At 63.2% G+C, this 57,671-nt stretch carries 46 protein-coding genes (2 of these 46 cut by a window edge); 13 read left to right on the top strand and 33 right to left on the bottom strand.

Going from position 1 to position 57,671, the window contains the following annotated elements:
* Both QYE47_RS05270 and katG read right to left on the bottom strand, forming a co-directional pair.
* Nucleotides 1–1,059, bottom strand: partial view of a M24 family metallopeptidase gene (locus QYE47_RS05270; RefSeq protein WP_014590572.1) — the 5' portion only. The gene continues 153 nt to the left of window position 1, outside the view; only the first 1,059 of its 1,212 coding nucleotides appear in the window; its start codon is at nt 1,057–1,059; its stop codon lies beyond the left edge, outside the window.
* A 157-nt stretch (nt 1,060–1,216) separates the two neighbouring features.
* Complete coding sequence (katG, locus tag QYE47_RS05275) at nt 1,217–3,472, bottom strand: catalase/peroxidase HPI (RefSeq protein ID WP_014590571.1); 2,256 nt, start codon at nt 3,470–3,472, stop codon at nt 1,217–1,219.
* A gap of 386 nt (nt 3,473–3,858) precedes the next feature.
* Between katG and QYE47_RS05280 the strand changes: the two genes are divergently transcribed.
* The gene (locus QYE47_RS05280) at nt 3,859–4,764 is read left to right on the top strand and encodes a LysR family transcriptional regulator (RefSeq protein WP_014590570.1); all 906 of its coding nucleotides are present in this window, start codon (nt 3,859–3,861) and stop codon (nt 4,762–4,764) included.
* Between the two features lie 59 nt (nt 4,765–4,823).
* Here the strand turns inward: QYE47_RS05280 and QYE47_RS05285 are convergent, their stop codons facing one another.
* Nucleotides 4,824–5,702 (bottom strand): DMT family transporter, encoded by an 879-nt coding sequence (locus QYE47_RS05285; protein ID WP_014590569.1) that lies wholly within the window; start codon nt 5,700–5,702, stop codon nt 4,824–4,826.
* A gap of 244 nt (nt 5,703–5,946) precedes the next feature.
* Between QYE47_RS05285 and QYE47_RS05290 the strand changes: the two genes are divergently transcribed.
* On the top strand, nt 5,947–6,771 hold the full coding sequence (locus QYE47_RS05290; RefSeq protein ID WP_014590568.1) for an aldo/keto reductase: 825 nt from the start codon (nt 5,947–5,949) through the stop codon (nt 6,769–6,771).
* Nucleotides 6,772–6,785: 14 nt separating this feature from the next.
* Here the strand turns inward: QYE47_RS05290 and QYE47_RS05295 are convergent, their stop codons facing one another.
* From QYE47_RS05295 to QYE47_RS05315, 5 genes are all read right to left on the bottom strand, one after another.
* On the bottom strand, nt 6,786–8,885 hold the full coding sequence (locus tag QYE47_RS05295) for a bifunctional diguanylate cyclase/phosphodiesterase (RefSeq protein ID WP_014590567.1): 2,100 nt from the start codon (nt 8,883–8,885) through the stop codon (nt 6,786–6,788).
* A gap of 162 nt (nt 8,886–9,047) precedes the next feature.
* Nucleotides 9,048–9,542, bottom strand: coding sequence for a GNAT family N-acetyltransferase (locus QYE47_RS05300; RefSeq protein WP_014590566.1), 495 nt, complete (start codon nt 9,540–9,542; stop codon nt 9,048–9,050).
* A 115-nt stretch (nt 9,543–9,657) separates the two neighbouring features.
* Complete coding sequence (catA, locus tag QYE47_RS05305; RefSeq protein ID WP_014590565.1) at nt 9,658–10,593, bottom strand: catechol 1,2-dioxygenase; 936 nt, start codon at nt 10,591–10,593, stop codon at nt 9,658–9,660.
* A 43-nt stretch (nt 10,594–10,636) separates the two neighbouring features.
* The gene (gene catC, locus QYE47_RS05310; protein WP_003256111.1) at nt 10,637–10,927 is read right to left on the bottom strand and encodes a muconolactone Delta-isomerase; all 291 of its coding nucleotides are present in this window, start codon (nt 10,925–10,927) and stop codon (nt 10,637–10,639) included.
* Between the two features lie 21 nt (nt 10,928–10,948).
* Nucleotides 10,949–12,070 carry a muconate cycloisomerase family protein gene (locus QYE47_RS05315; protein WP_014590564.1) on the bottom strand — a complete coding sequence of 374 codons (1,122 nt, stop codon included), beginning with the start codon at nt 12,068–12,070 and terminating at the stop codon, nt 10,949–10,951.
* Between the two features lie 135 nt (nt 12,071–12,205).
* On the opposite strand from QYE47_RS05315, the gene catR reads away from it, so the two are divergent.
* The 4 genes from catR to QYE47_RS05335 all read left to right on the top strand — a co-directional run bounded on the left by catR (nt 12,206) and on the right by QYE47_RS05335 (nt 18,319).
* Nucleotides 12,206–13,078: an HTH-type transcriptional regulator CatR gene (gene catR / locus QYE47_RS05320; protein WP_014590563.1), complete on the top strand. Its 873-nt coding sequence runs from the start codon at nt 12,206–12,208 to the stop codon at nt 13,076–13,078.
* A gap of 226 nt (nt 13,079–13,304) precedes the next feature.
* On the top strand, nt 13,305–13,628 hold the full coding sequence (locus tag QYE47_RS05325) for a hypothetical protein (protein ID WP_014590562.1): 324 nt from the start codon (nt 13,305–13,307) through the stop codon (nt 13,626–13,628).
* Nucleotides 13,629–13,700: 72 nt separating this feature from the next.
* A complete protein-coding gene (locus QYE47_RS05330) occupies nt 13,701–17,465 on the top strand; it encodes a hypothetical protein (protein ID WP_070383789.1) in 3,765 nt (1,254 codons plus the stop codon).
* 122 nt (nt 17,466–17,587) lie between these two features.
* A complete protein-coding gene (locus QYE47_RS05335; protein ID WP_041166920.1) occupies nt 17,588–18,319 on the top strand; it encodes a hypothetical protein in 732 nt (243 codons plus the stop codon).
* Nucleotides 18,320–18,364: 45 nt separating this feature from the next.
* Here the strand turns inward: QYE47_RS05335 and QYE47_RS05340 are convergent, their stop codons facing one another.
* From QYE47_RS05340 to QYE47_RS05420, 17 genes are all read right to left on the bottom strand, one after another.
* Complete coding sequence (locus tag QYE47_RS05340; protein ID WP_158284462.1) at nt 18,365–19,795, bottom strand: tetratricopeptide repeat protein; 1,431 nt, start codon at nt 19,793–19,795, stop codon at nt 18,365–18,367.
* A complete protein-coding gene (locus tag QYE47_RS05345; RefSeq protein WP_146215708.1) occupies nt 19,792–20,454 on the bottom strand; it encodes a hypothetical protein in 663 nt (220 codons plus the stop codon). The genes QYE47_RS05340 and QYE47_RS05345 overlap by 4 nt, the downstream gene beginning before the upstream one ends.
* A 194-nt stretch (nt 20,455–20,648) precedes the next feature.
* Nucleotides 20,649–21,497 (bottom strand): helix-turn-helix transcriptional regulator, encoded by an 849-nt coding sequence (locus QYE47_RS05350; RefSeq protein WP_070383787.1) that lies wholly within the window; start codon nt 21,495–21,497, stop codon nt 20,649–20,651.
* Nucleotides 21,498–21,550: 53 nt separating this feature from the next.
* On the bottom strand, nt 21,551–22,963 hold the full coding sequence (locus tag QYE47_RS05355; RefSeq protein WP_014590558.1) for an aminotransferase: 1,413 nt from the start codon (nt 22,961–22,963) through the stop codon (nt 21,551–21,553).
* A gap of 34 nt (nt 22,964–22,997) precedes the next feature.
* Nucleotides 22,998–24,101 carry a polyamine ABC transporter substrate-binding protein gene (locus tag QYE47_RS05360; RefSeq protein ID WP_014590557.1) on the bottom strand — a complete coding sequence of 368 codons (1,104 nt, stop codon included), beginning with the start codon at nt 24,099–24,101 and terminating at the stop codon, nt 22,998–23,000.
* A 255-nt stretch (nt 24,102–24,356) separates the two neighbouring features.
* Nucleotides 24,357–25,058 carry an NAD(P)H-dependent oxidoreductase gene (locus QYE47_RS05365; RefSeq protein WP_014590556.1) on the bottom strand — a complete coding sequence of 234 codons (702 nt, stop codon included), beginning with the start codon at nt 25,056–25,058 and terminating at the stop codon, nt 24,357–24,359.
* Nucleotides 25,059–25,156: 98 nt separating this feature from the next.
* Nucleotides 25,157–26,347: a pyridoxal phosphate-dependent aminotransferase gene (locus QYE47_RS05370; RefSeq protein ID WP_014590555.1), complete on the bottom strand. Its 1,191-nt coding sequence runs from the start codon at nt 26,345–26,347 to the stop codon at nt 25,157–25,159.
* A gap of 24 nt (nt 26,348–26,371) precedes the next feature.
* On the bottom strand, nt 26,372–27,601 hold the full coding sequence (gene alr, locus QYE47_RS05375; protein WP_070383786.1) for an alanine racemase: 1,230 nt from the start codon (nt 27,599–27,601) through the stop codon (nt 26,372–26,374).
* Nucleotides 27,602–27,635: 34 nt separating this feature from the next.
* Entirely contained in the window at nt 27,636–29,243 is a 1,608-nt protein-coding gene (locus QYE47_RS05380) for a 5-guanidino-2-oxopentanoate decarboxylase (RefSeq protein WP_014590553.1), read from the bottom strand.
* Nucleotides 29,236–31,353 carry an acetate--CoA ligase family protein gene (locus tag QYE47_RS05385; protein ID WP_014590552.1) on the bottom strand — a complete coding sequence of 706 codons (2,118 nt, stop codon included), beginning with the start codon at nt 31,351–31,353 and terminating at the stop codon, nt 29,236–29,238. Before QYE47_RS05385 ends, QYE47_RS05380 begins: the two co-directional genes overlap by 8 nt.
* A 17-nt stretch (nt 31,354–31,370) precedes the next feature.
* The gene (locus QYE47_RS05390; RefSeq protein WP_014590551.1) at nt 31,371–32,531 is read right to left on the bottom strand and encodes an acyl-CoA dehydrogenase family protein; all 1,161 of its coding nucleotides are present in this window, start codon (nt 32,529–32,531) and stop codon (nt 31,371–31,373) included.
* Between the two features lie 33 nt (nt 32,532–32,564).
* Nucleotides 32,565–33,359, bottom strand: a complete 795-nt coding sequence (locus QYE47_RS05395; protein WP_014590550.1) for an enoyl-CoA hydratase/isomerase family protein — start codon at nt 33,357–33,359, stop codon at nt 32,565–32,567.
* Nucleotides 33,360–33,598: 239 nt separating this feature from the next.
* A complete protein-coding gene (locus QYE47_RS05400; RefSeq protein ID WP_014590549.1) occupies nt 33,599–35,005 on the bottom strand; it encodes an amino acid permease in 1,407 nt (468 codons plus the stop codon).
* Nucleotides 35,006–35,201: 196 nt separating this feature from the next.
* Nucleotides 35,202–37,454: a hybrid sensor histidine kinase/response regulator gene (locus QYE47_RS05405; protein WP_014590548.1), complete on the bottom strand. Its 2,253-nt coding sequence runs from the start codon at nt 37,452–37,454 to the stop codon at nt 35,202–35,204.
* Nucleotides 37,451–38,233, bottom strand: a complete 783-nt coding sequence (locus QYE47_RS05410; RefSeq protein ID WP_014590547.1) for an ABC transporter substrate-binding protein — start codon at nt 38,231–38,233, stop codon at nt 37,451–37,453. Before QYE47_RS05410 ends, QYE47_RS05405 begins: the two co-directional genes overlap by 4 nt.
* Nucleotides 38,230–38,946, bottom strand: a complete 717-nt coding sequence (locus QYE47_RS05415) for a response regulator (RefSeq protein WP_014590546.1) — start codon at nt 38,944–38,946, stop codon at nt 38,230–38,232. Before QYE47_RS05415 ends, QYE47_RS05410 begins: the two co-directional genes overlap by 4 nt.
* Before the next feature lie 74 nt (nt 38,947–39,020).
* On the bottom strand, nt 39,021–39,665 hold the full coding sequence (locus QYE47_RS05420; protein ID WP_014590545.1) for a TetR family transcriptional regulator C-terminal domain-containing protein: 645 nt from the start codon (nt 39,663–39,665) through the stop codon (nt 39,021–39,023).
* 116 nt (nt 39,666–39,781) lie between these two features.
* Between QYE47_RS05420 and QYE47_RS05425 the strand changes: the two genes are divergently transcribed.
* Nucleotides 39,782–40,528, top strand: coding sequence for an enoyl-CoA hydratase-related protein (locus QYE47_RS05425; RefSeq protein WP_014590544.1), 747 nt, complete (start codon nt 39,782–39,784; stop codon nt 40,526–40,528).
* Nucleotides 40,529–40,581: 53 nt separating this feature from the next.
* On the opposite strand, the gene QYE47_RS05430 is transcribed toward QYE47_RS05425, so the two are convergent.
* Genes QYE47_RS05430 through QYE47_RS05440 form a run of 3 tightly spaced genes read right to left on the bottom strand, consistent with a single transcriptional unit; the run spans nt 40,582 to nt 44,751 of the window.
* Nucleotides 40,582–41,637: a lipocalin-like domain-containing protein gene (locus tag QYE47_RS05430; protein ID WP_070383785.1), complete on the bottom strand. Its 1,056-nt coding sequence runs from the start codon at nt 41,635–41,637 to the stop codon at nt 40,582–40,584.
* Nucleotides 41,627–44,086 carry an ABC transporter permease gene (locus tag QYE47_RS05435; protein ID WP_014590542.1) on the bottom strand — a complete coding sequence of 820 codons (2,460 nt, stop codon included), beginning with the start codon at nt 44,084–44,086 and terminating at the stop codon, nt 41,627–41,629. The genes QYE47_RS05430 and QYE47_RS05435 overlap by 11 nt, the downstream gene beginning before the upstream one ends.
* Nucleotides 44,086–44,751 (bottom strand): ABC transporter ATP-binding protein, encoded by a 666-nt coding sequence (locus tag QYE47_RS05440; protein ID WP_041166917.1) that lies wholly within the window; start codon nt 44,749–44,751, stop codon nt 44,086–44,088. The genes QYE47_RS05435 and QYE47_RS05440 overlap by 1 nt, the downstream gene beginning before the upstream one ends.
* 277 nt (nt 44,752–45,028) lie before the next feature.
* On the opposite strand from QYE47_RS05440, the gene QYE47_RS05445 reads away from it, so the two are divergent.
* Nucleotides 45,029–46,096, top strand: coding sequence for an aromatic ring-hydroxylating dioxygenase subunit alpha (locus tag QYE47_RS05445; protein WP_014590540.1), 1,068 nt, complete (start codon nt 45,029–45,031; stop codon nt 46,094–46,096).
* A gap of 12 nt (nt 46,097–46,108) precedes the next feature.
* Nucleotides 46,109–47,059, top strand: a complete 951-nt coding sequence (locus QYE47_RS05450; RefSeq protein ID WP_070383784.1) for a PDR/VanB family oxidoreductase — start codon at nt 46,109–46,111, stop codon at nt 47,057–47,059.
* 6 nt (nt 47,060–47,065) lie between these two features.
* Here the strand turns inward: QYE47_RS05450 and QYE47_RS05455 are convergent, their stop codons facing one another.
* The 3 genes from QYE47_RS05455 to QYE47_RS05465 form a co-directional block, all read right to left on the bottom strand.
* Nucleotides 47,066–47,779 (bottom strand): GntR family transcriptional regulator, encoded by a 714-nt coding sequence (locus tag QYE47_RS05455; protein ID WP_003256147.1) that lies wholly within the window; start codon nt 47,777–47,779, stop codon nt 47,066–47,068.
* A 323-nt stretch (nt 47,780–48,102) separates the two neighbouring features.
* A complete protein-coding gene (locus tag QYE47_RS05460) occupies nt 48,103–49,356 on the bottom strand; it encodes an OprD family porin (protein WP_014590538.1) in 1,254 nt (417 codons plus the stop codon).
* 102 nt (nt 49,357–49,458) lie between these two features.
* Nucleotides 49,459–50,799 carry an MFS transporter gene (locus tag QYE47_RS05465; protein ID WP_014590537.1) on the bottom strand — a complete coding sequence of 447 codons (1,341 nt, stop codon included), beginning with the start codon at nt 50,797–50,799 and terminating at the stop codon, nt 49,459–49,461.
* 560 nt (nt 50,800–51,359) lie between these two features.
* Between QYE47_RS05465 and mrdA the strand changes: the two genes are divergently transcribed.
* Entirely contained in the window at nt 51,360–53,255 is a 1,896-nt protein-coding gene (gene mrdA, locus QYE47_RS05470; protein ID WP_014590536.1) for a penicillin-binding protein 2, read from the top strand.
* Between the two features lie 42 nt (nt 53,256–53,297).
* On the opposite strand, the gene QYE47_RS05475 is transcribed toward mrdA, so the two are convergent.
* Nucleotides 53,298–53,924, bottom strand: a complete 627-nt coding sequence (locus tag QYE47_RS05475) for a glutathione S-transferase family protein (RefSeq protein WP_070383783.1) — start codon at nt 53,922–53,924, stop codon at nt 53,298–53,300.
* 281 nt (nt 53,925–54,205) lie between these two features.
* On the opposite strand from QYE47_RS05475, the gene QYE47_RS05480 reads away from it, so the two are divergent.
* Complete coding sequence (locus QYE47_RS05480; protein WP_014590534.1) at nt 54,206–54,523, top strand: DUF2388 domain-containing protein; 318 nt, start codon at nt 54,206–54,208, stop codon at nt 54,521–54,523.
* A gap of 60 nt (nt 54,524–54,583) precedes the next feature.
* Here the strand turns inward: QYE47_RS05480 and glcC are convergent, their stop codons facing one another.
* Nucleotides 54,584–55,348: a transcriptional regulator GlcC gene (glcC, locus tag QYE47_RS05485; RefSeq protein WP_014590533.1), complete on the bottom strand. Its 765-nt coding sequence runs from the start codon at nt 55,346–55,348 to the stop codon at nt 54,584–54,586.
* Nucleotides 55,349–55,543: 195 nt separating this feature from the next.
* On the opposite strand from glcC, the gene glcD reads away from it, so the two are divergent.
* On the top strand, nt 55,544–57,043 hold the full coding sequence (gene glcD, locus QYE47_RS05490) for a glycolate oxidase subunit GlcD (RefSeq protein WP_019438348.1): 1,500 nt from the start codon (nt 55,544–55,546) through the stop codon (nt 57,041–57,043).
* Nucleotides 57,043–57,671, top strand: partial view of a glycolate oxidase subunit GlcE gene (gene glcE, locus QYE47_RS05495; protein ID WP_014590531.1) — the 5' portion only. The gene runs 424 nt beyond the window's last position; only the first 629 of its 1,053 coding nucleotides appear in the window; the start codon lies at nt 57,043–57,045; its stop codon lies off the right edge, out of view. Before glcD ends, glcE begins: the two co-directional genes overlap by 1 nt.

Genomic DNA, 57,671 nt, shown 5'->3' on the forward strand with positions numbered 1-57,671 from the left:
CATGCCCGGCTCCAGCACGGTATCGATGTCCTCGCGCAGCTCCAGCCCCGCCTCGCGGCCGTAGTAATGGCTGAGCGTGCCGAACGAATGGCCATACCCGAAGGTGCGGTACTGCAGCAGGTCGTGGCGCAGGAAGATCTCGTTCAGTTCGCGGGCGATATCGCTGCAGCGCATGCCTGGGCGCACCAGTTGCAGCCCGGCTTCGTGCACTTCGACGTTGGCCTGCCACAGACGCAGGTACTCGTCCGGGCAGTGGTCAAGGAACAGGGTGCGCTCCAGCGCGGTGTAGTAGCCGGCGATCATGGGGAAACAGTTGAGGCTGAGGATCTCGCCCTTGCCCACACGGCGGCTGGTGACCGGGTTGTGTGCGCCATCGGTGTTGAGCCCGGACTGGAACCAGGTCCAGGTGTCCATTAGCTCGGCGTCTGGGAAGCGTTTGGCAATTTCGCGCACCATCGCCTGGGTGGCATGCAGTGCCACCTCGTACTCGGGCACCTGCTCACGCAGGGCCTCGACCACTGCCGCTCCGCCGATGTCGGCCACCTGTGCACCGTGACGGATAAGCGACTGCTCCTCGGCCGACTTGATCATGCGCATACGCATGCACGGCGCAGCGATGTCCACCAGCTCGGCCTTGGGGTAGCAGGCGGCGAATTTGCCGTGGTTCTGCAGGTTCAGGTGGTCGTACTCCACGCCGATGCGCGAGGCCAGCGGCAACGCCTGCTGGATGGCGACGAAATAGTTGTCGCGCTGCCAGTCGGTGTAGACGATGTTGTCAGTGCCCACCGTGCGCCGCCAGGGTTGCCCGCCGTCGATATTGGCGCTGATCGAGACTACCTTGTCCTGGGTAATCACCAGCGCATAAGGGCGGCCGAACGAGCAGTAGAGGAAATCGCTGTAATAGTTGACGTTGTGATACGAGGTGAAGATTGCCGCCTCGATGTCCTGCTCGGCCATATAGGCCCGCAACCGGGCGTGGCGAGCAGCGTATTCCTGAGCGGAGAAGGTTGGCTGTACCTTGTCGCCATTGCGGATTTTCAGGGTCTTGGGCATTTGCATGGTCGGGGTTCCTTGTCGTTGTGAGCACGCTGTTCAGGCCGGCCGCCTGAGAAGCATTGCAACAGAACCGACGAGGACACTTTTGTATCTATCCGACCTGGAATTGGCGGGATAACCACTGGCCAAGGGGACGCTAAGCGCCCCCCGCCAGGTAACGCTATTTCAAATCAAAGCGGTCCAGCTCCATGACCTTCTGCCAGGCGGCCACAAAGTCGCGGACAAACTTGTCACCGCCATCACTGCTGGCATACACCTCGCTCAACGCCCGCAACTGGGCATGCGAACCAAACACCAGATCTACCCGGCTACCGCTCCACTTCACCTGCCCGGTCTTGCGGTCGCGGCCTTCAAAGGTCTCGTTGTCCGCCGAGGTCGGTTTCCACTCCACGCTCATATCCAGCAAGTTGCGGAAGAAGTCGTTGCTCAGCGTCCCCGGCTTGTCGGTGAACACGCCGAGTTTGCTGCCACCATGGTTGGCACCGAGCACCCGCAGGCCACCGATCAGCACGGTCAGCTCCGGCGCGGTCAAGGTCAGCAACTGCGCCTTGTCCAACAACAGTTTCTCGGCCTTGATGCTGTAGCGTGCCTTGGTGAAGTTGCGGAAGCCATCGGCCAGTGGTTCCAGCACGGCGAACGACTCGACGTCGGTCTGCTCCTGGGACGCATCAACTCGTCCCGGGCGGAACCCTACGCTGCCGCTGTAACCCGCATCCTTGGCAGCTTTTTCGACTGCCGCGGTACCGGCCAGCACGATCAGGTCGGCCAGGGAAACCTTTTTGCCGCCGTTGTTGAACTCGCCCTGAATCTTTTCCAATGCCGCCAGCACCTTGTCCACGCCCTGGTTTGCAGCCCAGTCCTTCTGTGGCGCCAAGCGCAAACGTGCGCCGTTGGCACCACCGCGTTTGTCGGAGCCGCGGAAGGTCGACGCGGATGCCCAGGCGGTGGAGACCAGTTCGCCCACGCTCAAACCCGAGGCCAGGATCCTGGACTTGAGGGCCGCGATGTCTTGCTCGCTGATCGTGGATGGGTCGGCTTTGGGCAACGGGTCTTGCCACAGCAACTCTTCATTGGGCATTTCCGGGCCCAGATAGCGCGCCAGCGGGCCCATGTCGCGGTGGATCAGCTTGTACCATGCACGGGCAAAAGCATCCGCCAGCTGCTCAGGGTTTTCTTTGAAACGGCGGGCGATCGGCTCGTAGATGGGGTCGAAGCGCAATGCCAGGTCGGAGGTCAACATCGACGGTGCGTGCCTTTTACCGGGATCATGTGCATCGGGCACCATGCCTGCGCCTTTGCCATCTTTCGGCCGCCACTGGTGCGCGCCGGCCGGGCTTTTGGTCAGCTCCCACTCAAAGTCGAACAGGTTATTCAGGTACTCGTTGCTCCAACGGGTCGGGGTGGAGGTCCAGGTCACTTCCAGGCCACTGGTGATGGTATCCCCGCCTTTGCCGGAGCCAAACGTGTTGTGCCAGCCCAGGCCCTGCATCTCCAGGCCTGCCGCTTCCGGCTCGGGGCCGACGTTGTCGGCGGGGCCGGCACCATGGGTCTTGCCGAACGCGTGGCCACCGGCGATCAAGGCCACGGTTTCTTCATCGTTCATGGCCATGCGGCCAAAGGTTTCACGGATGTCCTTGCCCGAGGCCACGGGGTCGGGGTTACCTTCCGGGCCTTCCGGGTTCACGTAGATCAGGCCCATCTGCACGGCGGCCAGCGGGTTTTCCAGGTTACGCTCGGCCGACAGGTCGCGATTCTGCTCTTCACCATGCTTGGCCGGCTCGGCCACCAGGTCACCCTGCCCCGGCGGCTGCGCCTTGACCTGGTCCTTGCCGTAACGGGTATCGCCGCCCAGCCAGACCTTTTCCGACCCCCAGTACACGTCTTCGTCCGGCTCCCACACATCGGCACGCCCGCCGGAGAAGCCGAAGGTTTTGAAGCCCATGGACTCAAGGGCAACATTACCGGTGAGTACGATCAGGTCGGCCCAGGAAATCTTGTTGCCGTACTTCTGCTTGATCGGCCACAGCAGGCGCCGGGCCTTGTCCAGGCTGACGTTGTCCGGCCAGCTGTTGAGCGGGGCGAAGCGTTGCTGGCCAGAGCCCGCACCACCGCGGCCATCACCAATGCGGTAGGTGCCGGCGCTATGCCAGGCCATGCGGATGAACAGCGGGCCGTAGTGGCCGAAGTCGGCCGGCCACCAATCCTGCGAGTCGGTCATCAGGGCGGTCAGGTCTTTCTTCAGGGCCTGGAAGTCGAGGCTCTTGAACGCCTTGGCATAGTCGAAGTCCGGGTCGGGGCTGGACTTGGAGGAATGCTGGTGAAGAATTCTCAGGTTGAGCTGGTCAGGCCACCAGTCACGGTTGGTGGTGCCGCCACCTGCGGTTTGATGGAACGGGCATTTCGATTCGTTCGACATCTGCGGGTACCTTTGGGTCGGTTATCCAGATTTCCGGTCTATGCCAGTGTTCTTTCAGCCGAGCGGGTGGGCTCGTACTACCCCTCATCAGGTGTACACGGGGCTTGCGAAGCTGTCACGGCGGGGGGGCACGGTCTTGCACGCAGGTGCTGACGCGCTGCCCTGTCGCGGAATTCGCGGGGCCACGAGAAAGACTAGCCGAGCTTGGGCAGAGTTCTAATAGAGTGGCTGTTGGTGCCTGATAGGCTGACTCTGTCAGGCGCAGGCCTGTATTGGCCGCATCGTGGTCAGGCCCGCGATGAGGCCGGCACATCCATACAAGGCACAAGGCCCTGCACCATGCTTCAATACACAGCCATACCCTTTGCCCAGGACGCCGAGCCCTCATGAACCGCAACGACTTGCGCCGCGTCGACATGAACCTGCTGGTGCTGTTCGAAGCCCTGATGATCGAACGCAACCTGACCCGAGTGGGTGAAAAACTGTTTATCACCCAATCCACCGTCAGCGCCGCCCTCGCCCGCCTGCGCGAGCTGTTCGACGACCCGCTGCTGATCCGCAGCGGCCGGGCCATGGAACCCACCCCACGGGCCATGCAGATCTTTGCTGAGCTTGGCCCGGCCATGGACGTGATTTCCGCCGCCATCAGCCGCGCCCGCGAGTTCGACCCGGCCAACAGCTGCAACGTGTTCCGCCTGGGCCTTTCCGACGATGCCGAGTTCGGCCTGTTTCCGGCCCTGCTACAGGCCCTGCGTGAAGAGGCCCCGGACATTAGCGTGGTCGTGCGGCGGGCCAATTTTCTGCTGATGCCTGGCCTGCTGGCCAGCGGCGAGATCTCGGTAGGTGTGAGCTATACCACCGACCTGCCGGCCACCGCCAAGCGCCGCAAGCTGCGCGACATCGGTGTACGGGTGCTGCGCGCCGACGACCGCCCGGGGCCGCTGACCCTCGACGAATACTGCGCCCGCCCGCACGTGATGGTGTCGTTCTCCGGTGACATGAGCGGCAACATCGACCTCGACCTGGCACGCATCGGGCGTTGCCGCAAGGTGGTGCTGGCGGTGCCGCAGTTCGGTAGCCTGCGCGCCCTGCTGCGCAACACCGAGCTGATCGCCACGGTGCCGGACTATGCCGCTTGTGCCCTCGCCGACGACGGCAGCTTGCGCGCCGACCCGGCGCCGTTCGACATCACCGAGGCCGAGCTGTCGATGGTCTGGAGCGGCGCCCAGGACAACGACCCCGCCGAGCGCTGGCTGCGCGATCGCATCCTGCAGTTCATGGCCACGCAGTGATGTCCTCTTCGCAGCGCAACGCTGCGCCTACCGGTTGTACAGCCTGAAGCACGCGGCTGCTATTTTCTGCGCTGCATCCACGCTGCGCCAAGCCCACTGAGGCAGATCACCGAAATCCCCACCAGACTCAGGGTATCCGGCACCTGGCTGTACACCACGAAGCCAAGCAACCCGGCAAAGACGATCTGGCAATAGCTGAACGGCGCCAGCAACGCCGGCGCTGCATGGCGGAAGGCCTGGGTCAACAGCAGATGCGCAGTCATGCCAAAGCCGCCCAGTGCCAGCATCAACAGGGCATGGTCCCAGCGCGGCACCTCCCAGAAGAACGGCACCAGGGCACTCATTGCCAAGGTGTTGCACAAACCCGCATAGAAGTTGCTGGTGGTCGGGCTGTCATGCGCCGCCAGAATCCGCGTCAGCAACTGATAGAAGCAGAAGCCCAATGCCGAACCGAACGGATACAGAATGGCCGGGGTAAACATCGCCCCGCCAGGGTGCACCACCACCAGCACGCCGATAAAGCCCATCACCACCGCCACCCACTGCCCCACTGTCACTCGCTCTTTCAGCAGCGGCGCCGACAGCGCGGTGACCAGCACCGGGGCAAGGAAGTTGACGGCCGTGGCCTCGGCCAGTGGCAGGTATTGCAAACCGGTCGTGAACAGCAGGCTGGTGCTCAGCAGGCTCAGGGCCCGCAAGGTCTGCAATACCGGCCGGCGTGTGCGCAATACATTGAGCCCAGACTTGGGCAGGAAGATACCGGCCATCAGCAGCGTGTGCACCACATAACGCGCCCACACCACCATGACTATCGGGTACAGGCCACCCAGGAATTTGGACAAGGCATCGTGGCTGGCGAACAGGAACGTCGCCACCACCACCAACGCGATGCCGCGCAGAGGTTGGTTGACGCCGGACAGCGGTGTGCTGGAACTCATGGCTCTCTCGATGACGGCGCGGCAGCATGCCCCGCCCAAGGAAGGCCGCGCAGGCATTGCCTGGCGGATGTAACAGCTGGGATTCTAGAAGAGATGGCGCAGAATAAGGAAGTTCATTTGCCGCTTGACCCGGCCAAGTGCAATTTCTGTTCGCTGATCGACCACTTTCCACGTTGTCTGCATGGTCCGTGCACGGTTGATCGCCGACCATCGACCGACCCTGCACACCCTACAAGGAATTTACATGCAAAGGCTCAGCACCCGCACCGGCCTGGACCTGCCCGCCATCGGCCTGGGCACCTGGCCAATGACCGGCAGTGAATGCACCCAGGCCGTGCGCCAGGCACTGGACGTGGGTTACCGGCACATCGACACTGCCACCGCCTACGAAAACGAAGCGGCCGTTGGCCAGGCGCTGCGTGACAGCGACGTGCCACGCGAGCAGATCCACCTGACCACCAAGGTCTGGTGGGACCGCCTGGAGCCCAACGCCATGCGTCAGTCGCTGGAAGACAGCCTGCGCGCGCTGGGTACCGAACAGGTCGATCTGTTCCATATCCACTGGCCAGGCACGGACTGGGACCTGGCCCGCAGCATCGACACCCTGGTAGCGCTGCGTGACGAAGGCAAGGCGCGCCACATTGGCGTGGCCAACTTCCCGTTGGGGTTACTGCGCCAGGTGGTGGAAACCCTGGGCGCGCCGTTGTCGGCGATTCAGGTGGAATACCATGTTCTGCTCAGCCAGCAACCGCTACTCGACTTCGCCCGCAGCCATGACCTGTTGCTCACCGCCTACACCCCGCTGGCACGCGGCCAGGCAGCGGCGCAGCCGGTGATCCAGGCAATTGCCCGCAAGCATGGTGTGCTGCCCAGCCAGGTGGCGCTGAAATGGCTGCTGGACCAGGACGGCGTGGCGGCGATCCCCAAAGCCAGCAGCCGCGATAACCAGCTGGCCAACCTGGCCGCGTTGACCGTGCAGCTGGATGACGAAGACCGCGCAGCCATTGCCGGGCTGCCGAAAGACCAACGCGTGGTTAGCCCGCCGTTTGCCCCGGACTGGAACAGCTGAGGCCGCCGCGCTAGTCATTGTTCTTGGGTGATGACCTGCTTCAACCGCTCGCCCGCTGGTGCCGGCCGCCCGTAAAAGTAGCCCTGGAAGTGCGAACAGCCTTCCGCCGCGAGCCGGCGCATCTGCTCCTCCGACTCCACGCCTTCGGCCGTGGTCTTGATCATCAGGCTGTTGGACAGCTCGGTAATGGCGCGAATGATCGACATGGCCTCGCGGCTGTCGCACATGTCATGCACGAACGACTTGTCGATCTTGATCCGGTCGAACGGGAATGAACGCAGGTAGCCCAGCGATGAGTAGCCGGTACCAAAGTCATCCAGTGAAATGGACACGCCCAGGTCTTTCAGTGCGCGCAAGGTACGCACGTTTTCCTCGCTGTTGCCCAGCAGTACCGACTCGGTAATTTCCAGCTCCAGCCGCTGCGGCGGCAGGCCCGAGTCGGCCAGCGCGAGGGCGACGGTATGCACCAGGTCGCCGTTCTTGAACTGCACCGCCGACAGGTTGACCGACACCGTCTGCTCACTGTCCCAACTGGCCGCCTCCTGGCAAGCCAGATTCAGCGCACGGTTGCCCAGCTCGTGGATCAACCCGGTTTCTTCGGCAATGGGGATGAAGTCCATCGGCATGACCATGCCACGGGTCGGGTGTTCCCAGCGCAGCAGCGCCTCATAACCGGTAACGCTGCTGGTCTGATGATCGACTACCGGCTGGTAGTGCAGCTGCAACTGCCCCAGGTGCAACGCTGTGCGCAGGTCGGTTTCCACCAGGCGGCGCTGACGGGCAGCAACGTCCAGTTCGACATCAAAGCATTCATAACGATTACGGCCGTTACGCTTGGCCTGGTACAGGGCCATGTCGGCGTAACCCAACAGTTGCTCTGCCTGGTCATTGTCATCAGGCGCGATGGCGATGCCGATGCTCACCCCCACCACGAACTGATGCCCTTCGATCTGGAATGGCGGGCTGATGGCCTTGATCAGGCGCTGGGCGGTATTACACGCGGCATCCCGCCCCTCCAGGCCCGTCAGCACCACGGCGAACTCGTCGCCACCCAGGCGGGCCAAGGTGTCGTGCTCACGCAGTTCGCGGCGCAGACGCTTGCCCAACTCGCGTAGCAGCTTGTCACCAAAGGCATGGCCCAGGGAGTCGTTGATGTTCTTGAAGTTGTCCAGGTCCAGGCACAGGGCAGCCGTCAGCTTGGCGTTTTCGCTGCCGCGCAACAGGGCCTGGCGTAGCCGTTCGTGGAACAGCGTACGGTTGGGCAGCCCGGTGAGCGCGTCATGGTGCGCCATGTGATGGATCTGCGCATGGGCGGCCAGCTCTTCGGTGGCATCTTCAGCCACGAACAACACGTAATCGGCCTGCCCCTCGCGGCTCTGGCTGAGCAGGGTACGGCTGCGCAGGGTGCGAGGGCCACGGGCGGTGTCGACGCGCGTTTCGGCGGCGTGCCCTTTGGTACTGCGGGCACCACGCACAAGTTGCTGTTCCAGGTAGTCACCGGCAGCCGGTGCCAGGCATTCCCTGGGCAACTGGCCGATCATGCTGCGCTGAGGCCCGCCGAACAGACGTTCGGCCTGCTGATTGGCCAACAGGATGCGCTGGGTTTCCAGGTCCTGGACGATGACGCTCGCGGGAATGTTGGCAATCACCGAATCGAGAAACTGCGAAAGCTTGGCCATTTCCTGGCTGTACTGCTCGGCCAGCTCTTTGGCCTGCAGCAGTTCGAGCTCCTGGCGGTGACGTTCGGAAATGTCGCGGGTGACCTTGGCGAAACCCACCAGTTGCCCGGCATCGTCGTAAACCGCTTCGATGACCACATGGGCGTGGAAGACCGTCCCGTCCTTGCGCAGGCGTGCGCCCGTTTCTTCAAAGCGTCCGGTGCTGCGCGCCTGCTCCAGGTTTAACGCCGGCAACCCGGCTACGCGCTCGGCATCGGTGTAGAACAACGAGTAATGCTGACCGACGATTTCCTCGGCACGGTACCCCTTGGCGCGCTGGGCGCCGGGGTTCCAGTTGGCGACGATACCTTCAGGGGTGAGCAGGTAGATGGCATAATCCACCACGCTCTGGATCAACAGCCGGTACATGATGTCGGGGTTTGCTGCGAGCGACATGAACTTTACCTGAACCTTCGAAGCGCATGAAAACGGACCCCGGCACGCGGCGGCCGGGTCTTGGAAAGCGATGGTGGCATTATGCCGCTCACGAGCGTTTTGTGAAGCACATCACAAAAATGGCGCTATCCCTTATCCACCCCACGAAAAGGCGCCCCCCCCTCAATGGCGGGTGCCGGTCACCAGAAAATTGAGCAAGTCCGGCTCATCCCCCAAGGCGATAGCCTGCGCCGGCCGCGGCAGGCTCGCCAGCACGGCATTGCAGAAAGCCACGGCGGGCAGATCCTGTGCGTAGCAACGCAGCAGCCAGTCACCCTCCCCCCCCAGCAACTGCAACGCCACCGCTCGGCCGATGCCCTGGCGACGGTACTTCTTCAAGATGAACAGGTCGGCAAGCTCGTGCGCATCGATGCCAGGCAGTTCGCTGCGCTCGACCAGCACGAAGCCGGCGATGAATCCGTCCACCAGCACCAGATACGCGCCCCAGCCGTCGTCCTGCCAGTAGCGGTGCAGGTGCTCCTCGTGGATGTAGAAACGGCCGTCCGCCTCGACGTCTTCCTGCTCCCAGTCGGAGGACTCGTAGCAATAGAACTGGTAGAGGTTGCGGATCAGCGGAGCCTGGTCGATGGTGGTTGGCAGCAGCGCGAGGGGGAGCATGGTGTGGGGCCTGAGCAAAAAGACGATTCTAGATCACCAGGCCCTTGCAGCAAAAAGCCCGGGACCTCCCCGCACGGAAAGCCCCAGGCAAAATCACAGTGACAAAACCTCGGACTCAGCCCTCCTGCAACGCCCGCGGCCGGTGGCTTCGCTCTTCGGCGTCAGGCGACTGGGCACCCTGTAAGCGGAAGTCGAATGACAACTCGGCAAAGCGCTCGCCCTGCACGTCGCGGTCGCGTGCCGCCGCCGCATCCTCGACAAAACGCAGTTCGCCGATCAGGCCGTCGCGGGTGGCATGGGCAAAGTCGTCCCACAGGTACTTGTCGCCCGCAAAGTTGATCTGCGTGGTCAGGTGGCGGTGCCCCGGTGCCGAGATGAAGAAGTGCACGTGCGCCGGGCGCTGGCCATGGCGGCCGAGCAGGTCCAGGCATTCCTGGGTTGGGCCCTGCGGGTCGCAGCCATACCCCGATGGCACGATCGAGCGCGCGCGGTAACGGCCCTCGGCATCGGTGATGATACGCCGGCGCAGGTTGAACTCGGACTGGGTCGAATCGAAGTACGAATAGGTGCCCTGGGTATTGGCGTGCCACAGGTCGACGGTGGCACCGGCCAACGGCTTGCCGTCGGCATCGAACACCTGGCCCTGAAGGAACATCACCACGCCTGGGTCAGTGCCGTCGTCCATGCGCGCTTCGCCTTGGGCCAGCGGCGCCCCGGCAACGTACAACGGGCCTTCGATGGTGCGCGGGGTGCCGCCGCCAAGGCCGGCTTCGGCATCCTTGGCATCCTGCAGCAGGTCGAGGAAGTGCTCGATACCCAGGCCAGCAGCCAGCAGGCCTGCCTCGTTACGGCCGCCCAGGCGGTTGAGGTAGTGGACGGCGTGCCAGAACTCGTCCTCGGTAATCTCCAGGTCTTCGATCAGGCGGGCGGTGTCCTGCAGCACGCGCAGAATGATCTGCTTGAAGCGCGGGTTTCCTTCGGCATGGTCCAGGCCAGCTACCCGGTTGAAGAAGGCTTGAATGTCGGCAGTGTGGGAAATTTTCACGGTCATCGTGCTTACCTCGTATTGTTCTTGTCAGGCATACAGGTGCGAATCAGCGATCGTCGCTGTGAATAGACGAGGGATGCCGACACAGGCCGTCGACCTCGATGTCCATGTACGGGAACAGCGGCAGCTGCATCAGCGTGTCATGCAATGCCTCGACGCTGGGCACATCGAACACGCTGTAGTTGGCGTAATGCCCGGCAATGCGCCACAGGTGGCGCCAGGTGCCTTCGCGCTGCAGGCGCTGGGCCAGTTCCTTTTCGTCGGCCTTGAGCTGGGCGGCCTTGGCCGGGTCCATGTCGACCGGCAGCTTTACGGTCATCTTCACGTGGAACAACATGGTTATCTCCTTGCTTGCTGATCAGCGACGGGCGAAGCGCGCCAGGCGCTGTTCGTCCAACGTCAGGCCCAGGCCTGGGGTGTGGGGGATGTGCAGCTGGAAGTCGCGGTATTGCGGCGGTTCGTTGACGATCTCCTCGGTCAGCAGCAGCGGCCCGAACAACTCCGTACCCCAGGTGAGCTGGCGCAGGGTGAGGAATGCATGGGCCGAAGCCAGGGTGCCGATCGAGCCTTCGAGCATGGTGCCGCCGTACAAGGCGATGCCAGCGGCCTCGGCGATCTGTGCAGTGCGCAGCACCGCGCGCGGGCCACCATTCTTGGCGATTTTCAGGGCGAAGATGCTGGCGGCGCCGTCGGCGGCCAGGCTGAAGGCGTCCTCGACGCTTTCGATCGACTCATCGGCCATGATCGGTGCCGGGCTGCGCTGGTTCAGGCGGACCTGGCCACCGCGGTTGATACGCGAAATCGGCTGCTCGATCAGGTCGATGCCATTGTCGCCCAATACCTGGCAGGCGCGGATGGCCTGGGACTCGTCCCAGTACTGGTTGACGTCGACCCGCACGCTGGCGCTGTCACCCAGCTCGCGCTTGATCGCGACCACGTGCTTGAGGTCCTGCGCCACCGGGTTGGCGCCGATTTTCAGCTTGAACACCCGGTGCCGGCGAATGTCCAGCATGTGCTGAGCTTCGGCGATGTCGCGGGCGGTGTCGCCGCTGGCCAGGGTCCAGGCCACCTCCAGGCTGTCACGTACGCGGCCACCCAGCAGTTCGCTGACCGGCAGGCCCAGGCGTTTGCCCTGGGCGTCGAGCAAGGCGCTTTCGAGGCCGGACTTGGCGAAGGTGTTGCCCTTGGCCAGCTTGTCCAGCTTGAGCATGGCGGCATTGATGTTGTCTGCCGGCAGGCCGATCAGCGCCGGGGCGAGGTACGCGTCGATGTTGGCCTTGATGCCTTCGGGGCTTTCGTAGCCATACGCCAGGCCACCGATGGTGGTGGCTTCACCGATGCCTTCCACGCCATCACTGCAGCGCAGTCGCAATACCACCAGGGTCTGCTGCTGCATGGTGTGCATCGCCAGCTTGTGCGGGCGAATGGTTGGGAGATCGACGATAATTGCATCTATGTGTTCAATCAGCGCGCTTGTCATTGTTGCCAGGTCCCGTCAGGTCGGGCTTCCAGTCGCAGGCCCGTGTGATGCGTTTACTTGATTGTTGAAGGATTGCGCGAGACCCTGACGACCGTCCAATATCAAATGAATCTCCCACCATACCCTGGAGGTCTGATGGAGCTGCGCCACCTGCGTTACTTCAAAGTCTTGGCCGAGACCCTGAACTTCACCCGCGCCGCCGAGCTGCTGCACATCGCCCAGCCACCCCTGAGCCGGCAGATCAGCCAGCTGGAGGACCAGCTCGGCACCCTGCTGGTGGTGCGCGAACGTCCGCTGCGGCTGACCGAAGCCGGCCGCTTCTTCTACGAGCAGACCTGCACCGTGCTGCAGCAGTTGCAGAACATCAGCGACAACACCCGCCGCATCGGCCAGGGCCAACGCCAGTGGCTGGGCATCGGCTTTGCGCCCTCTACCCTGTACACCGTGCTGCCGGAGCTGATCCGCGAACTGCGCCAGGACAGCGAGCTGGAACTGGGCCTGAACGAGATGACCACCTTGCAACAGGTGGAGGCGCTGAAAAGCGGGCGTATCGACATTGGCTTCGGGCGCATTCGCATCGACGACCCGGTGATTCACCAGCAGGTGCTGTGCGAGGACCCGCTGGTGGCCGTGCTGCCCAAGGGCCACCCCCTGGCGGGCAGCCCCCTCACTCTGGCCCAGCTGGCTGGCGAAGCGTTCATCCTCTACCCAGCCAATCCCCGGCCCAGCTATGCCGACCACGTGCTGGCGCTGTTCGCCCACCACGGCATGAGCATTCGTGTCAGCCAATGGGCCAACGAACTGCAGACCGCCATCGGCCTGGTAGCGGTTGGCGTCGGGGTGACCCTGGTGCCAGCATCGGTACAGCAGCAGCACCGTACCGATATCGAGTATGTCGGCCTGCTTGATAGCGGCGCCGTCAGCCCCATCATCCTCAGCCGGCGCAAGGGTGATGTAAGCCCGATCGTGCAGCGGTGCCTGGCGTTGATCGGGCAACAGGCCATATGAACACACCATGCCCCTCGCGGGCGCGCCCGCGAACACGGGCAGCGCAATTTCAAGGCTTCGGCGGTCAATGAGGTTTTGGGGCCAATGAGCTTGCAATCATTGTCAAAATGAACATGGCCATTTGCTACATCTCCCAATGCCTACTAGATTCTTTGAGCGCCGCCATCGTGTCACCAGGAAGGTGGCCCCTCATACCCGCCAATCAATGCAGAATGGAGTTCTCAGAATGGCTATCAGTGCCAAAGTTAACGCTGAATTTTTGATCGACAAGAAGACCTACGAGGCTTCGCTCACCATCCCTGACTCCGCACCCACTGCCGATAAGCCGTTCACTTTCACTGTTACCTCGAAGGGCCCTGAAGCAGGGGCGGTAGAACAGAAGCTTCTCGAAGTCGCTGTGGGTGCCACTAACCAGGTATACGTTGCAGTTGCACCACCAATGGACCTCATCTCTGATGCCATTGGCGGTGACGCCAAGGTCGTTCAGGCGCTGAACGTGGAAGTCTCCGAAGGCACCTACAAAGACGGGAAATTCGTCGTCACGCCTTGACCCCTTCTCGGTGGGGCATACTTCTGTGCCCCACCGCTTTGATTCACCAGCCTGCGGGAGGGCACCTTGCCCATGGATATCCGCATTACGGCGCACTTTGCCTGGTCGGAGATTTTTGGTGGCATGTTTGCCACCCAGAGCAAGTGCCAGCTTGACCTGTCACGTCAGTACAGCCTGATCTATGCAGACTTGGGAACAGGGTTAGCAGAGGGATGGGATGTTTTGGCCGTAATAAACAGAGCCTTCAAAACTGACCTTCCCACCGGACATCTACGGGTCAACGATGCCGGTTTTTTTACCTTCAGCCACTTCGGCGAAGGATCGCCCCCCCCTAAAACCTACCTGGATAGTATTTTCCCGCAGTCACCGGTCCCATCCAGCGTATCCGGGACCACCGCGCCGATGGACAATACCGCGGGCTTTTGGCTGACGGTTAGCCTAAAGGACATCGAGCTATTCGGTAGTCTGATTGAAATCGGCTACGACTCGCCAGCAGGCGCGGGGGACAAGCTTTCACTGTCGGCGGTGCTGTCCAAAGGGACCGTTGCCGGCACCGCAGTCAAAGAGGCCATCTATTCGGCAAGTTTGCCCAACATCCGCCTGTTCAAGATTTTCGGCTTCGAGAACGTCGAGGTCCGTTACCGCTTCAGCACTGCCAGACAGCTCGCTGTCAAAGGTTTGCTGCGTGTATCACTTTTCGATCAGAAGGAGTATCTGTTCCAAGGGGCGCTGATTTCAGACGATGTCAATAAGACGTTCTCGGCCTGCCTGCAGAGCGTCGAGCCAGACGAAAGCGTCCCCCGGCTTTTCGATGGCCAGATGCGCGGTATTTCGTTCCGGCGCCTGGTCTTCGGGGTGTTCGCCAAGTATGGCAGCACCGACGCGCAGAGAAGCATCCAGGTGCAGGGTACAGTTCAGGTCGGCTCCGCCCAGCTTACCGGGTACATCTACCTACAGAACGGCAAACCCCAGGTGGCCAGCGTCAAGGTCGACAAGACCCTGTCGATCGGCGATGTGTTCAACCAATGCATCCCCGGAGCGCTGTGGCCCACTTCCCTCATCGACATCACATTCATGGCGGGCACCGAGCTGTACTACCGCTTAGCAAGCGACAAGCAGCCTGAAAGGCTGGAGACATTCGCCTGCCCTGCCGCAGGTGAACTTCCCTCAGCCCCCCTCGCGAGCAGCATTGACTATCAGAACGGGTTCAACATCAGAGCGTTGTTCGAACTGAAGCTGGTCGAGACCCTGGAAGTGATCGGCACTATCCAGATTGGTAAGGATGGCGTCACTGCCGACATCGGCCTAGGGAAGCCCATCAACCTCTTCATCGTCACCATCGCTGCCGCGCACGCCAGCGAACCCAGCGGCGGGCCGGCCTTCGAGCTGTCCACAGTCGAGGGTAAGTCATCGATGGGGTTCGTCGGCAGCATCTGGTTCATGCAGGCGCCATTCGGTGTCGACGTCAGTGTGAAGACCATCAAGAATGCCAAGGGCAACTCACAGATCGACTGCGCGCTCACGGCCCTGTCCGATCATTCGCCGTTTCTGCCCAAGGGCACTTCCCTAGGGCTTCGATACAGCAAGGACGGAGGTTTCCAGGTCACGAACTGGCCGAGCTTCGAGTACCTGACCAAAGCCATCGACTTCATCAAGACCTTACAAGAACTGTCCAAGGAAGGCAGCCCCGGTTGCGGCAAGCTGGTCGGATTCGCATTCGAGAAGTTGCTGCAGTCAAAATTCAAGATGAGTGTCTCGTTCAGTACTCAGGAGAATGATAAGGGCGTGAACCTGCTACTCAACGGGACCTACACCCTTTCCGTCGCGGATACCTCACTCACCGCCGTGGCAATACCCTTTCCTGAGATCGTGAGCTTCCCCCTACCAAACACAATTGAGTTCTCGGAACTTGGCGACTACATAGAGCGCGCGCTTGCGTCAGCAGCAGAGTCATTTGTCCGAGGCCTGCTGAAGAACCGTGAGGCCATTGCTGCCGTCATCGGCCTGACGGCGGGCAAGGCCGCAGCGTCCTATGCGGCCACCCTTGCATGCCAGTCATTGATAGACGGCGCAGCAGCAGATGCCGTTGTTGCGACCGCGGCCGAGGCATTTGCAGCGGCCACGGCCGCCGAGGCCGGCGGCGCCGCAGCCGGAGCATTGGTGGCCGGCGCTGTAGCCGCTGTCACCAGTTTCTTCGGTGGGACTGGCACTGGCACTGGCACTGGCACTGGCACTGGGACTGGGACTGGGACTGGGACTGGGACTGGCACCGGTACCGGTACCGCGACACAGAGCCCACCCGACAATCCGCGAGTCAGCATCAGCAATCGCGTCGTTACCCTGACCTGGGGTGGAGGCCAAGGCAACGCAGGCTATCACGCGCAATTGCTCGACAGCGCTGCGAAGGTCCTGCTCGATAGACCGGGCCTAGATGGCGCCACCCGCAATAGTGCGTTCGAGTTTGACGTGCAGTGGCCGTCCGGCCCCTACAAAGCACAGGTCCAAGGTGTTCGTGGTGAATCAGCCACCGATTGGGCGGGGGCCCCATTCAATCGACTGACTGCGCCAGACCAACCACGCGCTCAACAAACCCCAGCCGTCAATGCGCCGGATTACGGCGTGCAACTGAACTGGCCTGCCGTTGCGGGTGCCTCGTCCTACGAGCTTTCAATTACCCAACCAGGAAGCGGAATCGAAAAAGAACCAATCAGGCCTGACCAGCAACAGCCCCTTCCGCCCACGACATACGCGTTCATTTTCAACGAGGCTTCGCCGGCAGGTGATTACGGTTTCAGCGTTGCGGCACAAGGCGGGAATACGTCCGTAGACAGCCCTGACAGCCAGACGCTGACACTGGTTCGTCCAGATCAGCCTCAGGAGCTGCAAGCCAGCAGTGCCGGCAGCAGCGTAGTGTTGCGCTGGCGCGCCGTGGCCCAAGTATTCCGCTACCAGGTTTTGGCCAAGAGGGAGGGATCTTCTCTTCTGGTCATCGATCTGCAAACCCGCGACGAAGGTGGCGTAGTGCATGCCGAGTTCGCCTTGGCCAGTGTGTCGAACACCCCTGTTGTCTATCATCTGCAGGTCCAGGCCCTGCCCGGCGCCGGCCAGGTCGACTACGTCGCGGGTGTGCCATCGGCTGTAGTCGACGTGACGATCACGTCTTATTCGACCGCAGCAGAAATGGCGGCAGCGCTCAACGCCCTCCATATCGAAGGCAGCCAATGCGGCACTCGGTTGCTCGCGGCGTTCCCGGCGCTCACCCCGAACACTTTGGCCAGCGCAATGGCACAAGGCGGTTACGCTGCGCAAGACACGAGCCAGGGCCTGATTGCCGTCTGGCCAAAGACTTCACCCTCGGACCTTGCCGCGGCATTGGCCTTCGCATACTCCGGCCCAGTGGACTGGGCGCGACGCATGTTCGCCCAGGGTGTTCCAGCTACTGAGTGCGCGAGTCAGCTGGTGCAGAGGTTCAAATCCCTCACGCTGAGTTCATTGGCCAATGCCCTGGCCCAAGGTGGATACACATCCTTAGAAACCAGTAAGGCACTGCTCGCTGTATGGCCGGGCACCCCCCCGCTTGAGTTGGCAGCTGCGCTTGCCCTGGCGTACCCGGACCCGGTGCAGTTTGCAGCCTCTCAGTATGCCCAAGGCATCATGGGTGAAGCGTGTGCAGTCAATCTGTTGAAAGCATTCCCCCACCTTGGCGCTGCAGAACTGGCAAGCGCTATGGCAAAAGCAGGCTACCTCGTGACAGACACGGCAACCGGACTCAGGGCTGCCTTCAGCGACATCTCGCCCGCGGAGCTATCAACTGCGCTAGTCAGCGCATATCGGTAAAGGCGGGAGCTTTTGACGCTCCTGAGCATTCATGCGCACCGCTGTATCGCTACAACGAGCAACAGGATCTACCCGTTCACATGCATCACTCACCCAGTCAGTGTCTACGAAAGGAATCCAACATGAGCATCGAGTCTTTGATCAGCATCCTGCAGTCGTTGAAACAGCAAGGCCTGAGCCCTTTAGATGCGATAAGAACCGCTCTTTCCCAGCCCCAGTCGCAGTCTCGGGCCCTTGGATCAACCGAGGACAGTACCACCGTGGCTGAAGCCGTGATTGAAGTCTTCTCCCCCCTGACCGCGACTCAGCTGGCAACCATCCTGCATTCGCTCTATCCCGCCATGACCGCACTTGAGGTCGGGACGACCATTCTCAGCCCAAAGGTTTTGCCAGCCACTCCGGCTACTGAGATGACTGAAGCACTCACGAAAGCAGGCTTCAGCGCAGAGAGCGTCAGCGATGCGGTCAACATCCTGTACCCGGTCGCCGTGACCATCCAGGCTAACCAAGCCTGGCAGGAAACTGGAGTCACATTGACAGGTCGTCAAGTCACCCTGATAACTGCGCAGGGCTCCTGGACGGCCAACCCTGCCACAGGGAAGGTAGGCCCCGCTGGCAACACTAGCTACCGCGCAAAAGAAGGCTACACGTTGCCCGGTGCATTCGAGGGGGCGTTGATCGGTCGCCTCGGGACCAACGCTCCGTTCTTGGTTGGACCGCAGATCAAATTGCCGGCAGGACAGTCTGGTCCATTGCTGCTGTGTATCAACGATGACATCAACGGGATTTATGGGGCAGGCCTAAAAGACAACCAGGGTAGTCTGCAGGTGAAGATCGAGACACAAAGCGAATGACCGAAACTGCCAGCCCGGTGCCCTCCCCAACCGGGCTCGGCAGTCTCAGTGCCCCAATGATCGGTCACGCTCGCCATAGAGCAGGGTCACATTCACCCGTTGGTTGACGTAGCCCGTGCGAAAAGCCAGTGGCGCGGTCGCGTGGAACAGGTCGGAATTGAAGATGATCGCTCTATTGCAACGGTAGGGAATGATCGCTGGGCGAGCCCCAGACTCTTCCAGGAACGCCACAATCCGGTCACCGTGCCGATTGTAGGTTTCGAAGTCCCAGTCCGGGGGCGCTTGGACGTCGTAGATCACAAGCCCTCCAGAATCGTGATCAAGATTGGCCTCGTCAGGTGTAATCCAAAAGTTCACGTTCACCGCGGCGAAGTCGGCGTGTGGGTTTGTCGCTGGCTGATCATGCTGGTACTTGAATCCCCACATCTGCAGGAGTGGGTGATGCACGCCTATCAGTTCGGGGAAGAAACGCCGAATTTCCTCTGCGACCTGCAGCAATAGCGGGCAGTTGAAGCCATCCCTGAAGAACGCCCCTAGTCGACCATGTGCATAGCGGTCGGTGTGCCAGATGGTGGATTGCAAACAGAACGCCTGCAGGAGCGCCAGCGCATCTACTGACAGAAAGTCATCGATCACGACAAGGCCCAGCGGGCTTTCCTGGTAATCCCGCTCTGCCTGGAGCAGAGCCGGGCTCAGGTTCAAGGCCCCTTCGGGCAGGCGCGGCGCGTTCAGTTGGTGGACATTCCGCCCGTAGGACGCTGGCAGTGGCGCGTCCACGACCGGTGGCTTCAAAGAATTGTCAGCTTGATCGTATCGTTGGAGAACTGCCTCATACGCGCCAATTTCCGCCACAAGCTGCGGACCAATCAGCCCATGGTCTCGCAAATAGCGTAACTGCTCGAGGTCGTGGGCCAGCTTCGCCCGCGAAGCCCTAGGAGGAACATCAGAACGCTGGGAAGTGTCGGGTTGAGATAACGTCCGCTCAACCCCGCGAGTTGCAGTGGCATAGTGCGCGGCCCACACACCCGCGTCGACAAGATCGTGAGCCCGCAATGAGGTGCTGACGAGGTTATCCAGGATTTCTGGATCGCGCGGGTACAGTTCTTCGAGCATCCTCCACATTGCTCGGGCCGAGTCATGCTGCCCTATGTAGCCATATAGTGTTGCAAGTAGAAAAGCCAAGTTAGCCCTGGCCAGGTTGAACGTTGGCTGCAGGCTGATCGCAACTTTGTAGCTCGAAATCGCATCCTCATTGCGCCCCAACTGCTGTAAGGCCCAACCAAGATTGTTGTGGCCAGCAGCCGAGTCAGGGATCTGCTGCACAATGGCGCGAAAGCAGGTCTCAGCGGCCTCATAATCCCCCTGGTCGCAGAGGCTACAGCCCTCCGCCAGTCGGACCGATATCGCCTCCTGCGAGCAGCTCTGCGGGAGGTGCCGGAGCACACCATATTTCGCAATCGGGTCTCGCACACTCACGCAAGGCCCCTGAATTGTTCCAGGTAAAGCCTCATCATCCTCGCATCATCGATAGCTTCGTTGACAGTATTCTCAACACCGTCATTCCAGTCATCACCAATCGCAGCTCTGGCTACATCGGTATCCGTGAGCGCAGCCCAGGTGGACTCGGTATCCAGAAGCCCGGTGACATCGAGTAGGCGCCGTTGCCCATTTTCCGACGCGTTGAGTAAGAAGTCGTAGTTTAGGAGCAAGCTGCTTTCGATCAATTTCCCAAGCATGCCTTGGCATTCGACGTAGCCAACATAGACCTCGCCTCCAGCAGTCGCAATCTCTAGGCCGTTGTTAGTCTCGACCCCGCCAAGAGTACGCATTTTGTAGATCTGGCCACCAGGCTGGGAGTGTTCATAAAGCCTTTGCCTGATTGAGCGCGAAGTGAACCCGCAGTAGAAGGGGAGACAAGTGCCCTGCCTGCTGTCCGTGACAAAATAGATCACATAGATGCCCGGGCTTTGTACCCCGGAATTTTGACCGGGAGACAACGACAACGCGCTCCCGCCGTAGGCCCGAATGACACCGGTAATGTTTCTGCTATCCCTTTCAGCGTCCATGACTTCGTCCTTGTAATTGCGCACCAGATTGCTCAGTTGAGCAGAGTGCTGAACGCTCAGCTTAGCCACTATAGCGCCACTAGCCAGGGCAGGCGACGAGTGACTCCAAGTAGCCAAGAAAGGCCCTCAGCCGGACATTGTTCCGCGAGGGCTGAGCAGCGAAGAAGATGCCATTGTCCTTCGAGCGGGTTGGTGCTGTGTAGTCGCTGCCGGTGCGCCTTGGGAAACGCCCGACGGCATGTACGTCAGCCATTGGGTATTGTTCACCGCGATACGCTATGGATTTCCAGCTGATCACCGCGTAACCAGTCGATAAACCGTGCAAACAACTCCGATTGCGAGTTGATACCAAGCTTCATGTACAGGTTCTTGCGGTGCATGCGCACGGTCTCCGGCGAGATACCAAGCTCCTGCGCAGTAGATTTCACCGAGTGCCCGCGCAGGATCATGTGCGCCACTTCCCGCTCGCGGTCGGTCAGCACCTGGCAGCCAAAGCTGTCGAACGCTGCCTGCAGGCTGCCGCGCTCGGTTGATGCAGTGCCCGGTTCCAGGTTGTGCCGGGCATAGCGCACCAGCAGTTCGCGCACCATCGGCTCCAGCGCACGCAACAGGTCGACCTGCCCGGCGTTCAGACGCGTGCCGCTGCAGCCCTGGAACAGGCTCAGCGACAGCTTGCGGCCTGCGCTGATGTCGACGATGTAGTAGCTGTCTTCACTGCAACCTGTACCCAGGTAATAGGCCTTGTAGTAGTCGCTGTCGAAGAAGTTGTCGGGGGCGATTTCCTGCAGGTGGTAGAAGCCTTCGGCCAGGCCGCTTTGCACGGCAAGGCAGAAAGGGTCCAGCAGGTAGCCGGCGCTGAAATAGCGCTCCAGCACGGCAGCCCGATGCCGTTCGGGAATGCCTTGCTGGTACAGCAACTGCGGCGCCCGCCCCTGGCACTCAAGGCTGATCATCATCGACTCCACCCGCACCAACTGGCCGATGGCTGCGGCCACATACTCCAGCGCCTCGGCGGTTTCGCCATGGGCCAGGGCGCGCTGCAACGCCACGTGCCACTGCTGCAGCGCGCCCATTGTGAGGGTAAGCGGGGTATCGGGAGAGGCCTGGGTCATGCCCGGCAGTCTAGCCTGCCAGGCACGCCCGCGCACAGCCCTTTGCGCCAGGTTCATCGGCCTTGGTACAGGCCAAGCGCCGTGAGTTCACGCGCGGTTTCGAGGATGCACTGGCGCAGGGTCTCGACGATCTCGTCCACCTGCGCATGGGTGATGATCAATGGTGGCGACATCACGTTCAGGTGCATGATCGGGCGCACCAGCAACCCTTTTTCCTGCGCTTTGCTGTGGATGCGCTCGCCGATGTTCACCTCATCGGCGAACAGTGCCTTGCTGGCCTTGTTGGCGACGAACTCGACACAGGCCATCAGCTTCATGCAGCGCACATCCCCCACCAGCGGCAGATCGCGCAGGCTCTGCAAGCGTTGCTCAAGGTAACCCCCCACGTCCTTGACATGATCGAGCAGGTGCTCGCGCTCGATGATCTCGATGTTCTTCAGCGCCGCCGTGCAGCACACCGGGTGGCCGCTGTAGGTAAAACCGTGGGTGAAGCAACGGCCCTTGCCTGGCTCGGCAATCACTTGCCAGATACGCTCGGAAAAAATACACGCACCCAGCGGCAGGTACGCCGAGGTCAGGCCTTTGGCGGTGGTGATGATGTCAGGGATGACGCCAAACAGTTCCTCGCTGGCGAAGAAGGTGCTCAGGCGCCCGAACGAGGTCACCACTTCGTCGGCGACGAACAGGATGTCATAGGTCTGGCACAGCTGCCACATGCGCTGGAAGTACCCCTCGGGCGGAATGATCACCCCGCCCGAGCCCATGATCGGCTCGGCGAAGAATGCCGCCACGTTATCGGCACCCAGCGAGAGGATCTTGTCCTCGAACTCGGCCACCAGGAAGTCGAGGAACTCCGCCTCGTCCATGTCATCTGGCGCGCGGTACGGGTTGGGATTGGAGACGTGGTGGATCAGGTCGTGGTGGTAATCGAACTCCGGCACCCGGTCGGCGGCCTTGTTGCCAATCGACATGGTCAGTGTGGTGGAGCCGTGGTAGGCGTTGTCGCGGGCGATGATGTGCTTCTTGTGCGGCTTGCCTCGGCAGTTCTGGTAGTACTGGATCAGCCGGTAAGCCGTATCGACCGCGGTCGAGCCGCCCGTGGTGAGGAACACATGGTTCAAGTCACCCGGCGCCAGCTGCGCGAGCTTCTGGCACAGTTCGATGGCGACGTCGTTGGCCATGTCGGAGAACGGGTTGGAATAGGCCAGCTGGCGTACCTGATCAGCGATGGCCACGGCCATTTCCTCACGGCCCAGACCAATGTTGGTGCACCACATGCCGCCGACGGCATCGAGGAAACGGTTGCCGTGGGTGTCGCGAATATAGGCGCCTTCACCGGCGACGATGTTCAACGCACCCTGCTCGCGGTGCTCGTCGAACACATGGTAGCCGTGCATGTAGTGGGCCTTGTCGGCGTCCACCAGCGGGTCGTGGGCAATGGCGAATGCTTTGCTTGGGGTGGCCATGGGCAGCTCCTTGGCGGGAATTTTTGGGCAGTGTTCAGAAACCGGTCTTGATCGTGCTCCAGACCCGGGTGATGGCGCGCATGTCCTTGGGGCTCTGGGTTTTCTGCGCGAACAGGCGCTCACGGGTTTGTCCGTCGGGGTAGATGGCCGGGTCCTGGCGGATGTCATCACGCACCAGCGCGGTAGCGGCAGCGTTGCTGTTGGCGTAGTGGATGTAGTCGGTGACCTTGGCCATGGTCTGCGGCTGCAACAAGAACTCGATGAAACGGTGCGCGTTGGCCGCGTGCGGCGCATCCTTGGGGATGTACAGGTTGTCGAACCAGATCAGCGAACCTTCCCTGGGGATGAAGAACGACAGTTTGATGTCCTTCTTCGCTTCCACTGCGCGGGCCTGGGCGGTGGCATAGTCACCGGACCAGGTCAGCGCCAGGCAGACATCACCATTGGGCAGGCTGGTGAGATAATTCACCGAATCGAACTTGCGTATGTAGGGGCGGATGCCCAGTAACAGTTGTTCGGCCGCCTTGAGGTCGGCCGGCGACGCGCTGCGTGGGTCCTTGCCCAGGTACTGCAAGGCCAGCGGGATGACCTCGGTGGGCGCGTCCATCAGGGTGACACCGCAGTCGGCGAAGCGCGAGACGATCTTGGGGTCGAACAGCATGGCCAGCGAACCGATCGGCGCGTCGGGCATGCGCGCGGTGATCTTGTCGACGTTGTAGGTGACCCCCGAGCTGCCCCAGGTGTAGGGCGCCGAATACTTCAGGCCAGGGTCGTAGCCCTGCAGGTCGTTCACCACCTGCTGGTCGAGGTTGTGCCAACTGGGCAGTTGCTGCTTGTCCAGGGCCTGGAACACACCGGCGCTGATCAGCGGGGGTACCAGCGAGGCGTTGAGCATGACCAGATCGTAGCCGGAACGGCCGGTGAGCAGCTTGGTCTGCACGGTTTCGTAGCCATCGAAGGTGTCGTAGATGACCTTGATGCCGGTGGCCTTCTCGAAGTCGGCCAGGGTGGTTTCACCGATGTAGTCGGTCCAGTTGTACAACCGTAACGTGTTACCGCTGTCCACCTCTGCCGCCTGGGCCAGGCTGGCGCCAGACGCCAGCAGCAGACCGCCAATCACCTTCAGTACCTTGCGCATGGCAACTCCATCGTGTGAGTGCTCCGGATCGAGCCGATGGGTTCACTATCGGTGGATTGGTCCAGGGGTGACATACCCCGAATGTGTGGGTGGTCGTTTTTTGGCAGGTGGCGCTGGAAGGTTTGCAGCCCTTTCGCGACACAAGGCTGCTCCCACAAGGACGGCGCAGCCTTCGAAGCTGACGGTAATCCTGGGAGCGGCCTTGTGTCGCGAAAGGGCCGCAACGCGGCCCCAGTGTTCAGTACAGGAGAAAGGTCACGTCAGCGGGTACAACGCTTCATCGAACTGCGCCAGGCGCGGGAACACCAGTGGCTGGTCGTCCGAGAGCTGCTCCAGACGCTGCCGGTATTGCTGCAGAAAGTCCTGTCGCGCATCAGCACTGATGTACGGCACATGCCACGCCACGAACGGCGGCAGCACCTCGAACCCGACATAGGCCAGCGTGCCCCGCAGGATCGGCCGCAGCATGTCTTCCAGCGGCCCGTGAATCGCGCCGTCGCCAAACATGTGCTCTCGCCCGCCCAGGGTCACGGTCACCAGCGCCCTCTTGCCGGCCAACCCGCCCTGGTCGTAGAAGCGCTTGCCGCCATAGCACACCCCCGACACCAGCACCCGGTCGATCCAGCCCTTGAGCATGGCCGGGGCCGAGAACCAGAAGATCGGGAAGTTCAGCACCAGCAAGTCGGCCCACAACAACTTGTCCAGCTCCTGCTGGATATCCGCGGCAATGGCGCCACGCTTGACGCCCTGACGCTGCTCCAGCGCATACACGAGGTACTCGGGGTTCTCGCGCTGGGTAAAGTCATCGGCACTGGCCACCGGGTTCCAGCCCATGGCGTACAAGTCACTGACCTGCACCTGATGGCCTTGGGCGCGGAAGGTTTCCACAGCCTGGTCACGCAGGGCTGCCGTGAACGATTGCGGCTCGGGGTGAGCGTGGACGATCAGTACATTCACAAACATTCTCCTCACACAAAACAGGTTATCTTGCCGCAGTGGTTCAGCAGCGCGCGCCGTCCTCCTGGCCCGGGCAACGCGTACGCTGGACGGTGTGTTCACGCATCCGTCTGCCCGCGCATCAGTTCGCCGGCGCAGCGGGCAATGCGCTGGCAGGCATCGACCAGCGCCTCGTTGCCCAGCACCAGGCCCAGGCGGATATGCCCGGCAGCGCTAGGGCCGAATGCCTCGCCGGCGAGCACCGACACGCCTTGGCTATCCAACAGGTAGTCGGCGAAAGCCTGGGCGCTATGGCCGGTTTCACGGATGTCGACCATCACGAACATGCCACCATCGGGCTTCAACGCCTTCAAACCCGGGCAGCCGGCCAGCTGCTCGCACACCAGATCGCGCCGCTGGCGGTAGGCTTCGCGCATGGCGTCCAGTTCGGGCAACGGGTGCTCCAGCGCCACCACGGCGGCATCCTGGACGAAGTCCGGCAAGCCGTAGAGCATGCACAGGGCGAGGTTTTCCAGATGCGTGGCCAGTGCTGTCGAGCCGACCACCCACCCCATGCGCCAGCCAGTCATGGCATGCGATTTGGACAGGCTGTTCAGCGTTGCAGTCCGCTCGGCCATACCCGGCAGGCTGCCGGGGCTGACATGCTCACCTTCATACAGCAGCTCGCTGTAGACCTCGTCAGAGATCAGCCACAGATCATGGGCAACGCACAGTTCGGCCAGCGCCTCCCAGGTGGCGCGCGGCAGGCTCGCCCCTGAAGGGTTGTGCGGGCTGTTCAGGGCCAGCGCGCGGGTGCGCGGGGTAATGCGCTCGGCGACGTCACGCGGGCACACGCGAAAGCCATTCTCGGGCTTGACCGGTACCGGCACCACCTTGGCGCCGCAGGCACCGAACACAGCCTCGTAGGTGACATACATCGGTTCGGCAACGATCACCTCATCGCCTGGGTCGAGTATGCACTGGGCTACGCAGAACAGCGCGCACTGGGCACCCGCCAGCACGGTCACCTGGTCGACGCTCACCGCCTGGCCACTGCGCTGCCGGTGACGGTTGGCGATGGCCTGGCGCAGCGCCAGCTTGCCGCGTACATCGGCGTAATGAGTATGGCCAGCGCGCAGGCTGTCGATGGCCGCCTCGACGATAGGCGCGGGAGTGTCGAAGTCCGGGTCCCCCACCGACAGCAGCAGGATGTCCTTGCCCTCGGCCTGCAGCGCCAGGGCGCGGTAGTGGATGTCCCAGGCCGCAGCGCCGTCGCCGGCGATGCGTTGGGTGAGCTTGGCGTAGCGCATGGCAATCTCCTTTCAATGGCAATTTCAGTCGACGAGCATCTTCGGGTTGGAACTGCCCCATACGGTGTACAAATCGGCGAGCAACGCGCCGTTGATTTCTTCCATCTCGGCCTGGGTGATTTCGCCCCCGGCCTGCTTGCCAAACAGCACCACTTCGTTGCCCCCCTTCACATCAGGGAAGTCGGTGACATCGACCATCAGCGTGTTCATCGACACCTTGCCCACAACCGGCACACGGTGGCCGTTGATCAGCACATGGCCCTTGTTGGTGAATACCCGGCGGTAGCCATCGGAGTACCCGACCGTAATGTTGGCCAGACGCGAATCACGGGCCAGGGTGAAGGTGCGGTCATAGCCCACGGTGTTGCCAGCCGGATAGCTGTGCACCGCCGCCACATGCGATTTGAACTGCATCGCACGCTTGTACTCAGTGCGCCCCGGCACGGTGTCGCCGAACAGCGCGCCCCCCGTTCGCACCATGTCCAGGCGCGCTTCCGGCACCTCCAGCGTAGCGAACGAGTTGGCGGCGTGCAGGGTGAGCTTGCTGCGGTCGAGCTTCGCGTGCTTGATCAACCAGTCGGTCTGCTCGTTGAAGGCTGCCAGGCCCTTGCGGACATCGTCCTTGTCCTCCACGGCAAAGTGGGTCATCAGCGCGACCAGCTTGAGGTGCTTCTGGTCGGTGATCTGCAGCGCTTCGCCACGGCCGGACCAGGTGGCCATCTCCACCCCGTTGCGGCTCATGCCGCTGGAGTTGAGCGCCATGTGAATGCGCAGGGTCTTGCCATGGCGCGCGGCGATGGCATCGGCCTGGCGGGCGAATTCCGCGCTGCCCACCAGCTCCTCCATGTCGTACTGCAAGCCATCTTCCAGCTCGCTGAGGCTGGCCAGGCGTACCCGCACCAGTTGCCCGGTGAAGCCACTGGCGCGGACCACGCGGGCCTCCTCGTTGCTGGCCACCGCCATGCAGGGCACGCCCTGGGCGATGATCGATGGCATTACCAGGCCGATACCGTGGCCATAGGCATCGGCCTTGAGCACAGCGCACAGCTTGGACTTGCCGGCCAGCTCGGCCTGCAGGGTGCGGATATTGTGTTGCAGAGCGCTGGCACTGACCTCAACCCAGGCGTTGCTGTTCTGCACGGTCAGGGTGTTGGTGCCGTTGTCCATCGACAACGGGGGGGCCGCATACAGGGGGGCCTGTCCGGTGATCAGAAGTGCCAGGGATGCAGCCAGAAGGGTACGGCGAAAGGGCATGGTGGTTACTCGTGTTCTTGTCGTTGTGCGCGCCTTAACAGACGCAGGTGTGTTTGAGTTCGATGAACGTCACGCCGGGGGTGGCGAAGCCGCTGGCCAGGTCGGCCTGCAATGCGTCCAGGTCGCGTGGCTGGTGCACGGTGCAGCCGAAGGCGCGGGCCAGGCCGATGAAATCCGGGTTGCGCGGCAGCACGCCGACCGGCTCGATATCCAGACCGAGCATATCGTCGCGGATCTGGCCGAGGGCGTCATTGTTCCAAAGCAACACCACCAGCGGCCGGTGCAGCTCCTCGACGGCAGTTGCCAGTTCCTGGGCGGTGTACAGGAAGCCGCCATCACCCACAAGTACCAGGCCGGGGCGGTGGTCGCTGGCGAACATACCACCGATGCCAGCCGGCAGGCCGTAGCCGAGGGTGCCGTAGCCGGTGGGGTGCAGCCAGCTACGTGGTGCCCGGCTGGAGAAGGCGTAGTTGCCGGTATAGGCCAGCTGGGTCATGTCGCTGCTGATGAAGGCATCGTCGGGCAGTACGGCGGCGATACGGTCCAGAATGGCCTGGTGCGTGGCCTGCAACGGGGCATGCCCATTGCGGATGGCCTGGCGCAGGGTGGCCACCGCCGCGCTGGCCTGGGCCGGGTCACGCTGAAGTGCGGGCAGGTGTTCGAGCAAACCGTCCACGGTTTGCCGGGCATCGCCCTGCAGGGCAATGGCACAGGGGTAGAAATCGTTGAACTTGCGCGGGTCGATGTCGACGCGCAGCAGCTCGCCGCGGATCGGCAGACGTTCGCGCCAGAAGTCGGTGTCGGCCATTTCGGTGCCTACAGCAAGCACCACATCAGCCTGGCTGATCAACTGCCAGCCGGGTTCGACGCACAGGCTGGCGCCGGCATTGAGTGGCGCGTCTGGCGGCAGCAAGCCCTTGCCGGCCACGCTGGTGAACAGAGGCGCTGCCAGCCGTGTACTAAGTTGCTGCAACTGCTCAGCCGCGTGCAACGCGCCCCCCCCGGCAATGATCATCGGCCGCTGGGCGGCGGCAAGCTTCAGGGCAGCCTGCTCGAGGGTTTCGCGGCGCGGCTGGCCACGCCCGGGACGGCGTACCACCTCACCGCTCCAGTCCCGGCTGACCGGTGCCGCCAGCACGTCCAGGGGCACCGAAATATGCACCGGGCGCGGTCGTTCGCTGTCGAACACGGCCCAGGCGCGGGCGATCAGCTCGGGCAGGTCATCGCCGCGCAACGCCACGGCCGAGAACGCGGTGATCGGCGCAGTCATGGCGCGCTGGTCCTGGGTTTCGTGCAGGCAGCCCCAGCCCTTGCCCAGGCTGGCGGTGTGGTTGACGCTGGAGATCACCAGCATCGGCACCGAGTCGGCATAGGCTTGGCCGATGGGGGTGGCGACGTTGGTTACGCCTGGGCCGGTAATGACGAAGCACACTCCGGGCTTGCCACTGACCCGCGCGTAACCGTCGGCCATGAAGCCGGCGCCTTGCTCGTGGCGGGTCAATACATGGCGAATGCCGCTGCCCGGCAGGCCACGGTAAAGCTCCAGGGTGTGCACGCCGGGGATGCCGAACACGGTCTCAACGCCGTAGTTGGCCAACAACCGCACCAGGGCCTGGCCGGCCGTCAGGGTAAGGTCATTCATGTCGTTCTCCTTGCGTCTGGCCGAGGCGGATCAGCGCGTCGACCGCGGTGGTGCCGTCGGCACCGACCATCAATGGGTTCACATCCAGCTCCAGCAAATGCCCGGCGTTTTCGCAGGCGTAATCGGCGACTGCGCGGATGGCCGAGACCAAGGCATCGAGGTTGGCGGCCGGACGGCCACGGAAGCCTTGCAGCAGGCTGGCACTGCGCAGGCTCAGCAGCGCTGCCCGGATGGCGCTGTCGGTAGTGGGCAGCAACAGGCTGACACTGTCCTTGAGCAGTTCGACCAGCACGCCGCCGGCACCGATCACCAAGGCCAGGGCAAAGTCGTGTTCACGCTTGATGCCCACTATGAGCTCGGCCAAGGGCGGCTCGGCCATGGGCTCGAGCAGCACCTGATCAAACGCAACCTGCGGGGCGTAGTCAGCGATGCACTGGCGCATCTGCACCAGTGCAGCTTCCAGGGCACGGGCATCGCGCAGGTTCAACGCCACAGCGCCAGCTTCGGTCTTGTGCGGCAGCTGCGCGCTGACCGCCTTCAGTACCAAGGGGTAACCGACGCGGGCAGCGTCTGCCACGGCGCGTTCGGGCGTACTCAGCACGCCCGCAGGCACGGGCAGACCGAAGGCGCGCAGGGCCTGCTTGGATTGCCATTCGTCCAACAGTCGGCTTTCGCCCGTGACGGCCTGCGGGCACAGCGGTACCCGCGCAGCCTCGCCCTGGTCCAGCAACCGCTGGCGGTTCCTTTGGTAAGCGACGATACGGCCCCAGGCCGCCAGGCCGTCTTCCACGCCCTGCAGGGCAGCGATGCCCCGCGCATGCAGGCGCTCACGCGCACTGGCAGGCAACAGTTCCGGGAAAGCCGAGGTGACGAAGCCGATCTTGCCGTGGCGTTCAACGGCATCGCAGTACAGCCCCAGCAGCAGGTCGCATTCCTTGCGCTCGCCGGTGAACGCCGCCGGATAGTCCAGCACCAGCATCGCCGCGCCCGCGGCGCCGCTCAGGGTGCTGTCGAGCATGCGTTGCAGGGCGGCTTCATCGCCCCAGATGGCCGTGGTGAAGTCCAGTGGGTTGACCAGGTTGGCATAGCCCGGCAACACCTCGGCCAGTGCCGCCACCTGCCCTTGCGCGAGCTTCGGCAGTTGCAACTGGTTGCGTTCGGCATAGTCGGCAATCAGGCCGGCATCGCCGCCTGAGCAGGCCAGCGCAATCAGCTCGCCATCTGCCGGCAAGCGTCCGCAGGCTGCGGCCTTGAGCGTTTCGACAAAGCTCACCGGGCCGCTGACGCGGATTACGCCCAGGCGCTGGAACAGGCTGTCGTACAACGCATCGGAGCCGGACAACGAGCTGGTGTGGCTGAGCGCCAGTTCAGCGCCGATCTGCGAAACGCCAGTCTTAAGGGCAATGATCGGCGTACCCTGCTGCAATGCCTTGTAGGCGGCGCGTGCAAAGCCCGGCACGTTCTTCAAGCCTTCCAGGTGCAGCCCGATGGCCGTTACCCGTGGGTCGTCGAGCAGCACGTCCATCAGCTCGGCCACACCCAGTTGCGCCTGGTTGCCGACCGAGGCCATGTAGGCCACCGGCAGGGAGCGGTCGCTCATGGACAGGTTGTAGGCGAAGTTGCCACTTTGCGTGAGGATCGCCACCCCCTTCTCCACTTGCTGGCCACCATGCGCCACCGGCCACAGGGCGGCACCGTGCAGGTAGTCGAGCAGGCCATAGCAGTTAGGGCCGAGCAAGGCCATGTTGCCGGCGACGTCGAGCAGGCGTTGCTGCAACTGGCAGCCCTCCTCGCCGCTTTCGGCAAAGCCCGAGGCGTAGCAGATGGCGCCACCGGCGCCACGTGCAGCCAGCTCGGCAACGCACTGCAGGGTCAGCTCACGGTTGGTGGCGATGAACACCGCGTCCGGGGCGTAGGGCAAGTCGACCACCCGGGCCACGCAGGGGATGCCTTCGAGGCTTTCATGCTGCGGGTTGACCAGCCACAGCTCACCGGCAAAGCCACCTTCGGCGCAGCGCTTGAGCGCCCGCGCCATGCTGCGCCCGCCGACGAAGGCCAGGTGTCGGGGCGCCAGCAGGCGCTTGAGGTTGTCACGAATCGATTGCGACATGGGTGTTCTCCTGGCGCTCAGCGCAGCAGCGGGCGCAGCAGTTCGCGGGCGATGATATGCCGCTGGATTTCCGAAGTGCCCTCCCAGATGCGCTCGATACGCGCGTTGCGCCAGATGCGCTCAACTGGCCCTTCATCCATCAGGCCCATGCCACCGAAGATCTGCACGGCTTGGTCGGCGACCTTGCCCAGCACCTCGCTTGCAAACAGCTTGGCCATGCCGGCCTCACCGTCGGTCATGTTGCCCTGGTCCATCTTCCAGGCGGTGTGCAGGGTGAGCATCTCGGCCGCGCGGATCTGCGTGGCCATGTCGGCCAGCTTGAACGACACCCCCTGATAGCTGCCGATGGGCTGGCCGAACTGCTTGCGGTCGGCGGCCCATTGCAGCGACAGGTCGAGGGCGCGCTGGGCCTGGCCCACGCAGTTGGCGGCGACCATCACCCGACCGGCGGTAAGCCAGGCGTTGGCCACTTCCCAGCCCTTGCCGACTTCGCCCAGTACCTTGCTGGCCGGCACCCGGCAGTCGTCGAAAAACAGCTCGTAGGTGTGATAACCACGGTTGCTCACGCACTTGGGACCACGGCGGATGGTCATGCCCGGCGTACCCCGGTCGACCAGCAAGGCGGTGACCGCATTGCGCTTGCGCCCGTTGTGCTCGTAGGTGTCGGTGACAGCGAAGACGATGGCGAAATCGGCGTGGCCTGCGTGGCTGATGAAGTGCTTGCTACCGTTGATGACAAAGTCATCGCCCTGACGTACGGCGCGGGTCTTGATGGCATTGGCATCAGAGCCGGCGCCCGGTTCGGTGAGGGCGAAGCAGTCGATCTTCTCGCCCTGCACGCACGGCAACAGGTAGTCGTTGATCTGCTCGTCCTTGCAGGCCATGAGGATTTTCGACGGCCGTGCAACGAAGACATGCAGCGCCCAGGACACCTTGGACAGCTCACGTTCGATCAGCGCCTGGGACAGGTAGTCCAGGCCGCCCCCTCCCACTTCCTCGGGCATGTTGAAGGCATAGAACCCGGCAGCGATGGCCTTGCCACGGATCTGCGCGGCCAGTTCGGGTGACACGGCGTCGGCGCGGTCCACCGCTTCCTCATGGGGCAACAGTTCTTTGGCAACAAAGCTGCGTACCGCTTCCACCAACATTTCTTGTTCTTGGGTCAGTTGGAAATTCATCTGCGAAGGTCCTGATGAGGGTCGGGTATCGGATTACTGGCCGGTAAAACGGGGGGCGCGACGTTCCACCGAAGCTTGCAGGGCCTCGGCGCCATCCTGGCTGCGGCCACACAGCAGGCCGGCGTGGCGCTCGGCTTCCAGCTGTTCAGCCAGCGTGCGCCGGGCACCGTCGCGTATCAGCCGCTTGGTCTGCGCATAGGCGAAGGTCGGGCCATTGGCCAGGCGCCCGGCCAGTTCGGCGGCAACGGCAGGCAACTGCTCGTCGGCGCAGACTTCGCTGACCAACCCGGCGGCCAGGGCGCGATCGGCGCCCCACAATTCGTCCAGGAACAGCAGGCGCTTGGCCTGCTCGCTGCCGATCAGCCGTGGCAGGTGCCAGCTGGCGCCGGCATCGGGGCTGTAGGCCATGCTGGTGTAGCCGGCCTTGAAGCGCGCCGAGGCGGCGGCGATGCGCAGGTCGCAGCACAGGCTGAGGTCCATGCCACCGCCCACGGCGGTGCCGTTGATGGCGGCGATGGTGGGTTTGTCGAGGCTGTGCAGGCGCAACATCAGGGCATGGGCAGTTTCGGTCCAGCCGTAGCTTTCCAGGGTGCCCGCCGCTTCGGCGGCTGCCCATTCGGCCAGGTCGGCGCCAGCGCAGAAGCTGCGGCCGCTGCCGGTCAGCACCACCACGCGTACGGCGGGGTCGTCGGCATGGCTGTCGAGCAAGGCGTGCAGTTGCTTGAGGGTGGGAATGTCCAGCGCGTTGCGCTGCTCGGGGCGGTTGAGGGTGATCCAGGCAACGCCGGCTTCGACCTTGCTCAACAGTGACGACGACGGGGTGGTCATGGGGGGCCTCGGTGTTGTTGTGATGGTGTTGGAGGGCTTGACGAGGGAGATACTAAACGAGTGTTCAGCAAGGCGGGATGGGCTGTTACAACTTCGCACAACTCGGTGTCTGGCGTTACACAAGGGCGTTCGTCCTGACGGCTTTATGGCCTGTGAGATCGCGCACCGCACAGGCGGCGCTCGACCTCACAGGCGCTGAAAATGCAGCGACCAACACCTGCCGACGACGAGCTGCGGTGTCAAACCCCTGGTGCGCTGGGCTCGAAGGCCCCCTGCCGGCGGCGGTTGACGAAGAAGTACGCCGCATAGCACAGGGCAATGAAGCCAAAGCCCCAGTACAGCGACGGCCGCTGGGTTTCATCCAGCGCCAGGAACACGAACAGCGAACTGCACAGGGTGATGCACAGCAGCGGCACCAGGGGGTACAGCGGCGCCTTGTACTTCAGGTCCTGCAGTTGCCCGCCGTCACGCAGCCATGCCTTGCGGAAACGGTACTGCGCCAGGGCGATGACGATCCAGGTCACGGTGCCGGACATGCCGCTCACCGCCATCAGCACCATGAACAGCGTGTCAGCCGCGACGAAGCTGGTCATCAGCGAGATCAGCGCAAAGCACAGGGTGATGCTCAGCGCCCGCAGCGGCACGCCACGCTTGCTCAGCGGCGACAGGCTTTTCGGTGCCATGCCAGTCTTGGACATGGCCCAGAGGATGCGCGTGGAGGCATACAACCCGGAGTTGCCCACCGAGAGGATGGCCGTGAGGATGACGAAGTTCATCAAGTCGGCGGCGTAAGGGATGCCGACCATGTCGAACACCTGCACGAACGGGCTTTCCATCAGCCCGGCCTGCTCGTGCGGCACAATCGCCGACAGCACGGCAATCGCCAGCACATAGAAGATCAGCACGCGGAACACCACATTGCGCACCGCCCGCGGGATGCTCTTTTCCGGGTGCTCGGTCTCGCCAGCCGCCACCCCCATGATTTCGCATCCCTGGAAGGCGTAGACCACGGTCATCATCACCGCGAACACTGCCGACAGGCCATGGGGGAACAGCGACTCGCCCACCAGGTTGTTCAGCATCGGTGCGGGTGCCCCGCTGCTCAGGGGGATGGCACCGAAAATCACCAGCAGGCCAATGACGATGAAGCCGAGGATGGTTGCCACCTTGATGCCCGAGAACCAGTACTCGGCCTCGCCAAAGGCACGCGTGGCCAGGGCGTTGAGCCCGAACAGCACCACCACGAACAGCGCCGACCAGTACCAGATCGGCACCTCCGGGAACCAGCGGGTCATCAACATGCCGGCAGCGGTGAACTCCAGGCCTACGGTGGTGGCCCAGCTCATCCAGTACACCCAGCCGATCATGAACCCGGTGGCCGGGCCAATGTATTTGGTGGCGTGGGCCTGGAACGAACCGGACACTGGCATCTGCACCGACAGCTCGCCGAGGCAGACCATCACCAGGTACATCAGCAAGCCCGCGACCAGGTAAGCCAGGATCGCGCCCACCGGCCCGCCCTGATTGATGGTTACGCCCGAGCCCATGAACAGGCCGGTTCCAATAACCCCACCCAGCGACAGCATGAAGATGTGCCGGCTTTTCAGGGCGCGGGTGAGCTGGATTTTTTCAACGCTGTCAGTCATGGCACACCTCGCCATTGCGGCCGGTGCGTGGGAGGGTTCGAATGAGGGGCTGAGCGCTACGGCATGTCATTATTCTTGTCTCCAATAAGCCTCATGGACCGTGTGCAACACGGTTGCCATGGATTATTGGAAACGGATGTAAGGCGCCGTTGTACGAACGGATCGAAGATGTAAAAAGTCGTAAGCTTTTTGTACGTCAGCTCTGAATCAACTGTTCCAGCGTGGCACTGGCCTGACCTAGCTGGGTAGCCAACGGCTCACCGAGGGCTTGCATGGCCTGTACGTCATGCTGCCGGGCCGCCGCCTCCAGACCACGCAACACCGTCGCCAGCCCGGTAAACCCCAGGGAATCGCAACTGCCAGCCAGGCGGTGGGCCAGGTGCAGCACTTCGGTGAAGTCCTGGGCTGGCAGCGCCTCGGCCAGCGCCGTGGCGTACTGCTGCAGTGACTGGCGCAGGACCTTCAGCAGGCCTTGCAACTTCTGCTCCCCCAGCAGTGAACGGTGGGTGTCGAGCAATGACCAGTCCATGTCTGCGCCAGCGCTGGCCACTTCACCGGGTGCTACGTCAGCCAACGCTTTGCGCAGGTTGTCCAGCCGCAAAGGCTTGGCCAGTACGCCCTGCATGCCAGCGTCCAGATAACCCGCTACCTGGCCCGGTTGCACGCCGGCCGTCAGCGCCAGGATCCGACTGTGGCGGTTCGGCCCAGGCGAGGTACGCAGCTGTCGGCACAACGCCACCCCGCTCATGCCCGGCAAGTGCACGTCCAGCAGAACCAGGTCGAAGCGCCGCTGCGCGCATGCCTGCAGGGCTTGGCTGGCGTCTTCGGCAAAGCTTACCCGGTGACCGTCGCGCAGCAGCAGGCCACCGGCAACCTCACGGTTCAGGGCAACGTCTTCGACCACCAGGATATCCAGGCTGGGCAAGGGCGAAGGAGCTGGTGACCCCGCTGAGACAGGCTGCCCGCGAGCCATGTCGAGCTCGAACCAAAAGCAGCTGCCCTGCCCTTGAACGCTCTCAAGGCCGATGCTACCGCCCAGTTTTTCCACCAGGTGCTTGCAGATCGCCAGGCCCAGGCCAGTGCCGCCATAGCGCTGGGTCACAGCTTCGCTGGCCTGGACGAAACGGTCGAAGATCTTCGCCTGAACGGCGGGTTCGATGCCGATACCGTTGTCACGGACCGACAGCCGCAAGCGCTGCGAGCACTCGTTATTGGCAAGCACCTGTACCGTCAGCTGTACCTGGCCGTGCTCAGTGAACTTGATGGCGTTGGCCAGCAGATTGCTCAGCACCTGTCGCAGGTACTGCTCTGCGCCGTACTGGTACGCGGCCAGTTGCTCATCGACCTGCAGTTGCAGGGTGTCGGCATTCTCCATGGCCATGGGTTCGAGCAACGCCAGCACCTCCTGGCACAACTGACGCAAGGAAAACACCACCCGTTCGGCGCGGCTCTCGCCTTCTTCGAGCCGGGCGAAATACAGCACTTCGCTGAGAATCGCCAACAGCCCTTCGCCAGCCTTGTACAAGGCCTCGACACGCTGGCGGTCGGCGACCTCCAGGCGCCCGCCGCGCAGCAGTTCGGCCATGCCCAGAATACCGTTGAGCGGCGTGCGCAATTCATGGCTCATCGTCGCCAAAAAGCGCGACTTGGCCAGGTTGGCAGCCTCGGCCTCGTCCTTGGCACGAGCCAGGCTGGCTGTACGCCGCTCGACTATGGCCTGCAATTCGTCGCGTTTACCCTGCAGTTCCAGGCGGTCGCGCTCACGGCGCTCGATATCGCTGAGGATGGCGCGACGCATATCGTCCAAGGCATTGGCCACAGTGTCGATTTCGTCGGGGCGCGATGATCGGCGGCGGCCAAGGCGCAACGGCTCCTGCCACTGGCCGGCGCCAATGCGGCGGGCGAACTCGGCCATCACTTGCAGGTGGCGGGTGACCAGGCGGTAGAACAGCCCTGACAGCGCCACTGCCAGGCCGCACAGAAACACGCCCATCCACAACAGGCTGGCAAGGCCCGTGGCGTAAAGCCGCCGGTGTACCGCGCCAAGGTCGATGCTGACTTCCAGTTCACCCAGGTGCCTGACCGGCCCTGAGGGCGGCTGATAGTCGAGGGGGAAGCGCTCGATGCGCAGCGGCCCTTGGGGCTCGGGCTCACCGCGTAACAATGGGAAATCCTCACTGACCAGACGCACCCGCGCCACATCGGAGAAGTCCACCAGGCCGCGCAACTGAACATCCAGCTGCGCCTCGTCGAGGTCCCACAGGCTGCGCTCCAGGCTGGCCAGGTAGCCGGCGCGGATCAACGCCATGCGTGCCTCTATATCCCGCATTTCGCGACGGTACTCGAAGTAAAGCTGCACGCCGCTGGCCAGCACCGTGAAGCACAAGCTGAACAGCAGGATGAACAGCAGCAGGCGGCGCAGCAGGCCATCTGTGCGCAGGCGGATCATCGTGCATCCGCCGGCAGGTTGATCATGTCGCGGTAAGTGACTTCACTTTGCTCCAGCCAACGCGCGATCTCGCCCGCTTGGTTCATCCGCTGCAACTGCGCGTCGATTTCACCCATGTGCTGGCTCAAGGGTGACTGTCGCGATACCGCCACCCGCAGGTAGTCGACGCTCAGTGCCGTGGGCAATACGCGGATGTCCTGCGCGCCGGGCAGGTGCTCGATGAACAGTTGGCCGGTGCGCCGCTCCTGAATCACATAGTCAATGCGCCCGCGGATCAGCTTGCCGAAGTTCTGTTGGCTGGACGACACCCGCTCGATGTTCTGGTGGCGGGCGACGAAGCGGTCAAATTCGGCGCCATAGCTTTCACCGTACAGCAGGCCGCCGCGGTAACCCGCCAGGTCCTCCAGTTGCTGGAACTGCACCGGTCGCTTGCGGTTGTAGAACACGGCCACTTCCTCGCGCAACACCGGCTCCGTGGAAAAACGCATGCGCTGGTCACGCTGGTCGCTGTTGTAGGCCAGGACCACGTCCACCCGCCCGGCGGCGGCGTCCATCAGGCAGCGCTTCCAGTTGCCCAGCACCACGGTTTGCACCTCGTAGCCCATGCGCGCGAACAGTTCGCGCACCACGGTGGGGGCCAGGCCGCGCACCTGGTGGCCGTCGCTCCAGGAAATGGGCGGGTACACCGGATAGTCACAGTAGCGCACCGGCTCACTGGCACTGGCGTGCAGGGTGGGCAACGTCAAGGCCAGCGCCAACCGCCAGGCGCGAGGAATCATGCTGCCACACTGGCGGTGAACAGGTAGCCGGTGCCGTGAATGGTGATGATCAACTGCGGTTCGGCCGGGTCGTCATGCAGCTTGCGCCGCAGGCGGCCGACCAGCACGTCGATGGAGCGGTCGTTGGGCACCCACTCGCGGTTGCGAATCTGGTCCATCAACTGGTCGCGGCTGAGGGTGTGGCCGCTGTTGCGCAGGAACACGCTGAGCAACTGGAACTCACCGTGGGTCAGCAGGGTTTGCCCGCCACAGGCGTCGATCAGGCGCCGGCGGTCGGTATCCAGTGCCCAGTCGGCGAACTGCTTCAGCGACTGCGGGCAGGCCGGGGCGGGGTGCGCCTCGCGGGCATGGCGCACGCGGCGGATCAGGTTTTTCGCCCGGGACACCAGCTCGCGGGGGTTGAGCGGTTTGATCACGTAGTCATCTGCGCCGCATTCCAGGCCAACGATGCGATCGATGTCGTCATTGCGCCCGGTGACGAGGATGATGCCAACCTCCGAGCGCACCCGCAGTTCGCGGGTCAGGGTGAGGCCGTCCTTGCCGGGCAGGCGGATGTCCAGCAGCACCAGGTCGACATCCTGGCTGGCGAGCAGGGCTTCGGCCCTTTCCGCGGTGTCGGCGCAGTGTACGTCGTAGCCCTCCCGGGACAGGTAGGCCTGCAGCAAGTCACGAATAAGCGGATCGTCATCGACGATCAATACCCGAGGCGTCATTGCGTGTTGTCTCTTTTTTATTGGTGTTGTTCTACACACTCGCGACAGCAGCGTACTCGTTACTGAACAGGTGATCAACAGCCCTCGGACAGGCTGAAGCGCCTCCGGCCACCGGCCTGCAGGCCGTCGACCCAGGCCTCGCAGATGATCACGCCCTGCTCGGGGGTGAAGGTGCCGGGGTTCAGGCCCGACTCCAGCCACAGGCCATCAAGCAAGGCGCTCAGGCTGATGGCCGCCAGGTCGGCATCGAAGCCCTGCCAGCCCTCCTCCTCGGCCAGCCTGGCCAGTAGCTGGCCAAGTTCGTTGCGGTACTCGCCGTAGGAGTGGTCGTGCACCTGGTTGATCGCGTCGGCGGTCTTCACCGCCCCCCAGAAAGCCAGCCAGGCATCGAGCAATTGCGGGTCGAGCAGCTCGGCGCAGAACGAGGCACGGAAGAACGCCGACAACCGCTCGCGGGCATTGGGCGCAGCCTTGGCCATGGCCTCGCGCAACAGGCTCATCACCCGACCGGTGACGGCCATGTAAGCCTCTGCCACCAGTTCGTCCTTGCCCGCGTAATGGTGGCTGATCAGCCCGACCGAGACCCCGGCCTCGGCCGAAATCTTGCGGATCGAAGCCCCCTGGAAACCATGGCGTTTGAGGCACACCAGGGTCGCCTCGACCAGGTTGGCTTTGCGCAATTCCGGCAGCATGCGGTGGTAGCGGGCTTCCTGAGTCATTGGTGGGTCTCTGGTTAGGGGCTGGACTGAACGACTGTACAACAAGCCGGACTGCGTGATAAACCCTAAGCGCCACTGCCCGGCAGGGCCCCCTCACAACAACAAAAGCGGCTGCCATGAACGACCTGATCACACGCGAGCTGGACCAAGGCCTGCTGACCCTGGCCTTCAACCGCCCCGACAAGCTCAATGCCCTGAACACTGCCATGTACCAGCTGCTGGGCGACCTATTGCTGGCGGCAGATGAAGACCCCGCTGTCGATGCCATCATTATCACCGGTGGGCCGCACTGCTTCAGCGCTGGCAACGACCTTCGCGACTTCCTCGACAACCCGCCCAGCGACCTGGACAGCCCGGTGTTCCGCCTGATGCGGGTGATCATGGGCCTGGACAAGCCGCTGATCGCAGCGGTCAGTGGTGCGGCGATCGGCATCGGGGCCACCCTGTTGCTGCATTGCGACCAGGTACTGGTCAGCCGTTCGACCAGGCTGCGCATGCCTTTCGCGCCGCTGGGTGTGTGCCCGGAATTTGGTTCCAGCCTGCTGCTGCCGCGTGTGCTTGGCCAGGCCCGCGCGGCACGCTTGCTGCTGACCAATGCATTGCTGGATGGCGAACAGATGCTGGCCTGGGGGCTGGCCAATGAGCTGCATGAAAACGGCGAACAGTGCCTGGAAGGCGCCCGCACGCTGGCGCGGCAGCTACAAGGCTACCCGCAGGCGGCACTGCGGATCAGCAAGCGGCTGCTCAAGGACAGCCAGCGGGCAGAGCTGGAGGCCACGGTGGCGCGTGAAAGCCAGTTGTTCATCGAGTGCTTGCGCACTGAAGAAGCGCGGGCAGTGCTGCGAGGGCTGATCAAGGATTGAAGGGTCGGGCGCGGTCTTTATGGGAACAACTGTCTTGCGCAAACGTTGTTGCACTAGTACCCGGTCATCTCCAGATACCCGCGCCCGCCCGCACTCCCGTTCAAGCGTACCGGCCCTTCCCAATACGGGAACCGTGTCTGCATCCATGCCTGCGGCTCCACGGCATCGACCTGCACATCCACCCCATGCTCCGGCACTTGCACCCGCCAGCGCGTCGGCACCTGCTTGCCGTTTTTCTGCGCAGACCAGGCCAGCGCCTGCAGCTGGATCTGTGCTGCGTCCAGCGCCACCACCTCACCCTGTGGCCCGACCCAGGTCCCGGCGCGATAAGGTTCCCCGTGGGCCTCCCGTACCTGGAACAGCATCAGCTTGGCGCCACTGTCCAGGTGCAGGGAGAACCAGTCCCAGCCGGTCTGCCCGGGGGCCAACGGCTGGCTGCTCCATTCCCGGTCCAGCCAGGCCCGCCCGGTAACCGCGATGCACAGGCTGCCACGCTGGACGTGCCCCTGTACGCGGTAGAAAGGCTGGCTGTAATAGTACGAAGCCTGGCCCTTACCTGATTTTTCGCTGTAGCCCTGCTCACCATGCAGCACCAAGGGAAGATCGCTGTGCAACTGCAAGTCATAGCGAAAACCGTCGCCACTGGCGGCCATCTGCAGGTGTTCAATTCCGCCCTGGCCCTGTAACACCCAGTCATTGATCCATGCGCGAAACGGCTGGGCCTGCACGCCGGCCTGGCCGATCCCCCCCCGCGCAAGGGTTTCAGCAGCCTGATGGCCACCCGGCCCGGTCAGTGCTGCATGCCCCATCCACAGGTTCGGGCTGTTCCAGCCGCTGGTCTCCGGACCGGGGCGCAAGGCCGAGCGGAACAGTGTCCACTGGGCGCCCCAGTCACGGCCCTGGGCGTCCTCGAGGTTTGCGGTGACATACCACCACTCGATACGAAAGCCGTCGTGGGGGCCGTGGTCATGCGGGAAGACCAGACGATGATCGCGGGTCACCTGGCTGAACTCGCCAGCCTGCTGCCCGAGCCCGGCATAGCTCTGCGGTGCAGGCTGATCACAGCCGCACAACAAACCACTCAGCAACAGCCACGCATTAAGCTTCATCGGACAACGGCCTCAACAGTTCACGCGGCTGGCGGCGCGCCAGCTGCCACAGCGGCCAGGCGCAGGCCAGCAGGCTGGTGAGCATGCCCAGCACGGTCAACTGCAGCAGTTGCATGGGGAACACATAGAGCGGTAACCGCCAGCCGAAGGCCTGCACGTTCACCACCGCGACCAGGCACCAGGCCAGCAGCAGCCCAAGCGGAATTGCCAGCAGCACGGTGAAGCTGCTGAGCATGAGTGTCTGCCCCAGGCTCAACCAGACCAGTTGCATGCGCCGCACCCCCAGCGCCCACAGCGGTGCCAACTGGCCCAGCCGCGCCTGCCCCAGGGTCAGCAGGTTGATGAACAACGCCACACCGGCCACGCCAAGGGTAAGGCTGTTGAGGGCTGCGGTGGCGGCAAAGGTGCGGTTGAACACGTCGGTTGACCAGCGTTTCAGGCGCGCCTGCTCGACCACCCGGCTGTCATCCAGGGCAAAGTGCCGTTGCAGCGCGGCCTTGAGCACCGGCACCCCTTCAGCGCTCAGGTCGACACTCAAGCCGGCCAGGGTTGCCTGTGGCCAGTGGGCGCGCAACCAGTCGGCATTGACCAGTACATGCCCCTTGGGGTTGCCGTAATCGGCATAGATCCCCACCACGGGCAAGGCTGGCGTGCCTGCGGGCAGCTTCAGGCTGTCACCCAGTTGCAGGTTCAATCGCCTGGCCAACTGCTCACTGAGCATTACGGTTTGTCCGCTGGCCAGTTGCTGCCAGGCGCGCGAATGCTGTTCCAGCAATGGCCAGCGCGTACGATAGGCAGGGTGATCGACAATGCCCTGCACTTGCACCGGCCAACCTTGCAGATGCATGTCTGCGCGCCAGCCGGGCAGGACCACGCTGGCCCCGGGCTGCTGCTTGAGCCACTCGACTATCTGCAAGCCTTGGGCCGTGTCCCGCGGGGTGACATACAGGTCGGCGGAGAGACGCAGGTCAAGCCAACCGACAAACGTCTTGCGAAAACCCTCGGTCATGCTGCCCACGCCAACACTGGCAGCCAGGGCCAGCAAAAGGGCGACCAACGCCAGGCTCAGCGCTGGCAACTGCTGGCGGCTGTCAGCCACGAACCATTGCGCCAATGGCCGGTGGCAACGACGCGCCAGCCAGGCCAGTACCCGATCGAGCAACGCCGGCAACAGCAGTGCCGCCGCCAGCAGCAACCCTGCCAGCATACCGAACGCGCTAAGCAAGCCAGCCCCGAAGACACCACAGCCCAAGGCCAGCAACAGCAGCAGGCCCGCTAGCAAAGCCTGCCGTTGCAACCATGGCCCCTGCGCCAGTCGCCAGGCCTGGGGTTGCGCCAGCGCCAGCAAAGGCAACCGGGCAGCGCGCATTACACTCTCCAAGCCGGCCAGCAATGCCCCGAGGACACTCACCAGCACACCCAGCAGCCACCAACCCGCCGGCAGGCTCAACGTGCCGGCGACCTGGGCGCCATACAGGCCACGCAGGCTGGCGGCCACGTCGGGCAGCAGCCACGCGGCCAATGCGTAACCACTGGCCACCCCGGCCAGCCCACCCAGTGCCGCGAACAGGCCCAGCTCCAGCACCAGGGCACCCAGCAGGGTCTTCAGGCTGACGCCGCACGCGCGCAGGTTGCGGATCAGCCCACGGCGCTGCTCCAGCGCCAGACCGATTGCGGCGTGGGCAATGAACAGGCCGACGACGAACGCCAGCAGGCCGAGCGCGGTCAGGTTGAGGTGGAAACTGTCGGTCAGGCGCTGCAAGCCACCATCGTCCTGCCGCGGCTGCAGTTCAAGGTAGCGGGCGATATCTGCAGGCAACGGCCCGGGCGTATCGGCCAGCAGCAGACGAGACAACTGCCCCGGTGCGTTCAGCAACGTCTGCGCGTGGCCGATGTCCACCACGATGACCCCGGGTGCCAACGCAGGCTGCAAAACCATAGGCGGCAGCAACTGCCCTTCACTGTCGCGGGTCGGCGACCCGGGGCTTGTGTTCAGTTGACGCAAGGTGTCTGGCCCAACCCAGGCTTGCCCGGGCGAGCCGACGAACGCTTGCAGGTCGAATGCCTGCACCTGCACTCCGGCAACGCTGCTGGCAGGCGGCAGGCTCAACGGCTCGATGCCGATCAGGCGCACACTGCGTGCGGGCTCGCCCGGCAAGCGCAAGCGCCCTTCCAGCACCGGCGAAACAGCCCAGCCCAGCATGCGCAGTTGCACGTACAACGCCTGATCAAAGCGCTCGCCATTGCGCGCGATCAGTTGCGCCTGCAACGGCCCGGTCAATACCGCGCTGGCCCGGGCATAGTCGCTGCGTGCCTGGCTGTTCAACGCCTGCACGCCGGTCCACAACGCCGTGGCCAGCCACAGGCCAGTGAAGATGCTGAAGCACTGCACACGATGGCGCCGCCAGTGGCTGAGCAGCGCCAACAGGGCCAGCGACAAAAGCTTCATCAGCCCTGCTCGGGCCGCACACGGCCGGCCTGCAGGTAGCACCGGTGCTGCAAACGCGCCGCCAGCCGCGGGCTGTGGGTCACCATCAGTACGCCGCTGCCGGCTTCGGCGACCAACTGCAGCAACAAACTCAGCACCTCGTCACTGCTGGCTTCATCGAGGCTGCCGGTCGGTTCGTCAGCCAACAGCCAGGCCGGGCGCCCGGCAAGCGCACGGCCGATGGCGACGCGCTGCTGCTGGCCGCCAGACAGTTGTTCCGGGTAACGCCCGAGCAGGTCCGCCAGGCCAAGACGCTGCGCCAGGTAAGCCGCCCAATGCGGGTCATGCCGCCCGGCGAGGCGGGCCTGGAAAGTGAGGTTCAGGCCCACGTCCAGGCTGCTGATCAGGTTGTACTGCTGAAACACCAGGCCGATCCCCTCCCGCCGCCACTGCGCCAGCGACGCTTCCGAACGGCCATCGAGCGGAACGTCGTCGATCAGAATACGGCCACTGTCCGCTCGGTCCAGGCCAGCCACCAGGTGCAGCAAAGTACTCTTGCCGCTGCCCGACTCGCCCATCAGCGCCAGGCTGCTGCCCCGCGCCAGGCGCATGTCCACCCCCTGCAAAATGGGGAGCGGGCCTTGGGGGGTGGGGAATGATTTGTAGAGATGTTCGATGGCTAGCATCGAGTGGCCTTGATGGGTTGGGTGTCCCTTTAGGCATAGCAGGTTCGGCCAAGGCTGCTCCTGCACCGGCCGCATTGATCGATCTCGCCGGTGCCCTCCTGTTCAAACGACGTGCTGCTGCAGCCGCCCCCTCTGATCGCAGGGCCCCAATAATGGATCCACTAAGAACCGATAATCGCACAGAATTCGCATTGCCCAAGCAAAATTCGTTGACCTAGCACGCCCATCGCAGCCTTAATGGATCCATTAAATAAAAACAAAACCCGGAGAGCCTCCCATGTACCCTAAAAACACCTGGTACGTCGCCTGCACCCCCGACGAAATCGCCACCAAACCCCTGGGCCGGCAGATCTGCGGGGAAAAAATCGTTTTCTACCGCGCCCGAGAGAACCAAGTAGCCGCCGTCGAGGACTTCTGCCCGCACCGCGGCGCACCGTTGTCGTTGGGCTATGTCGAGGACGGCAACCTGGTGTGCGGCTACCACGGCCTGGTGATGGGTTGCGACGGCAAGACCGTGTCGATGCCGGGCCAACGGGTGCGTGGCTTCCCCTGCAACAAGACCTTTGCGGCGGTCGAGCGCTATGGCTTCATCTGGGTCTGGCCCGGCGACCAGGCGCTGGCCGACCCGGCGCTGATTCCACATCTGGAATGGGCGGTGAATGATGAGTGGGCCTACGGCGGCGGGCTGTTCCACATCGGTTGCGACTACCGCCTGATGATCGACAACCTCATGGACCTCACCCATGAAACCTATGTGCACGCCTCCAGCATCGGCCAGAAGGAGATCGACGAGGCACCGCCGGTCACCACCGTCACCGGCGACGAAGTGGTCACCGCCCGGCACATGGAAAACATCATGGCACCGCCGTTCTGGCGCATGGCCTTGCGTGGCAACGGCCTGGCCGACGATGTGCCGGTGGACCGCTGGCAGATCTGCCGTTTCACCCCACCTAGCCATGTGCTGATCGAAGTGGGTGTAGCGCATGCCGGCAAGGGCGGCTACCACGCCGAGGCACAGCACAAGGCGTCGAGCATTGTGGTCGACTTCATCACCCCTGAGAGCGATACCTCTATCTGGTACTTCTGGGGCATGGCGCGCAATTTCGCTGCGCACGACCAGACTCTGACCGACAACATTCGTGAGGGTCAGGGCAAGATTTTCAGCGAAGACCTGGAAATGCTCGAACGCCAGCAGCAGAACCTGCTGGCCTACCCCGAGCGCAACTTGCTGAAGCTGAACATCGATGCCGGCGGCGTGCAGTCACGCAAAGTGCTGGAGCGGATCATCGCCAAAGAGCGTGCGCCGCAGCCGCAACTGATCGCCACCAGCGCCACCCCTGCCTGAGGAACAGCCGACATGATCGATGCCGTAGTGGTCTCCCGTAACGATGAAGCCCAGGGTATCTGCAGCTTCGAGCTGGCAGCGGCAGATGGCAGCCTGCTGCCGGCGTTCAGCGCCGGCGCCCATATCGACGTGCACCTGCCCGACGGGCTGGTGCGCCAGTATTCGCTGTGCAACCACCCCGAAGAACGCCATCGCTATCTGATAGGCGTGCTCAACGACCCGGCTTCGCGGGGCGGCTCACGTAGCCTGCACGAGCAGGTGCAGGCCGGTGCCCGGTTGCGTATCAGTGCGCCGCGCAACCTGTTCCCGCTGGCCGAGGGGGCGCAGCGCAGTGTGCTGTTTGCCGGCGGCATCGGCATTACCCCGATCCTGTGCATGGCCGAGCAGCTGTCCCACAGCGGCCAGGCCTTCGAGCTGCACTACTGTGCCCGCTCCAGCGAGCGTGCGGCGTTTGTCGAGCGGATTCGCAGCGCGCCGTTCGCTGATCGGCTGTTCGTGCATTTTGACGAGCAGCCGGAAACGGCGCTGGACATTGCCCAGGTGCTGGGCAACCCGCAAGCTGATGTGCACCTGTATGTATGCGGACCGGCCGGGTTCATGCAGCATGTGCTGGACAGCGCGAAGGGGTTGGGCTGGCAGGAGGCCAACCTCCATCGCGAGTACTTCGCCGCAGCACCGGTGGATGCCAGCAACGATGGCAGTTTCTCGGTGCAGGTGGGCAGCACGGGACAGGTGTTCGAGGTGCCAGCCGACCGGACCGTGGTGCAGGTGCTGGAAGAGAACGGTATCGAGATCGCCATGTCGTGCGAGCAGGGTATTTGCGGCACCTGCCTGACACGCGTGCTGCAGGGTACACCGGACCATCGCGACCTGTTTCTCACCGAAGAGGAACAGGCCCTGAATGATCAGTTCACGCCCTGCTGCTCGCGCTCGAAGACGCCGCTGCTGGTGCTGGACATCTGACCCGGCTTACGACGAGGGCAGGATGACTTTCATGCCCGCGTCCGCCGCAGCCCCGCCAAAGGTTTCGGCATAGCGCAAGGTGGCATTGGCGTGCTCGCGCATGATCGCTTCGGCGCGGGCACCCTGGCGGTTGACCAGGGCGTCGAACACGGCGTGGTGCTGCATGTGGGCGAAGTTGAAGCGCCGGTACTCGCGAGCCAGATCATGGCGGTCCACCGCCAGTGCGGTGACCGAGGCGAATGGCAGGTGGTCGTTGCGCGCCAGGGCAACGGCAATGGCCGGGTTGTGGCTGGCGTCGATGATCACCTGATGAAAGCGCATGTTCAGGTCGTGATAGACCTGCAAGTCGTCTTCGCTCACAAAGCCCTTGTCGAACAGCTGATCGCCGTCGACCAGGCATTGTTGCAGCGCAGCGCGTGCTTGCACCGACAAGCCACGTTCTGCAGCCTGACGCGCCGCCAACCCCTCCAGCACACCGCGCACCTCGACCGCACCCGCGATGTCATCGGCGCTGACCGAGCGCACCTGAAACCCCCGGCCACCAAAGCGCACCAGCAGGCCTTCCTGTTCGAGGGTGCGAAATGCCATGCGCACCGGCATGCGTGAAACGCCGAACAGTTCGGCGGTTGGGACTTCCATCAAGCGCTCGCCGGCCGCCAGCTCGCCCGAAGCGATCATCTTGCGCAACGCAACCAGCACCATCTGACCGGGTTTGCTCATCCAGGCGACTTCCAAAGACATGAACGGGCATCTTAGCGCAAGCCGAGGGGTTGCTGCAGGCCTGTGTAGGAGCGGGTTTACCCGCGAAGCAGGTAAGGCGGGGCATGGCACCGGCTGCGCCAGTGTTCGCGGGTGAACCCGCTCCTACGGGGGGGCGCGCCAAGAAACCAACCTGGCTCAAGACATGCGCTGTAAATGTAGGAGCGGGTTTACCCGCGAAGCAGGCAACGCGGGGCATGGCACCGGCTTTGCCGGTGTTCGCGGGTGAACCCGCTCCTACGGGGGGGGCGCGCCAAAACCAACCTGGCTCAAGACATGCGCTCCTACAGGGTCAGCGGGTAGCTGACGATCAGTCGCGTCTGGTCGAAGTCGCTGTTGAAGCTGCGCCGGTTGGTCGCGTTGTTCAGCCGGATGTTGAGGTTCTTCAATAACCCACTCTGGAAGGTATAGTTCACCTCGGTATCGCGCTCCCACTCCTTGCCATTGCTGCCCGCCGCCGTGGTGGCGTTTTCGCCATGCCCGTACCGCACCATGGCCAGCAGCCCTGGCACACCAAGCGCGGCAAAGTTGTAGTCATAACGCACTTGCCACGAACGCTCGTCAGCATTGCTGAAGTTGCCGTTGAACATGTCGTTGCCCAGGGTTCGCCCACTGCTGCCGTAGACCGACATCCACTGACTGTCGCCACTGACCTTCTGCAACCCCAGGTACAGCGTGTGGCCACTGTGCGAAGCTGACAACAAGGCGTAGCCGGTGCGGCTCTGGATGTCGCCGATGCGCGCCTGCCCGTCATCCCGGTCGATGAAGTAGCCAAGGTTGGCCCCCAACGTCCACTCCCCTACCCGCTGACTGTGCAGCAGGTTGAAGTAGCTTTGCTGGTAGATGTCCTCCAACTGCGAGTGCCAGGCGCCGATCAGTGTTCGCTGCTGGTTGAAGCGGTACTCGGCGCCGGCGTAGTTGAAGCCGTCCGAAGTGACCCCGGGCGCGGCCCAGGCAGATAGGTCCTGCATGTCCGAAGAGTGGCGCAAGCTCACTTCGCGGTACTGGCCGGCCTGCAGGCTCAGGCCTTCGATTTCCCGCGAGTCGAGCATGGCGCCACGGAAAGTCTGCGGCAGCAGGCGGCCATCGTCGTAACGCAGTAGTGGAATATCCGGCAACAACTCCCCCACCTTCAGCTCGGTCGAGGAAATACGCAGCTTCGCCGCCAGCCCCGCCCTGCCGTAGTCGTCGGCCGCACGCCCGTCATCGTGCACCGGCAGCAGTTCAGAGCCGCTGGTACCGCGGCCGCTGTCCAGCTTCACGCCGAACATGGCGATACCGTCCAGGCCAAAACCGATCAGCCCCGGCGTGTAGCCAGAGCTGAACTTGAAGATGAAACCCTGGGCCCATTCTTCAACCTTGCCCTTGGCCGCCCCCGGGTCACGGAAATCACGGTTGAAGTAGTAGTTGCGCAGTGTCAGCCCACCCTTGGCATCTTCAAAGAAGCCCCCCTCTTGCGCCCAGGCCGGCAAACCAAGGCCAAACGCCAGCGAAACTGCCAGGACCGAACGGGCCAGCGTGCAAGTTGTGTCCATCATTATTATTGTTCTCCACGTTCAATAGGCGCAGCAGACCGCCCCAGGCCAGCATGACCCGGAGCAGTAAGTTGCATTCAGATACCCGGCAAGGCCGGGTTGCACTCAGTGACTCAGTGCATCAGCAGGCAAGGCGGACGCAGGCTTGGTCGTTGGGTGCAACAGCAGCAGGCAACCCGCGGCAAGCACGAACACGCTGGCGAACACGCCGTACAGATGCAGGGGTTGCCAGCCACCATCGAGCAGCACGCCAGCCACGGTCGGCGACAGGATCGCGCCCATGCGGCCGATGCCGATCCCCCAACCCACGCCGGTGGCGCGTACCGACGCGTCATAGACCACCGGCGACAAGGCATACAGCCCAGCCACGCAGCCGTTGGAAAACAGCCCGATCAGCAGGCCCAACGCCAGCGCCGCAGTGACCGAGGCACCATTGGCCACGAACAGCACCAGCAGCGCCGCAGTGATGAGCATGAACAACGCCAGCACGCGGGTGAGTGGCCAGCGCGAAGCCAGGCCGCCGATCAGCGCCGCGCCAAGGATGCCGCCCACGCTCAACAGCACCCCGCCGGTGATGCCTTGCTGGGCCGACAAGCCGGCGGCCACCAACAGTTTCGGCGTCCAGCTCATGACGAAATAGAAGCCGAACATGACCAGGAAGAACAGCAACCAGATCACCAGCGTGGTGCGGCGCATGTCCGGTGTCAGCAGCTGCTTGAAACCGCTGCTGACACCTTCTGCCCTTGCGGCAACAGCCGGCAGTTGCGCCAATGCCGGCTGGCCGAGGCGCACAGCCAGCCGGTTGACCCGGACCAGAGCATTGGCCGGCCGGCGTGCCAGCAGAAAGTCCAGCGACTCTGGCAACCACAGCAGTACCAGCGGGATCACCAGTACGGTGACGATGCCGCCAAACAGAAATACCGAGCGCCAGCCCCAATGCCCCAGTAGCCATACCGCCAGCAAACCGCCCAGGGTCGCACCCAGCGCATAGCCAGTGGACTGCAGGCTCACCGCCAAGCCGCGCCAGCGTTTGCTGGCGTATTCACTGGCAATCACATTGCTGCTGGCCAGGATGCCACCGATGCCCAGCCCGGTCAGGCCACGCAGCAGCGCCAGTTGCAACGGGCTCTGGCTCAGTGCCGAGAGCAGCATGCCGATACCGGACAGCACCAGGCACAGCAGGATCAGCGGTCGTCGGCCAAAGCGATCAGCCCACGGCGCGATGAACAATGACCCGGCCGCCATACCGAACAAGCCGGCACTGAGCAGAAGCCCTACCTGCGCCCCGTTCAGGTTCCACTCGGCAGACACCGAGGCGGCGGTGAAGGCCATGACCAGCACGTCGAAGCCATCGATCATGTTGAGGATGATGCAAATACCAATGGCCAGGCACTGAAAGCGCCCCATCGGGTCGTTGTCCAGACGTTGCTTGAGATCGGTATTCATGGGGTCACCTGCCGGCCAGGCTTGGCCACAGGCGAGAGGAACGATGCGCACGCGCAGGCGCAACGGGAGGAACCCTGACGGTTCAGTGCCGCTGGATAGCCATTCATGACTGGACCCTTTTTGTAATTGTTATCGCATACGGCAGGAGGGCTCCGGCCGTTGTCAGGCGCTAATCAACCAGATAATGGATCCACAGACAACGTGACGAAAGCACTATCAATCAATCAGGCGTGACCAATTCCAGTTCATCGCCAGCAAAAATCATAGTTATTGTTAATAAATTCAATAGGTTAAAAATTCGCAACCACCCAAACTTGATGTTCGGTTACCGAACAGAATCGATTTGTGGATCCACAAATCATAAAAAACCACCCCTGACTCGCCATCATGACTCCGCAATGAACAAATCTTCATATTCCACCTCAGCGCCCTGATCATGGGGGGCACAGCCGATGCCAGCCAGCGGTCAGCCGGGACTCGTCTTGAGGGTGCGGTACGGGTTGCGTAGCATCCGCGGCCCGATCGCGCGCGTATTGCCACCCCTCAGGATCGATTCACAGATGCCGCAACCCATCCCGCTAAAGGACCACGAAAAGGAAAAGCACCTAGTCAACCGTCGGCTTCTGGCCTGCGCTGCCATGGTGTTCAGCCTGTGTGCCGTCCTGGTGGGCCGGCTCTATGTGCTGCAAGTGCTGCAGCACGACCAACAAACGGCCGTGTCGGAAAACAACCGCGTGCACGTGCTGCCCATCGCCCCCGAACGCGGGCTGATCTACGACCGCAACGGCGTGGTACTGGCCGACAACAAGCCCAGCTTCGACCTGACGATGACCCGCGAGCGAGCAGGCAGCGACTCGGCCAAGGTGCTCGACACCCTGACGCAGGTGCTGGGCCTGACCGAAGACGACCGTAAGCAGTTCGACAAGGACCTGCGCCGTGGCCGCAAACCGTTCGAGCCCGTGACCCTTATGGTGGGTCTGAGCGAGGAGCAGATCGCCCTGGTAGCGGTGAACCAGTTCCGCCTGCCGGGCCTGGAGGTGGAGCCGCAGTTCATCCGCGAGTACCCACTGGCCGGGCATTTCGCGCATTCAGTGGGCTATGTGGGGCGCATCAACGAGAAAGAAGCCAAGACGCTCGACAGCACTGAGTACCGCGGCACCCAATCGATTGGCAAGACCGGCATCGAGCGCTTTTACGAAAGCCAGCTGCATGGCCACGTGGGCTACGAAGAGGTCGAGACCAACGCTCAGGGGCGGGTGATGCGCGTGCTCAACCACAAGGACCCGACCCCTGGGCAGGATATAGTCCTCACCCTGGACGCCCATTTGCAGATAGCCGCAGAAAAAGCGCTGGGTGACCGCCGTGGCTCGGTGGTGGTATTGGATCCGGCCAATGGTGACGTACTGGCGATGGTCAGCAACCCCAGCTTCGACCCCAACCTGTTCGTCAAGGGCATCAGCTTCAAGCAGTATGCCGCGCTGCGCGACTCCATCGACCGCCCACTGTTCAACCGCGTCCTGCGCGGCCTGTATGCGCCTGGCTCGACCGTGAAGCCTGAAGTGGCCATCGCTGGCCTCGACAGCGGGGTGATCACCCCTGGCAGCCGGGTATTCGACCCGGGCTACTACGAACTGCCCAACTATGACCACAAGTACCGTAACTGGAACCGCAGCGGCGACGGCTGGGTGGACATGTACACCGCCATCATGCGTTCCAACGACACCTACTTCTACGACCTGGCGCACAAGCTGGGCATCGACCGGCTGCACGACTACATGGCCGAGTTCGGCTTGGGCCAGAAGGTGTCACTGGACATGTTCGAGGAAGCCTCCGGGCTGATGCCCTCGGCCGAGTGGAAGCGCGCCACGCGACGCCAGGCCTGGTTCCCGGGCGAGACGCTGATCCTTGGCATTGGCCAGGGTTACATGCAGGTCACCCCCCTGCAACTGGCCCAGGCCACCAGCCTGCTGGCAAGCAAGGGCGTGTGGCACCGCCCGCACCTGGCCATGACCGTGGGCGGCGATACGCCGATCGACCCAAACCCCATGCCCGACATCGTGCTGCACGACAAGCATGCCTGGGACCAGGTCAGCCAGGGCATGCAGATGGTCATGCACGACCCGCGCGGCATTGCCCGCGCTGCGGCCGCCGGTGCCCAGTACCGAATTGCCGGCAAAAGCGGTACAGCGCAGGTGGTGGCGATCAAGCAGGGTGAGCGTTACAACCGCAACAAGACCCTGGAGCGCCACCGCGACAACGCCCTGTTTGTCGGCTTCGCTCCGGCTGAGCACCCCAGTGTGGTGGTGGCGGTCATGATCGAGAACGGTGAAGCTGGAGGCCGGGTCGCAGGGCCGGTGGTGCGGGAGGTGATGGATGCTTATCTGCTGGATGAGCAAGGGCACCTGAAGCCGGAGTATGCGGGCGGCGCACCCACTCGGGGTGTGCCACACACATGATTTGGCGTGGCCGCTGTGGAGGCGGCTTTAGTCGCGAATGAGTCAGGATGCCGTGCGCGGCATCAGCTCATACGGGTGTTTCCACCCCGGCAGCGCCTGGATCCGGGCTTTCCAGGCCTCGATGTGCGTGAACTCTGCCAACGGGATACCGGTGTCTTCTGGCATGAACACATACCCCGCCAACGACAGGTCGGCGATGGTCAACCGGCCACCGACCATGAATGGCGTCTTCGCCAGGTGTGCGTCGACAATACGGTAAGCCGCCGTGGCACGCTCGCGCAGGAACCGCGTGACATCGGTTTCGCCGGTGTTCTTCAGGCAGAACAGAAAGCGCAGCGCAGCGTAATAGCTGGTGAACTTATGGTTGTCGAACAGCATCCAGCGCCAGATCTCACGCTTTTCATCTTCATCGCGGGGCCCGAACTGGCCGGTCTGTTCGGCAAGGTATTGCAGAATCAGCGCAGACTGGGTGAAGCGCTTGCCAGCATGCTCCATCACCGGCACCTCGCCCTGCTCGTTCACCTCATCGCGCCAGGTTTGCTCACGCGTCTGGCCATGGAAGAAGTCGACGAACACCGGCTGCCAGTTCTGGACGGTGAGTTCAAGCATGAGCGCAGCCTTGTAGGCGTTACCGGATTCGGCGAAGCAGTGCAGCTTGTACTCGGACATGGGCGAACCTTCAGTTTCCTTTGAATGATCGGCAGGGCGCTCTGCGGGTTTGCCCGCGAAGCCCATCCACTCAAGCAAATCACGCGCGTCCCGACGCGGTCAATCCATGACGCGCTCCGTCGACACCTTGAAAACCGTGCGTTCAGCCATATCGTCAGCGGCAGGTGCACCTTCATCCCCGACACGCTCCTGCCAGCAGAACGGAACTACCCGAACGCCTCAACCGTCTTAGACACTGAGTGGTTTATTTCCCTGTACTTCACGTTATTGGAGAACACGACATGCGCCACCTACTGCTCGCCCCTGCGCTGCTGCTCCTGATGCCTGCCGGTGCTGCCCTGGCCCGCGTCGATGCGGGCGACGTCGCCACCTCGGCCGGTGTTTCCGCTTCGCTGTATTCGACCTTCAAGGATGACAAACGGATCATCCCGGCCCGTGACGAACTTTCAGCGTTCGTCGCCAGCGGCGGTGCCATCCGCGGCGCCTATGTGGAGTCGGCGCTTGAACAGGCCCGCAAGGACCATCCTGGGCTGCAGGCCAACGATGAAGAGCTGGCCCGGGCCATCCTGTCGCAAGATGACCCTGTGGCTGACCATTGAGTAAACCTGTACCGGCCCTTTCGCGGCGGTTCGACGCGAGAGGGCCGATACAAGGCCGCTTCACCCCCAGCCATCCATACGCATGGTCGCCCTGACCAGGCGCTGCTCTTCCTGCTCGATCTCCCGCAAACTGTCGCGTATGCCGTTGATATGCTCTCGCGCCGCCCGCTGCGCCTGTTCGGGCAGTTGCTCCATGACCGCGTGATACAACCGCGCATGCTGCCGATCAATCTGGCGTTTCTGCGCTGGCCGGCAGTACAAGTTGTTGACCGACGCAAACACAGTGCTCAACGTCAGGTCACTGAGCGATTGCAGGGTATGCACCAGCACCGGGTTATGCGACGCCTCACTGATCGCCCGGTGAAAGGCATGGTCACGGCGGGCATGCTCACGGGCATCGAGCGCCTGCGCAGCCTCGTGCGCAGCCAGCATTTCTTCGTAGCGCCGGCGGATCAGCAGGCGGTCGACGTCGGTAGCCCGCAACGCCGCCAGCCGCGCCGACTCAGCCTCCAGCAATGCCCGGACCTCCAGCAGGTCGAACAGCGTGCGCGGTTGCGAACTGAACAGGTGCATCAAAGGCGTAGCACCCGCCTGCCCGGTGAGATCGGCGACGAACGAACCCCGCCCCTGTTCAGTGTCGATGATGCCGCGCCCACGCAAAACGCGCAGGCCCTCCCGTAACGCCGAACGTGAACAGCCAAGCTTCTCCACCAGCCGCCGCTCCGATGGCAGCGCCTGGCCCACCTTGAGCACGCCTTCGACGATAAGCCGCTCGACCCGTTCGGCCACCTGGTCGGCGACCTTGACCTTGCCTTCAGTACCCACTGCACACACTCCTGCTGGTAGGACCACTTTGACTTATAGCACCAATCTAGCCGGACAGAGTCGTGAGTAAACAGCACTGTTCGAAGAAACTGGTAGGACCAGTCAACATCTCACTCGACCCCGGCCGCTAGCACGCGCACGCTGCATCAGTGACCGCTTTGCCAACAACAATAAAAACCGTTGCCGAGTGAGCCGATGAATATCTTGTACGACGAACGCGTCGATGGCGTGCTGCCTGACGTGGACCGGGCCGCCCTGTTGCAGGCGCTGCGCGATGCCCTGCCGGACCTTGAAATCCTGCACCGCGATGAAGACCTCAAACCGTACGAATGCGACGGCCTGTCGGCCTACCGCACAGTGCCATTGCTGGTGGTGCTGCCCGAACACCTGGAGCAGGTGCAAACGCTGCTGAAGCTTTGCCACCAGCGCGGCGTACCGGTGGTTGCGCGTGGCGCCGGTACCGGCCTGTCCGGTGGTGCCCTGCCGCTGGCCAAGGGCATCCTGCTGGTGATGGCGCGCTTCAACCGCATCCTCGAGGTCAACCCGCAGGGGCGCTACGCCCGCGTGCAACCGGGCGTACGCAACCTGGCCATTTCCCAGGCCGCCGCACCCCATGGCATGTACTACGCACCAGACCCTTCCTCGCAAATTGCCTGCTCAATCGGGGGTAACGTCGCCGAAAACGCCGGTGGCGTGCACTGCCTCAAGTACGGCCTGACCGTACACAATGTGCTCAAGGTGGACATCCTCACGGTCGAGGGCGAACGCCTGAGCCTGGGCAGCGATGCCTTGGACAGCCCCGGCTTCGACCTGCTGGCATTGTTCACCGGCTCCGAAGGCATGCTCGGTATCGTCACCGAAGTCACCGTCAAGCTGCTGCCCAAGCCCCAGGTGGCGCGGGTGATACTGGCCAGTTTCGAAAGCGTCGAGGACGCTGGCCGGGCAGTCGCCGACATTATCGCTGCCGGCATCATCCCTGGTGGCCTGGAGATGATGGACAACCTGGCGATCCGCGCCGCTGAAGACTTCATCCATGCCGGCTACCCGGTGGACGCGGCGGCGATCCTGCTGTGCGAACTGGATGGCGTGGAAGCCGATGTTCACGACGACTGCGAGCGCGTCGCCGCCGTGCTGACGCAAGCCGGGGCCCGCGAGGTGCGCCTGGCCTGCGACGAAGCCGAGCGCGTTCGCTTCTGGGCCGGGCGCAAGAACGCCTTCCCGGCCGTAGGGCGCATCTCCCCCGACTACTACTGCATGGACGGCACCATCCCGCGCCGCGAGTTACCACGGGTACTCAAGGGCATCAGCGACCTGTCCGCGGAGTACGGCCTGCGGGTGGCCAACGTGTTCCATGCTGGCGACGGCAACATGCACCCTTTGATCCTGTTCGATGCCAACCTGCCCGGCGAGCTGGAGCGTGCCGAAGCGATCGGCGGCAAGATTCTGGAGCTGTGTGTGAAAGTGGGCGGCAGCATCACCGGTGAACACGGCGTGGGGCGCGAGAAGATCAACCAGATGTGCGCGCAGTTCAACAGCGACGAAATTACCCTGTTCCACGCGGTGAAGGCCGCCTTCGACCCCCAGGGCCTGCTCAACCCCGGCAAGAACATTCCCACCCTGCACCGCTGCGCCGAATTCGGCGCCCTGCACGTGCACCAGGGGCAACTGCCCTTCCCCGAGCTGGAGCGCTTCTGATGAGCATGGACCGCGACATGAGCCAGACGCTGTTGGAGCAGGTCAACCAGGCGCTGAACGAAGGTACGCCGCTGCGTATCCAGGGCAGCAACAGCAAAGCGATGTTGGGTAACCCGGTGGCTGGCGAAGTCCTCGACACCCGCAACCACCGCGGCATCGTCAGCTACGACCCCACCGAGCTGGTACTCACGGCCCGCGCTGGTACTCCCCTGCGCGAGATCGAGGCAGCCCTGCACGAGGCCGGCCAGATGCTGCCCTGCGAACCACCCCACCTGGGCCCCGAGGCCACCTTGGGCGGCATGGTCGCGGCCGGGTTGTCTGGCCCGCGACGGCCGTGGGCCGGGTCGGTGCGCGACTTTGTACTGGGTACACGGGTGATCACCGGCCACGGCAAGCTGCTGCGCTTTGGTGGCGAGGTGATGAAGAACGTCGCCGGCTACGATGTGTCACGCCTGATGGCGGGCAGCTTCGGATGCCTGGGGCTGCTGACGGAGGTTTCGCTGAAAGTGCTGCCACGGCCGCGCCTGTGCCTGAGCCTGCGCCTGGCGATGGGCCGCAATGAAGCGCTGGTCGAGCTGGCCGAATGGGGCCAGCAACCACTGCCGATCAGCGCCGCCTGCCATGACGG

It is taken from the genome of Pseudomonas sp. 2,4-D (assembly GCF_030418155.1).
GTDB classification, from domain to species: domain Bacteria; phylum Pseudomonadota; class Gammaproteobacteria; order Pseudomonadales; family Pseudomonadaceae; genus Aquipseudomonas; species Aquipseudomonas alloputida.

Coding starts and splice junctions, on each gene's coding strand:
- katG (WP_014590571.1), bottom strand. CDS start 3,472: ATGTCGAACGAATCGAAATGCCCGTTCCATCAAACCGCAGGTGGCGGC.
- QYE47_RS05280 (WP_014590570.1), top strand. CDS start 3,859: ATGAACCGCAACGACTTGCGCCGCGTCGACATGAACCTGCTGGTGCTG.
- QYE47_RS05285 (WP_014590569.1), bottom strand. CDS start 5,702: ATGAGTTCCAGCACACCGCTGTCCGGCGTCAACCAACCTCTGCGCGGC.
- QYE47_RS05290 (WP_014590568.1), top strand. CDS start 5,947: ATGCAAAGGCTCAGCACCCGCACCGGCCTGGACCTGCCCGCCATCGGC.
- QYE47_RS05295 (WP_014590567.1), bottom strand. CDS start 8,885: ATGTCGCTCGCAGCAAACCCCGACATCATGTACCGGCTGTTGATCCAG.
- QYE47_RS05300 (WP_014590566.1), bottom strand. CDS start 9,542: ATGCTCCCCCTCGCGCTGCTGCCAACCACCATCGACCAGGCTCCGCTG.
- catA (WP_014590565.1), bottom strand. CDS start 10,593: ATGACCGTGAAAATTTCCCACACTGCCGACATTCAAGCCTTCTTCAAC.
- catC (WP_003256111.1), bottom strand. CDS start 10,927: ATGTTGTTCCACGTGAAGATGACCGTAAAGCTGCCGGTCGACATGGAC.
- QYE47_RS05315 (WP_014590564.1), bottom strand. CDS start 12,070: ATGACAAGCGCGCTGATTGAACACATAGATGCAATTATCGTCGATCTC.
- catR (WP_014590563.1), top strand. CDS start 12,206: ATGGAGCTGCGCCACCTGCGTTACTTCAAAGTCTTGGCCGAGACCCTG.
- QYE47_RS05325 (WP_014590562.1), top strand. CDS start 13,305: ATGGCTATCAGTGCCAAAGTTAACGCTGAATTTTTGATCGACAAGAAG.
- QYE47_RS05330 (WP_070383789.1), top strand. CDS start 13,701: ATGGATATCCGCATTACGGCGCACTTTGCCTGGTCGGAGATTTTTGGT.
- QYE47_RS05335 (WP_041166920.1), top strand. CDS start 17,588: ATGAGCATCGAGTCTTTGATCAGCATCCTGCAGTCGTTGAAACAGCAA.
- QYE47_RS05350 (WP_070383787.1), bottom strand. CDS start 21,497: ATGACCCAGGCCTCTCCCGATACCCCGCTTACCCTCACAATGGGCGCG.
- QYE47_RS05355 (WP_014590558.1), bottom strand. CDS start 22,963: ATGGCCACCCCAAGCAAAGCATTCGCCATTGCCCACGACCCGCTGGTG.
- QYE47_RS05360 (WP_014590557.1), bottom strand. CDS start 24,101: ATGCGCAAGGTACTGAAGGTGATTGGCGGTCTGCTGCTGGCGTCTGGC.
- QYE47_RS05370 (WP_014590555.1), bottom strand. CDS start 26,347: ATGCGCTACGCCAAGCTCACCCAACGCATCGCCGGCGACGGCGCTGCG.
- alr (WP_070383786.1), bottom strand. CDS start 27,601: ATGCCCTTTCGCCGTACCCTTCTGGCTGCATCCCTGGCACTTCTGATC.
- QYE47_RS05380 (WP_014590553.1), bottom strand. CDS start 29,243: ATGAATGACCTTACCCTGACGGCCGGCCAGGCCCTGGTGCGGTTGTTG.
- QYE47_RS05385 (WP_014590552.1), bottom strand. CDS start 31,353: ATGTCGCAATCGATTCGTGACAACCTCAAGCGCCTGCTGGCGCCCCGA.
- QYE47_RS05390 (WP_014590551.1), bottom strand. CDS start 32,531: ATGAATTTCCAACTGACCCAAGAACAAGAAATGTTGGTGGAAGCGGTA.
- QYE47_RS05395 (WP_014590550.1), bottom strand. CDS start 33,359: ATGACCACCCCGTCGTCGTCACTGTTGAGCAAGGTCGAAGCCGGCGTT.
- QYE47_RS05400 (WP_014590549.1), bottom strand. CDS start 35,005: ATGACTGACAGCGTTGAAAAAATCCAGCTCACCCGCGCCCTGAAAAGC.
- QYE47_RS05405 (WP_014590548.1), bottom strand. CDS start 37,454: ATGATCCGCCTGCGCACAGATGGCCTGCTGCGCCGCCTGCTGCTGTTC.
- QYE47_RS05410 (WP_014590547.1), bottom strand. CDS start 38,233: ATGATTCCTCGCGCCTGGCGGTTGGCGCTGGCCTTGACGTTGCCCACC.
- QYE47_RS05415 (WP_014590546.1), bottom strand. CDS start 38,946: ATGACGCCTCGGGTATTGATCGTCGATGACGATCCGCTTATTCGTGAC.
- QYE47_RS05420 (WP_014590545.1), bottom strand. CDS start 39,665: ATGACTCAGGAAGCCCGCTACCACCGCATGCTGCCGGAATTGCGCAAA.
- QYE47_RS05425 (WP_014590544.1), top strand. CDS start 39,782: ATGAACGACCTGATCACACGCGAGCTGGACCAAGGCCTGCTGACCCTG.
- QYE47_RS05430 (WP_070383785.1), bottom strand. CDS start 41,637: ATGAAGCTTAATGCGTGGCTGTTGCTGAGTGGTTTGTTGTGCGGCTGT.
- QYE47_RS05435 (WP_014590542.1), bottom strand. CDS start 44,086: ATGAAGCTTTTGTCGCTGGCCCTGTTGGCGCTGCTCAGCCACTGGCGG.
- QYE47_RS05440 (WP_041166917.1), bottom strand. CDS start 44,751: ATGCTAGCCATCGAACATCTCTACAAATCATTCCCCACCCCCCAAGGC.
- QYE47_RS05445 (WP_014590540.1), top strand. CDS start 45,029: ATGTACCCTAAAAACACCTGGTACGTCGCCTGCACCCCCGACGAAATC.
- QYE47_RS05450 (WP_070383784.1), top strand. CDS start 46,109: ATGATCGATGCCGTAGTGGTCTCCCGTAACGATGAAGCCCAGGGTATC.
- QYE47_RS05455 (WP_003256147.1), bottom strand. CDS start 47,779: ATGAGCAAACCCGGTCAGATGGTGCTGGTTGCGTTGCGCAAGATGATC.
- QYE47_RS05460 (WP_014590538.1), bottom strand. CDS start 49,356: ATGATGGACACAACTTGCACGCTGGCCCGTTCGGTCCTGGCAGTTTCG.
- QYE47_RS05465 (WP_014590537.1), bottom strand. CDS start 50,799: ATGAATACCGATCTCAAGCAACGTCTGGACAACGACCCGATGGGGCGC.
- mrdA (WP_014590536.1), top strand. CDS start 51,360: ATGCCGCAACCCATCCCGCTAAAGGACCACGAAAAGGAAAAGCACCTA.
- QYE47_RS05475 (WP_070383783.1), bottom strand. CDS start 53,924: ATGTCCGAGTACAAGCTGCACTGCTTCGCCGAATCCGGTAACGCCTAC.
- QYE47_RS05480 (WP_014590534.1), top strand. CDS start 54,206: ATGCGCCACCTACTGCTCGCCCCTGCGCTGCTGCTCCTGATGCCTGCC.
- glcD (WP_019438348.1), top strand. CDS start 55,544: ATGAATATCTTGTACGACGAACGCGTCGATGGCGTGCTGCCTGACGTG.